The organism is Streptomyces sp. NPDC022910 (genome assembly GCF_055561075.1).
This window is the reverse complement of the sequence record NZ_JBVHHL010000013.1, coordinates 115343-167638: the sequence shown is the minus strand read 5'-3', so window position 1 is coordinate 167638 and position 52296 is coordinate 115343. Positions and strand designations below refer to the sequence as shown.

The 52296-nt window shown below is 70.4% G+C and carries 53 protein-coding genes, 1 tRNA gene and 1 pseudogene (1 of these 55 running past the window's edge); 21 read left to right on the top strand and 34 right to left on the bottom strand.

The window, feature by feature from the left end:
* Window positions 1–1037 precede the first annotated feature (1037 nt).
* Window positions 1038–1619, top strand: coding sequence for a hypothetical protein (locus ACZ3TS_RS15805; RefSeq protein ID WP_467618023.1), 582 nt, complete (start codon window positions 1038–1040; stop codon window positions 1617–1619).
* A gap of 194 nt (window positions 1620–1813) precedes the next feature.
* Here the strand turns inward: ACZ3TS_RS15805 and ACZ3TS_RS15800 are convergent, their stop codons facing one another.
* A complete protein-coding gene (locus ACZ3TS_RS15800) occupies window positions 1814–2287 on the bottom strand; it encodes a carboxymuconolactone decarboxylase family protein (RefSeq protein ID WP_467618021.1) in 474 nt (157 codons plus the stop codon).
* 304 nt (window positions 2288–2591) lie between these two features.
* Between ACZ3TS_RS15800 and ACZ3TS_RS15795 the strand changes: the two genes are divergently transcribed.
* On the top strand, window positions 2592–2894 hold the full coding sequence (locus ACZ3TS_RS15795) for a hypothetical protein (protein ID WP_467618020.1): 303 nt from the start codon (window positions 2592–2594) through the stop codon (window positions 2892–2894).
* Between the two features lie 9 nt (window positions 2895–2903).
* Here the strand turns inward: ACZ3TS_RS15795 and ACZ3TS_RS15790 are convergent, their stop codons facing one another.
* Window positions 2904–3887, bottom strand: a complete 984-nt coding sequence (locus ACZ3TS_RS15790) for a GlxA family transcriptional regulator (RefSeq protein ID WP_467618018.1) — start codon at window positions 3885–3887, stop codon at window positions 2904–2906.
* Window positions 3888–4052: 165 nt separating this feature from the next.
* On the opposite strand from ACZ3TS_RS15790, the gene ACZ3TS_RS15785 reads away from it, so the two are divergent.
* On the top strand, window positions 4053–4508 hold the full coding sequence (locus ACZ3TS_RS15785) for a hypothetical protein (RefSeq protein ID WP_467618017.1): 456 nt from the start codon (window positions 4053–4055) through the stop codon (window positions 4506–4508).
* A gap of 101 nt (window positions 4509–4609) precedes the next feature.
* On the opposite strand, the gene ACZ3TS_RS15780 is transcribed toward ACZ3TS_RS15785, so the two are convergent.
* Window positions 4610–5065: a hypothetical protein gene (locus ACZ3TS_RS15780; protein ID WP_467618015.1), complete on the bottom strand. Its 456-nt coding sequence runs from the start codon at window positions 5063–5065 to the stop codon at window positions 4610–4612.
* A 315-nt stretch (window positions 5066–5380) separates the two neighbouring features.
* Between ACZ3TS_RS15780 and ACZ3TS_RS15775 the strand changes: the two genes are divergently transcribed.
* Entirely contained in the window at window positions 5381–7018 is a 1638-nt protein-coding gene (locus ACZ3TS_RS15775) for an alkaline phosphatase D family protein (RefSeq protein ID WP_467618014.1), read from the top strand.
* 225 nt (window positions 7019–7243) lie between these two features.
* On the opposite strand, the gene ACZ3TS_RS15770 is transcribed toward ACZ3TS_RS15775, so the two are convergent.
* Together ACZ3TS_RS15770 and ACZ3TS_RS15765 are read right to left on the bottom strand one after the other, a co-directional pair.
* Window positions 7244–8716, bottom strand: coding sequence for an MFS transporter (locus ACZ3TS_RS15770; RefSeq protein ID WP_467618012.1), 1473 nt, complete (start codon window positions 8714–8716; stop codon window positions 7244–7246).
* A gap of 63 nt (window positions 8717–8779) precedes the next feature.
* Window positions 8780–10147 carry a DUF445 domain-containing protein gene (locus ACZ3TS_RS15765; protein ID WP_467618010.1) on the bottom strand — a complete coding sequence of 456 codons (1368 nt, stop codon included), beginning with the start codon at window positions 10145–10147 and terminating at the stop codon, window positions 8780–8782.
* Window positions 10148–10335: 188 nt separating this feature from the next.
* On the opposite strand from ACZ3TS_RS15765, the gene ACZ3TS_RS15760 reads away from it, so the two are divergent.
* The gene (locus ACZ3TS_RS15760) at window positions 10336–11682 is read left to right on the top strand and encodes an SGNH/GDSL hydrolase family protein (protein WP_467618008.1); all 1347 of its coding nucleotides are present in this window, start codon (window positions 10336–10338) and stop codon (window positions 11680–11682) included.
* A 41-nt stretch (window positions 11683–11723) separates the two neighbouring features.
* Here the strand turns inward: ACZ3TS_RS15760 and ACZ3TS_RS15755 are convergent, their stop codons facing one another.
* The 4 genes from ACZ3TS_RS15755 to ACZ3TS_RS15740 are packed head-to-tail and all read right to left on the bottom strand — an operon-like array spanning window position 11724 to window position 15260.
* On the bottom strand, window positions 11724–12578 hold the full coding sequence (locus ACZ3TS_RS15755) for a DUF1707 SHOCT-like domain-containing protein (RefSeq protein WP_467618006.1): 855 nt from the start codon (window positions 12576–12578) through the stop codon (window positions 11724–11726).
* A 32-nt stretch (window positions 12579–12610) separates the two neighbouring features.
* Window positions 12611–13615, bottom strand: a complete 1005-nt coding sequence (locus tag ACZ3TS_RS15750) for an ABC transporter ATP-binding protein (protein WP_467618004.1) — start codon at window positions 13613–13615, stop codon at window positions 12611–12613.
* Between the two features lie 6 nt (window positions 13616–13621).
* The gene (locus tag ACZ3TS_RS15745) at window positions 13622–14467 is read right to left on the bottom strand and encodes an ABC transporter permease (RefSeq protein WP_467618003.1); all 846 of its coding nucleotides are present in this window, start codon (window positions 14465–14467) and stop codon (window positions 13622–13624) included.
* On the bottom strand, window positions 14460–15260 hold the full coding sequence (locus ACZ3TS_RS15740) for an ABC transporter permease (protein WP_467618001.1): 801 nt from the start codon (window positions 15258–15260) through the stop codon (window positions 14460–14462). Before ACZ3TS_RS15740 ends, ACZ3TS_RS15745 begins: the two co-directional genes overlap by 8 nt.
* A 200-nt stretch (window positions 15261–15460) precedes the next feature.
* Here ACZ3TS_RS15740 and ACZ3TS_RS15735 point away from each other — a divergent pair, with 200 nt between their 5' ends.
* Window positions 15461–17878 carry a transglycosylase domain-containing protein gene (locus ACZ3TS_RS15735; RefSeq protein ID WP_467617999.1) on the top strand — a complete coding sequence of 806 codons (2418 nt, stop codon included), beginning with the start codon at window positions 15461–15463 and terminating at the stop codon, window positions 17876–17878.
* A gap of 101 nt (window positions 17879–17979) precedes the next feature.
* Here ACZ3TS_RS15735 and bcp read toward each other — a convergent pair whose 3' ends face one another.
* Window positions 17980–18447, bottom strand: coding sequence for a thioredoxin-dependent thiol peroxidase (bcp, locus tag ACZ3TS_RS15730; RefSeq protein ID WP_467617997.1), 468 nt, complete (start codon window positions 18445–18447; stop codon window positions 17980–17982).
* A gap of 163 nt (window positions 18448–18610) precedes the next feature.
* Here bcp and ACZ3TS_RS15725 point away from each other — a divergent pair, with 163 nt between their 5' ends.
* The 3 genes from ACZ3TS_RS15725 to ACZ3TS_RS15715 all read left to right on the top strand — a co-directional run bounded on the left by ACZ3TS_RS15725 (window position 18611) and on the right by ACZ3TS_RS15715 (window position 19532).
* Window positions 18611–18949, top strand: coding sequence for a DUF3618 domain-containing protein (locus tag ACZ3TS_RS15725; protein ID WP_467617994.1), 339 nt, complete (start codon window positions 18611–18613; stop codon window positions 18947–18949).
* A gap of 44 nt (window positions 18950–18993) precedes the next feature.
* Window positions 18994–19335, top strand: coding sequence for a GroES family chaperonin (locus ACZ3TS_RS15720; protein ID WP_467617992.1), 342 nt, complete (start codon window positions 18994–18996; stop codon window positions 19333–19335).
* Window positions 19336–19448: 113 nt separating this feature from the next.
* Window positions 19449–19532, top strand: a tRNA-Leu gene (locus tag ACZ3TS_RS15715).
* 56 nt (window positions 19533–19588) lie between these two features.
* Here ACZ3TS_RS15715 and rdgB read toward each other — a convergent pair.
* From rdgB to ACZ3TS_RS15695, 4 genes are all read right to left on the bottom strand, one after another.
* A complete protein-coding gene (rdgB, locus tag ACZ3TS_RS15710; RefSeq protein WP_467617989.1) occupies window positions 19589–20191 on the bottom strand; it encodes an RdgB/HAM1 family non-canonical purine NTP pyrophosphatase in 603 nt (200 codons plus the stop codon).
* Window positions 20192–20255: 64 nt separating this feature from the next.
* Window positions 20256–20654 (bottom strand): hypothetical protein, encoded by a 399-nt coding sequence (locus tag ACZ3TS_RS15705; RefSeq protein WP_467617988.1) that lies wholly within the window; start codon window positions 20652–20654, stop codon window positions 20256–20258.
* Window positions 20655–20820: 166 nt separating this feature from the next.
* A complete protein-coding gene (gene rph, locus ACZ3TS_RS15700) occupies window positions 20821–21552 on the bottom strand; it encodes a ribonuclease PH (RefSeq protein WP_467617986.1) in 732 nt (243 codons plus the stop codon).
* A 77-nt stretch (window positions 21553–21629) separates the two neighbouring features.
* Window positions 21630–21863 (bottom strand): PTS sugar transporter subunit IIB, encoded by a 234-nt coding sequence (locus ACZ3TS_RS15695; RefSeq protein ID WP_467617985.1) that lies wholly within the window; start codon window positions 21861–21863, stop codon window positions 21630–21632.
* Window positions 21864–22303: 440 nt separating this feature from the next.
* On the opposite strand from ACZ3TS_RS15695, the gene ACZ3TS_RS15690 reads away from it, so the two are divergent.
* Complete coding sequence (locus tag ACZ3TS_RS15690; RefSeq protein WP_467617983.1) at window positions 22304–23554, top strand: PTS transporter subunit EIIC; 1251 nt, start codon at window positions 22304–22306, stop codon at window positions 23552–23554.
* Between the two features lie 88 nt (window positions 23555–23642).
* On the opposite strand, the gene ACZ3TS_RS15685 is transcribed toward ACZ3TS_RS15690, so the two are convergent.
* Complete coding sequence (locus ACZ3TS_RS15685) at window positions 23643–24395, bottom strand: MBL fold metallo-hydrolase (RefSeq protein WP_467617980.1); 753 nt, start codon at window positions 24393–24395, stop codon at window positions 23643–23645.
* A 247-nt stretch (window positions 24396–24642) separates the two neighbouring features.
* Here ACZ3TS_RS15685 and ACZ3TS_RS15680 point away from each other — a divergent pair, with 247 nt between their 5' ends.
* Window positions 24643–25083 carry a type II toxin-antitoxin system PemK/MazF family toxin gene (locus ACZ3TS_RS15680; protein ID WP_467617979.1) on the top strand — a complete coding sequence of 147 codons (441 nt, stop codon included), beginning with the start codon at window positions 24643–24645 and terminating at the stop codon, window positions 25081–25083.
* A gap of 46 nt (window positions 25084–25129) precedes the next feature.
* Here the strand turns inward: ACZ3TS_RS15680 and ACZ3TS_RS15675 are convergent, their stop codons facing one another.
* From ACZ3TS_RS15675 to clpS, 9 genes are all read right to left on the bottom strand, one after another.
* The gene (locus tag ACZ3TS_RS15675) at window positions 25130–25705 is read right to left on the bottom strand and encodes a hypothetical protein (RefSeq protein ID WP_467617978.1); all 576 of its coding nucleotides are present in this window, start codon (window positions 25703–25705) and stop codon (window positions 25130–25132) included.
* A 113-nt stretch (window positions 25706–25818) separates the two neighbouring features.
* Window positions 25819–27897 (bottom strand): putative Ig domain-containing protein, encoded by a 2079-nt coding sequence (locus tag ACZ3TS_RS15670; RefSeq protein ID WP_467617976.1) that lies wholly within the window; start codon window positions 27895–27897, stop codon window positions 25819–25821.
* 364 nt (window positions 27898–28261) lie between these two features.
* Window positions 28262–29212, bottom strand: a complete 951-nt coding sequence (locus tag ACZ3TS_RS15665) for a PLP-dependent cysteine synthase family protein (RefSeq protein WP_467617974.1) — start codon at window positions 29210–29212, stop codon at window positions 28262–28264.
* Between the two features lie 6 nt (window positions 29213–29218).
* Window positions 29219–29497 (bottom strand): MoaD/ThiS family protein, encoded by a 279-nt coding sequence (locus tag ACZ3TS_RS15660; protein ID WP_467617972.1) that lies wholly within the window; start codon window positions 29495–29497, stop codon window positions 29219–29221.
* A gap of 113 nt (window positions 29498–29610) precedes the next feature.
* The gene (locus ACZ3TS_RS15655; RefSeq protein ID WP_344415113.1) at window positions 29611–29706 is read right to left on the bottom strand and encodes a putative leader peptide; all 96 of its coding nucleotides are present in this window, start codon (window positions 29704–29706) and stop codon (window positions 29611–29613) included.
* An 88-nt stretch (window positions 29707–29794) separates the two neighbouring features.
* Entirely contained in the window at window positions 29795–30217 is a 423-nt protein-coding gene (locus ACZ3TS_RS15650) for a M67 family metallopeptidase (RefSeq protein WP_467617970.1), read from the bottom strand.
* A gap of 75 nt (window positions 30218–30292) precedes the next feature.
* The gene (locus ACZ3TS_RS15645) at window positions 30293–31753 is read right to left on the bottom strand and encodes an amino acid permease (protein WP_467617969.1); all 1461 of its coding nucleotides are present in this window, start codon (window positions 31751–31753) and stop codon (window positions 30293–30295) included.
* Between the two features lie 343 nt (window positions 31754–32096).
* The gene (locus ACZ3TS_RS15640; protein WP_467617966.1) at window positions 32097–32702 is read right to left on the bottom strand and encodes a DUF2017 domain-containing protein; all 606 of its coding nucleotides are present in this window, start codon (window positions 32700–32702) and stop codon (window positions 32097–32099) included.
* 11 nt (window positions 32703–32713) lie between these two features.
* Window positions 32714–33031, bottom strand: a complete 318-nt coding sequence (gene clpS, locus ACZ3TS_RS15635; protein ID WP_467617964.1) for an ATP-dependent Clp protease adapter ClpS — start codon at window positions 33029–33031, stop codon at window positions 32714–32716.
* 92 nt (window positions 33032–33123) lie between these two features.
* Here clpS and ACZ3TS_RS15630 point away from each other — a divergent pair, with 92 nt between their 5' ends.
* Both ACZ3TS_RS15630 and ACZ3TS_RS15625 read left to right on the top strand, forming a co-directional pair.
* Window positions 33124–34452, top strand: coding sequence for a nicotinate phosphoribosyltransferase (locus tag ACZ3TS_RS15630; RefSeq protein WP_467617962.1), 1329 nt, complete (start codon window positions 33124–33126; stop codon window positions 34450–34452).
* 250 nt (window positions 34453–34702) lie between these two features.
* Complete coding sequence (locus ACZ3TS_RS15625) at window positions 34703–35287, top strand: nicotinamidase (RefSeq protein WP_467617960.1); 585 nt, start codon at window positions 34703–34705, stop codon at window positions 35285–35287.
* 7 nt (window positions 35288–35294) lie between these two features.
* Here ACZ3TS_RS15625 and ACZ3TS_RS15620 read toward each other — a convergent pair whose 3' ends face one another.
* Together ACZ3TS_RS15620 and ACZ3TS_RS15615 are read right to left on the bottom strand one after the other, a co-directional pair.
* Entirely contained in the window at window positions 35295–35627 is a 333-nt protein-coding gene (locus tag ACZ3TS_RS15620; protein WP_467617958.1) for a hypothetical protein, read from the bottom strand.
* Window positions 35628–35793: 166 nt separating this feature from the next.
* Complete coding sequence (locus ACZ3TS_RS15615) at window positions 35794–38121, bottom strand: immune inhibitor A domain-containing protein (protein ID WP_467617956.1); 2328 nt, start codon at window positions 38119–38121, stop codon at window positions 35794–35796.
* Between the two features lie 479 nt (window positions 38122–38600).
* Between ACZ3TS_RS15615 and ACZ3TS_RS15610 the strand changes: the two genes are divergently transcribed.
* Window positions 38601–38891, top strand: coding sequence for a hypothetical protein (locus ACZ3TS_RS15610; protein ID WP_467617955.1), 291 nt, complete (start codon window positions 38601–38603; stop codon window positions 38889–38891).
* 146 nt (window positions 38892–39037) lie between these two features.
* Here ACZ3TS_RS15610 and ACZ3TS_RS15605 read toward each other — a convergent pair whose 3' ends face one another.
* A complete protein-coding gene (locus tag ACZ3TS_RS15605) occupies window positions 39038–39838 on the bottom strand; it encodes an RDD family protein (RefSeq protein ID WP_467617953.1) in 801 nt (266 codons plus the stop codon).
* 54 nt (window positions 39839–39892) lie between these two features.
* A complete protein-coding gene (locus ACZ3TS_RS15600; protein ID WP_467617951.1) occupies window positions 39893–41416 on the bottom strand; it encodes an RDD family protein in 1524 nt (507 codons plus the stop codon).
* A gap of 253 nt (window positions 41417–41669) precedes the next feature.
* On the opposite strand from ACZ3TS_RS15600, the gene ACZ3TS_RS15595 reads away from it, so the two are divergent.
* Window positions 41670–42113, top strand: coding sequence for an SsgA family sporulation/cell division regulator (locus tag ACZ3TS_RS15595; protein WP_467617948.1), 444 nt, complete (start codon window positions 41670–41672; stop codon window positions 42111–42113).
* Between the two features lie 10 nt (window positions 42114–42123).
* On the opposite strand, the gene ACZ3TS_RS15590 is transcribed toward ACZ3TS_RS15595, so the two are convergent.
* On the bottom strand, window positions 42124–43530 hold the full coding sequence (locus ACZ3TS_RS15590) for an FAD-binding oxidoreductase (RefSeq protein WP_467617946.1): 1407 nt from the start codon (window positions 43528–43530) through the stop codon (window positions 42124–42126).
* 137 nt (window positions 43531–43667) lie between these two features.
* Complete coding sequence (hppD, locus tag ACZ3TS_RS15585) at window positions 43668–44813, bottom strand: 4-hydroxyphenylpyruvate dioxygenase (protein ID WP_467617945.1); 1146 nt, start codon at window positions 44811–44813, stop codon at window positions 43668–43670.
* 122 nt (window positions 44814–44935) lie between these two features.
* Here hppD and ACZ3TS_RS15580 point away from each other — a divergent pair, with 122 nt between their 5' ends.
* The 5 genes and pseudogenes from ACZ3TS_RS15580 (at window position 44936) to ACZ3TS_RS15560 (ending at window position 47774) form a co-directional block, all read left to right on the top strand.
* Window positions 44936–45415, top strand: a complete 480-nt coding sequence (locus tag ACZ3TS_RS15580; protein ID WP_467618031.1) for an Lrp/AsnC family transcriptional regulator — start codon at window positions 44936–44938, stop codon at window positions 45413–45415.
* 18 nt (window positions 45416–45433) lie between these two features.
* Window positions 45434–46076 (top strand): annotated as a pseudogene (locus ACZ3TS_RS15575) (ABC transporter permease); the annotation flags it as partial.
* 28 nt (window positions 46077–46104) lie between these two features.
* On the top strand, window positions 46105–46905 hold the full coding sequence (locus tag ACZ3TS_RS15570; protein ID WP_467617942.1) for an ABC transporter permease: 801 nt from the start codon (window positions 46105–46107) through the stop codon (window positions 46903–46905).
* A 75-nt stretch (window positions 46906–46980) separates the two neighbouring features.
* Complete coding sequence (locus tag ACZ3TS_RS15565; RefSeq protein WP_467617940.1) at window positions 46981–47571, top strand: ArsR/SmtB family transcription factor; 591 nt, start codon at window positions 46981–46983, stop codon at window positions 47569–47571.
* 20 nt (window positions 47572–47591) lie between these two features.
* A complete protein-coding gene (locus ACZ3TS_RS15560; protein ID WP_467617939.1) occupies window positions 47592–47774 on the top strand; it encodes a hypothetical protein in 183 nt (60 codons plus the stop codon).
* Here the strand turns inward: ACZ3TS_RS15560 and ACZ3TS_RS15555 are convergent.
* From ACZ3TS_RS15555 to ACZ3TS_RS15545, 3 genes are read right to left on the bottom strand one after another with little or no spacing between them, the layout of a single operon-like run.
* Window positions 47771–48562 carry a S16 family serine protease gene (locus tag ACZ3TS_RS15555; protein ID WP_467617937.1) on the bottom strand — a complete coding sequence of 264 codons (792 nt, stop codon included), beginning with the start codon at window positions 48560–48562 and terminating at the stop codon, window positions 47771–47773. The two genes, ACZ3TS_RS15560 and ACZ3TS_RS15555, sit on opposite strands and share 4 nt — an antisense overlap.
* Before the next feature lie 42 nt (window positions 48563–48604).
* Window positions 48605–49714 carry an o-succinylbenzoate synthase gene (gene menC / locus ACZ3TS_RS15550; protein ID WP_467617935.1) on the bottom strand — a complete coding sequence of 370 codons (1110 nt, stop codon included), beginning with the start codon at window positions 49712–49714 and terminating at the stop codon, window positions 48605–48607.
* Window positions 49711–50547 (bottom strand): chorismate synthase, encoded by an 837-nt coding sequence (locus ACZ3TS_RS15545; RefSeq protein ID WP_467617933.1) that lies wholly within the window; start codon window positions 50545–50547, stop codon window positions 49711–49713. Before ACZ3TS_RS15545 ends, menC begins: the two co-directional genes overlap by 4 nt.
* A 101-nt stretch (window positions 50548–50648) precedes the next feature.
* On the opposite strand from ACZ3TS_RS15545, the gene ACZ3TS_RS15540 reads away from it, so the two are divergent.
* Complete coding sequence (locus ACZ3TS_RS15540; RefSeq protein ID WP_467617931.1) at window positions 50649–52181, top strand: PucR family transcriptional regulator; 1533 nt, start codon at window positions 50649–50651, stop codon at window positions 52179–52181.
* Between the two features lie 12 nt (window positions 52182–52193).
* Here ACZ3TS_RS15540 and ACZ3TS_RS15535 read toward each other — a convergent pair whose 3' ends face one another.
* On the bottom strand, window positions 52194–52296 hold the final stretch of the coding sequence (locus ACZ3TS_RS15535; protein ID WP_467617930.1) for an IclR family transcriptional regulator. 539 nt of this gene lie beyond the right edge of the window; the window shows 103 of its 642 coding nt (coding positions 540–642); its start codon lies beyond the right edge, outside the window — the gene reads right to left on this strand; its stop codon occupies window positions 52194–52196.

Here is a 52296-nt window from a genome sequence, read left to right as displayed (position 1 = left end):
CCCCCCGAGATCTACTGCCCAACCGGGGAGAAACGCTGTCCACCAGCGGGGAGATTAACTGTCCGCCAGTGGGGAGTTCCTACTGTCCCTTGACATTCCTGTAGGCCGAGGCAAGAGACACCTCCAAGTGGTGATTACGCCCCGACCATCCCACAGGCGGTTCGGTTAAGGGAGCTTTTCCACTCCAAGTGGGCCGGGTAGGCCCTATCAAGGTCCCATCCAAGGCCTTTCAAAGTCCTCGAAACAGCAGCGCGGACCATACACGCTGATGGGCCCAACCAACCGCTGAACGATGATGGGACACACATGGACACCCAGCAGGCTATGGATCGGGCGATCTCTGAGTGGCTTGCGCGGGCCCACCCCGTGCCGGAGCGGGCTCGGACGGAGTGGGCAATGCAAGGTGTTGCTCTGCTGCCACTGGGCCAACGATTTGCCGCGGTGCGGATGAAAGAAGACGTGGTCCACGCCGCCATTGCCACGGAGGATCCGGGTCAAGTCGGCTCGTCTTTAGGTGAGTTACTGCGTGGCCCCGTCATCCATGACTGCCGTGCCGTGGGTGGTACGTACTACGCCCTGATCCAGTGGCACGCCGGGCTTGTATGGGCTTACGAGGAGATCGCTCCCTGCCTCGGCCAGAACACCTATCTGGGAGTGCCACGGGTTGATCGCCGGGTTCCACCTGGTGCGTACTGGGTGGTGGCGCCGCGATACGAGGGCAATCTGTGCGTGCCGAGAGCAGTCAGTGCCTTGGTCGAGGTGGGACGGCGACGGCTCGCCGCGGAGCGCGAGCGCGCACCGCGGGAGATGTCCGGATAGCGGGGCGGTCGGGGGCGGGGCCCTGCCCCTGCCCCTGCCCTCCATGACGTCACGAGTAGTGGGCACATCCCGGCTCCGCCGTTCGGCTGGTTGACGGCCGCTTCCGAGGAGCTGTGCAGCCTCCTGGCCGGTGATCATGCACTACTGGGGTCACTGACGGTCAGTCATGGCTGCGGCCGGGAGCGCGTCGCAGCCCATCACGACGAAAGGGCTTGGCGTTGAGGAAAGCAAGAGCGCGTCTCAAAGCGATCGCGGGGGCCAACCGCAGGTGGCTGTGTGCCCCGGCCGCATTGACGCTCGCGCTGGTCGTGGGCCCTGGCGCCGCCGTCGCGGCCGAGCACGGATCCGGCGGGCCCGCGTGCCCGATCATGCAGCCGACGGTCACGAACGCCACCGTCCAGGTCCCGGCGAAGGCCGGCCCCACCGGCTTCCCCGGGGCCACCGGCGAGGTCGACACGGGCGTGTGCGTGCGCCGGTCCGTGACGGTCACCGCGACCGGAGCGATCGGGATCGCGGGCAACCCGCAGGTCACGAACGGGCCGCAGGGTGACACCACGGAGACCGCGGGGCCCGGGTTCCCCCTGCAGGGCGTGCCCAAGTGGTCGCTGATCGGCCGGATCGGGAACGGGCCGTGGCAGTACATCGGTGCGGGACCGACGACGCTGGTGGGTCGCGGTGAGCTGTACCTCGCGGTGAACGACGACTTCCTCTCCGACAACAGCGGATCCTTCACGGCGAACATCTCGCAGTGCGGCTGCGGTGACCACTTCTGGTCGGTCCTGGACGAGCTGGCCGGTTGACGGCCTTTCAAGGAGCAGGATCCGGCGCTCCCGGCTGACGCGCGGAGCGCGAAGCGCCGAACGCGAAACGCCGAACGCGAAGCGCCGAGCGCCGAGCGCCGAGCGCGAAACGGGCGAGGCCCGGAGGAACGACCGCACTGCTGTGAGGCAGGCGGCCGGCCTCCGGGCCCGTGTTCGAGATCAGCCGACCTCGCTCAGCCGAACTGCCCCGGCTGGTAGTCCCCCGCCGGCTGCTGGACGATCACGTTCATGCGGTTGTAGGCGTTGATCAGGGCGATGAGGGAGACCAGCGCGGCGAGCTGGTCCTCGTCGTAGTACTTGGCCGCGTTCGCCCAGGCCTCGTCCGTGACGCCGCCGGCCGCGTCGGCGATGCGGGTGCCCTGCTCCGTCAGCTCCAGGGCGGCGCGCTCGGCGTCGGTGAACACCTTGGCCTCGCGCCAGGCCGCGACCAGGTGGAGGCGCTGCACGGTCTCCCCGGCGGCCGTGGCGTCCTTGGTGTGCATGTCGGTGCAGAAGCCGCAGCCGTTGATCTGGCTGGCGCGGATCTTCACCAGTTCCTGCGTCGCGGCCGGGAGGGTCGAGTCACTGACGACCTTGCCCGCCGAGTTGATGTACCGCGCGAACTTGCCCGCGACGGGGTTGGTGAAGAAGTTGAGTCGGGCTTCCATGGTGGTCTCCTCGCTCGTTCGACGGTTACACAGCACTGACGAAGCGGCCCTGCCGGAATGTGACGGCCGTGGGAGGCGGATGTGTGTGACGTGCGTCTCGCCGTGCTTCCCTGGCTCCCCGGCCCCGGAGATGGCACCGCGACCGTCTGCGTGACGTCGTCGGCGTGCCACGAGGGGGACGCGGTGGCGGCGCGCCCGGCTCGACCCCGGCTCCACGTCGCCGCCTCGCCCGGAGTTAGCCTCGATCATCAGCCGGAACGGCCGCGGAGCGGCCGGGAGACACACCAGCAGGAGGCAGGCAGCGATGGCGAAGGTTCCTACGGCACTGGTGGCCGCGAGCGGGCTCGTCGGCGGGTACGGGGTCGCCCGCTGGAGCAAGAAGCGGCAGCTCGGCGGGGCCGTGCTCGCCGTCGCGGGGGCCGCGGCCGCGCAGCAGTGGCGGAAGCAGGCCGGCGGCGCGGCGGCCGGGGCCCTGACCGCCGCGTACGTCGCCGCGTTCGCCGGGTCGCATCCGCTCGCCAAGAAGGTGGGCGCGTGGCCCGCGGTGTTCGGGGTGGCCGGAGCCGTCGCCCTCGCCTCGTGGGCCGTGGCCGACCGGCGCGGCTGACGCACCCGTTCAGGGCGCCTCTCCCCCGCGGGCCCCGGCCCCCGGTCCCCGTACCCCCTGAAACGTCCGCCGATACGCGAACGGGCTGATCCCCACCACCCGCCTGAAGCGGTCGCGGAACGCCGCCGGGGAGCCGAAACCCGTCTGGGTCGCGATGCGTTCGACGGGGTGCGACGTCGTCTCCAGGAGGTACTGGGCGCGCCGGATCCGCGCCCGGTGCAGCCACTGCAACGGGGTCGTGCCGGTCTGTTCGCGGAAGCGGCGGTTCAGGGTGCGGGCGCTCGTGCCGGCGCGGGCCGCGATGTCGTCGAGGGTCAGGTCGCGGTCCGCGTTCTCCTCCAGCCAGTGCAGCAACGGCTCCAAGGTGGCCCCGGCAGGGGCCGGTGGGTGGGCGTGGACGATGAACTGGGCCTGACCGCCCTCCCGTTCCAGTGGCATGACCGACAGACGCGCCGCGTCCGCCGCGACCGCCGAGCCGTGGTCCTTGCGGATCATGTGCAGGCACAGGTCGAGCGCCGCGGCCGCGCCCGCCGAGGTGAGGAACTGACCCTCGTCGACGTACAGCACGTCCGGGTCGACCGTGACCTCCGGGTGGCGCTCGGCCAGCAGCGGAGCCGCCACCCAGTGCGTCGTCGCCCGACGCCCGTCCAGCAGGCCCGTCGCCGCGAGCACGAACGCGCCCGCGCAGACGGACGCGATACGGGTGCCGTTCGCCGCGGCCGCGCACAGGGCCTCCCGTACGGCCTGCGGCAGCGGCAGTGTCGGGTCCGCCGTGCCCGGCAGGATGATCGTGTCCGCCTCCGCCAGCGCGTCGAGCCCGTACGGCGCCCGGATCCGGAAGGGGCCCGCGTCCACCTCCTCCGCCGGCGCGCAGATCCGCACCCGGTACGCGGGCCGCCCGTCCGGCAGCCGGGTGCGGGAGAAGACCTCGATCGGGGTCGAGAGGTCGAAGGGGATCACCTGGTCGAGCGCCAGGACCGCCACGGTGTGCATGGCGAGAGAGTAGGGGTACGACAGGTCGTGGCCAAGTCGCTCCGGTGCGAGTACTCCCCGATCGCCGCAGCTCAGCCACCCGCCCCAGCCTGTTGGCGAGAATCCGTCGAGTGCTGGCAATTCCGCCACTTCCGTGGGTGATCTTCGCGCCCGTAGCGTCGGCCCGTGACCAAGTTCCTTCTCGCCGTCCACGTCCTTGCCGCGATCGTCGCCGTCGGGCCCGTCACCGTCGCCGCGAGCATGTTCCCGCCCCTCGCGCGCAAGGTGCTCGCCGAGCCCGCGGAAAGCCGGCACAGCCTCGCGCTCCTGCACCGCATCTGCCAGGTGTACGCCGTCGTCGGGGTCGTCGTCCCGGTCTTCGGGTTCGCCACCGCCCAGAACATGGGCGTGCTCGGCGACACCTGGCTGATCGTGTCCATCGTGCTGACGGCGCTCGCCGCCGTCGTGCTGGGCGCCCTCGTGCTGCCCCGGCAGGGCGCGATCCTCGAGGGCGTGCAGGAGGGCGTCCTGAGCGAGCGGGCCACGGTTCGGCTCGCCATGGTGACCGGCGTCTTCAATCTGCTCTGGGCCACCGTCACCGTGCTGATGATCGTGCGTCCGGGCTCCACCACGGGGGCCTAGGATCCCGCAGCATCCACCCGTCCCACTTCATCGGGAAGGGGACGCGGTCCTTCTGGACGCGGTCCTTCTGCGCCACCCGGCCCCAGGCGCCTCCGTACGGCTCACAACGGGTTCGTCAGCGTCAGGTCCTCACGCGCCCACTCTCCCCGGAACGTCCGTGCCACCCCGGCCGCCACGAACACGCCGGCCGCGATCAGCAGCGTGAACGAGCCCCACGCCAGGGGCCAGAACGAGGCGTCCGGTTCCGGGTGGGTACGGAACGAGACGTACATCAGCGCGGCCGGCGGAACCGCCACCAGCAGCAGTGGCCAGCCCAGGTGGTCCCAGTGGCCGAAGTAGGCCGCGAGGAGCAGCAGGGACACCGCGAGCAGGAGGACGCCGACGCCCGTGACGGGCGTCGTCTCCTCGGTGGCGCCGGGGGTCGCGGGACGGTTGCGCAGGTCCCACGGCAGGCACAGGAGGTACGCCGCGGCCGCGAGGGCCGCGCCGAGCAGGCGGATCAGCCAGCGCTCGGGCCAGGGGCGCGTTCGCACGGGGCGGAGCAGCTTCTCGGTCATACGTACGAGGGTCCCCTCGGAGCGAAGGAGTCGGCAGAGTACGGATACTCAGATCGCCCTGGGGGCGCATCGGTGTTCGTGCTGATTGCCGGTCAGGTTCCGAAGTCCTGTCCGCATTGCCCGGGATGACTGACGCGGACTCGGTCTCGCGGCGTTCGGCGCCGGCGCGGCGGCGGTTGCGGCGGACGTCCACACAGGGGAGCGCACCGTTCGGAACTCATCATTCCGCCATGAGAGTGTCATGCACTTTCCAAGCGGGGGTCTTCCGGAGCGATTGCAATGCCAGTGGCAACCGTCTCGACAGGGGAGGCCCGGATGACACCCGCTATCCGTCCGTCACACACCCCCGAAATCCGCGCGGCTGCACGCCACTTCGGCCGCCGCCGTTTCCTGACCCTCACCGGAGCGGCCGCCGCGGTCGCCTTCGCGGTGAACGTCCCGGCAACGGGCGCCGCCAGCGCCGCGGAACTCGACACCGCGCACATCACCGACGACCCGTTCACCCTCGGCGTCGCTTCCGGCGACCCCTTGCCCGACTCCGTGCTGCTGTGGACCCGCCTTGCTCCCGCCCCGTACCAGGCGGACGGTGGACTTCCGGCCCGCCGCGTCGCCGTGCAATGGGAGTTGGCCGCCGACGAGGGCTTCCGCCGCGTGGTACGACGTGGCACCGCCACCGCACACCCCGAGTTCAACCACGCCGTCCACGTGGAGGTCGGCGGTCTGGGCGAAAGCCGCGTGTACTACTACCGGTTCAAGGCCGGCAGCTGGATCAGCCGGACCGGCCGTACGCGTACCGCGCCCGGCCAGGGCGGCAAGGTCTCCGCACTCACCTTCGGACTGGTCTCCTGCCAGCGCTACGACCAGGGCTACTACACGGCGTACCGGCACCTCGCCGAAGACGACGTCGACCTCGTCTTCCACCTCGGCGACTACCTCTACGAGTACGCCGTCAACTCCGCCGGCGGAGCGCGCGCCTACCCCACCGGCACCGTCCCGGGCGTGTACAACCACGAAATGGTGACTCTGGACGACTACCGGCTCCGGTACGCGCTGTACAAGTGCGACCCGGACCTCGCCGCCGCACACGCGGCGCACCCCTTCGTCGTCACCTGGGACGACCACGAGACGGAGAACAACTACGCCGACGACGTCTCGGAGAACAACGACCCCGCCGAGGAGTTCCTGATCCGACGGGCCGCCGCCTACCGGGCCTACTGGGAGAACATGCCGCTGCGCCGCCCCCAGCTCCCCGACGGCCCGGACCTCCGGCTCTACCGCCGCCTCCACTGGGGCCGGCTCGCGCAGTTCGACGTCCTCGACACCCGCCAGTACCGCTCGGACCAGGCCTATGGCGACGGCTGGCAGTACCCGGGACCCGAGTCAAAGGACACCGCGCGCACCCTGACCGGTGACGCCCAGGAGCGCTGGCTCATCGACGGCTGGAAGCGCTCCCGCGCCCTCTGGAACGTCGTGCCCCAGCAGGTCACCTTCTCCCAGCGCCACAACACCACCGCCGCGCCCTCGAAGGTCTCCATGGACTCCTGGGACGGCTACCCGGCGTCCCGCGAACGCGTCCTGGCGGGGGCGGAGGCCGCGGGCGTCGAGAACCTCATGGTCCTCACGGGTGACGTGCACGTGCACTACGCCTTCGACATCAAGCGCGACTTCGCCGACCCGAACTCCCGCACCATGGGAACGGAGATCGTCACGACGTCGATCACCAGCGGCGGCAACGGCTCGGCGAAGCCGTCCAACTGGGCCACCTACATGGCCGCCAACCCGCACATGAAGTTCTACAACGGGCTGCGGGGCTACGCGACCGTCGGGCTCGCCCGGGACCTGGCGCGCATCGACTTCAAGACGGTGTCGCACGTCAGTACCGCGGGCGCACCGCTCACCTCGGCCGCGTCGTTCGTGACGGAAGTGGGCGACCAGGGGCTGAAGCCGGCATAGGCGCAGGCACCCTGCGACGGATCCGCCCGTTCGTGGGCGCCGGTGCGGCCGGGGACCGCGCCCGCGTCCACGAACGGGTGGGGCCCGCTGACGAACAGGCCCGTGGGCGGCTGCTTCGGAGGATGTGAGCGTCGCTGCCGGGCCGGGCGGACAACGACCGTGCACGCCTGCGGCAGGGTGGACCCGGTCCGCGACACCGGTCCCGCGGGAACGGTCGGACAGGCCCTACGGCCTGGCCTCCGCCCTCGCCGTCGTCGCCGTCAGCGGCCTGGCGATGTCCTCCAGCGACCGCCGTTCCGCGCGTACCGCGAGCAGTACCGCGACCAGCCCCGCCGCGCACATCAGGGACGCGCCGACCTGGAAGGCGAGGACCGTGTCGCCGACCCGGCCGGTGCCCGTGAGGTCCGCGAACAGAAGCGGGCCGCTGATGCCTCCGGCGGCGGTGCCGAGGGCGTAGAAGAAGGCGATGGACATGGCCCTCGTCTCCATCGGGAACACCTCGGAGACCGTCAGGTACGCGCTGGACGCGCCCGCCGAGGCGAAGAACAGCACGGCGCACCAGCACGCCGTGAGCGTGCCCGCGCTCAGCGAGCCCTGGTCGAACAGCCAGGCCGTGCCGAACAGCAGCAGACCCGAGAGCAGGTACGTCGACGAGATCATCACCCGGCGGCCGACCGTGTCGAAGAGCTTGCCGAGCAGCAACGGGCCGAAAAAGTTGCCGAGGGCGATGACGACGAAGTAGTAGCCCGTGTCGGCGGTGGGGACGTCGAAGAACTTCGTCAGGATCGCGCCGAAGCCGAAGGTGATGGCGTTGTAGAGGAAGGCCTGGCCGATGAAGAGGGAGAAGCCGAGCACGGCGCGTTTGCGGTAGTCGGTGAAGACCGTGCGGGCGATCTCGCCGAAGCCGACGCTCTCGCGCTGCCGAATGGTGATCTCTCCCTTGGGCGGCGGGAGCGGCTCGCCCTTCTCTGCCTCGATCTGCTGCTCGATGGAGGCCACCACCCGTTCCGCCTCCTGTTCGCGGCCGTGGATCAGCAGCCAGCGCGGGCTCTCGGGGACATGGCGCCGTACGAGGAGGATGACCACGGCGAGGACGGCGCCGAGGGCGAAGGTCAGCCGCCAGCCCAGGTCCTTGGGCAGGAGGTCGGTGTTCAGCGCGACGATCGACAGCAGCGAGCCGCCGACCGCGCCCAGCCAGAAGCTGCCGTTGATGATCAGGTCGACGCGGCCGCGGTAGTACGCCGGGATCAGCTCGTCGATCGCGGAGTTGATGGCCGCGTACTCGCCGCCGATGCCGAAGCCGGTGAGGAAGCGGAAGAGGAAGAACCACCAGGTCGAGAAGGAGACCGCGGTCAGGGCGGTGGCGCCGAGGTAGACCGCGAGGGTGATCATGAAGAGCTTCTTGCGACCCCAGCGGTCGGTCAGACGCCCCCAGAAGAGGGCGCCGGCGCAGGCGCCCGCCACATACAGCGCGGCTGCGGCACCCGTGACCTCGCCGGAGGTGATCGGCAGTCCGCTGCCCGCCTCGGAGAGCCGGCCGGCGATGTTGCCGACGACCGTGACCTCCAGGCCGTCCAGGATCCATACCGTGCCGAGTCCGACCACGATCGTCCAGTGCCAGCGTGACCAGGGCAGCCGATCGAGACGGGCGGGAATCGCGCTGGTGACCGTGCCGGGCCGTGGCGCGGTGACGGACATGTCTGCCTCCTCGGGGGCGCCGGGTGACGCCGGACCGACCCCGAGTGCCCGCTCAGCAGCCGGTTACGCTCCGAGCACCCGCGACACCGTGTAGATCAGCAACCCCGCCAGCGAACCCACGACCGTGCCGTTGATCCGGATGAACTGCAGGTCGCGGCCGATGTGCGCCTCGATCTTCCGCGTGGTGTGGCCGGCGTCCCAGCCGGCGACGGTGTCCGTGATCAGGGACGTGATCTCCTTGCGGTACGTCGTCACCACGTGCACCGCGGCGCCCTCCACCCACTTGTCGACCTTGGACTGGGTCTTCGGCTCGGTGGCCATGCGGACGCCCAGCGACAGCAGTGAGGCCCGTACGCGCAGCCGCAGTTCGCTGCGCTCGTCCTCGGCGGCGGACACGATCATGGAGCGGACGGCCGTCCAGGCGGAGGCGATCAGGTCCTGGACCTCTCCGCGGCCCAGCACCTCGCCCTTGAGCCGCTCCACTCGGGCGCGGGTGTCGGTGTCGGACTGGAGGTCGGAGGCGAAGTCGGCGAGGAACTTGTCCAGGGCGCCGCGCGCCGGGTGCGTGGGCGCGTCGCGCGTCTCGGTGACGAAGCGGAGCAGCTCCTTGTAGACGCGCTCGCCGACCTTCTTGTCGACGAACCGGGGGGTCCAGCCCGGGGCCCCGCCCTGGACGGCGGCCATGACCTGGTCGTCGTGCAGGACGAGCCAGTCGTGGGCGCGGACGCAGATCAGGTCGACGACCCGTTTGTGGCCGCCGTCCGCGACGACCTTCTCCAGCATCTTGCCGAGGGCCGGGGCGATCTCCTGGGCATCGGCGCGGCGCGTTATGGCCTCGCCGACCACCGCCTGTACGTCCGAGTCGCGCAGCACGGTGAGCGCCCCTCGCAGGGCCGTCGCCAGTTCCGCCGTCACCCGGTCGGCATGCTCCGGTTCGGCGAGCCAGGCACCCAGACGGGCGGCGATGCCCACGGCGTGCAGACGCTGCCGCACGACCTCCTGGGAGAGGAAGTTCTCGCCGACGAACTCGCCGAGCGAGACGCCGAGCTGGTCCTTCTTGTTGGGGATGATCGCCGTGTGCGGGATGGGCAGTCCGAGGGGATGCCTGAACAGCGCGGTGACCGCGAACCAGTCGGCGAGCGCGCCGACCATGCCGGCCTCGGCGGCCGCGGCCACATAACCGGCCCAGGGGCCCGCGCCCGAGTTCTGCGCCCAGGTGGCGAGGGCGTAGACGATCGCCACGAAGAGCAGCATCCCGGTCGCCGTGCTCTTCATGCGGCGTACGCCCCGGCGCTTCTCCTCGTCGGCGGGACTGAAGGACGTCATCGCCCGGCTCGTGGCGGTACCCGAGGGGGCAGGCGGCGCTTCGGCCGCCCATTCGTCCGTTTTCGTGCGTTCCATCCACTCCACCCGTTCGTGTCCCCCGTACACATTGTCCCTTCCTGACCGACTCCTGGAACGGAACGGGAGTTCCCGGCGTCTGTCCGGACGGGGAAGTCTCGGGGGCCTCTCAGGGTCTCGTCAGGGTTCCCGTCGGTTCCTCCCGCCCCATGACGCATCATGGGCACGATCAACACCGGAGCCTCGGGCTCCCCTTGCCCGAGGAGAACACGCACCGCATGACCAGGCGTAACGGTTATGCCCTGCTGGCTGTCCTGTGCGCGGTCGTCCTGGCCGTGTCGGCCGCCATATACATCGGCGCCGCATACATCGGCGCCGCCACCGACGACGGCGCGGGCCGCGGCACTCTCGCCGCCGGCGGCACGGCTCCGCGGGGGTCCGCCGCCCCCGCCTCCACCGGCGTCTGGGTCGGCGCCTGGTCGGCCTCGCCCTCAGGCGCGGAGCCGGGCACCGAAACGGGCGGAATGGCCTGGCGGTCCCTGCGCAACGTCGTGCACGTCGGCATCGGCGGTACGAGTGCCCGTATCACGCTGTCCAACCTCTACGGGCAGGAGCCGCTGAGCATCACGCACGCCTCGATAGCGGTCGCCGCCACCGGCGACGACGCGGCCGCGGACGCCGACACCATGCGCCTGCTCACCTTCGGCGGCGCCGTCTCGGTCGTCGTCGCCCCCGGCCGGCAGGTGGTCAGCGACGCCGTGCGCATCGCCGTCCCGCACGACTCCGACGTGCTCGTGACCACGTACTCCCCCACCGCGTCGGGCCCGGTCACCTATCACCGGCACGCGCGGCAGATCTCGTACGTCGCCGCGGGCGACCGCACGCAGGACGTGAGCGGCGCCGCCTACACCGAACAGACCCCGTACTGGCGCTATCTGACCGCGCTCGACCTGCTGAGCAACGAAGCGGTCGGCACCGTCGTCGCGCTCGGCGACTCGATCACCGACGGCGTCACCTCCACCGAGGGTGCCAACCGCCGCTGGACGGACGTCCTCGACCAGCGGCTGCGCCAGGCCGCCGGATCCGGCGACGTGCCCCGCTACAGCGTGGTCAACCAGGGCATCAGCGGCAACCGGGTGCTGGCCGGCGGCCCCGGCAGGCCCGCGGACAACCCGAGCGCCCTGACCCGCTTCGGGCGTGACGTCCTCGGCCGTACGAACGTGAAGGTCGTCGTCATCGACCTCGGCGTCAACGACATCCTGCGCAATCCCGGCCACGCCGACCCCGACCGGATCACCACCGGGCTGCGCACCCTGGTCCGCCAGGCACACGCGCGAGGCCTGAAGGTCGTCGGGGCGACACTCATGCCGTTCTACGGCCACGGTGGCTACCGGACCGACCGCGAACAGGTCCGGCAGGCCGTCAACGCGCAGATCCGCGCGGGTACGGTCTACGACGAGGTCGTCGACTTCGACCAGGCGCTGCGGGACCCCTACGACCCGCGCCGGCTGCGCTCCGACTACGACTCCGGCGATCACCTCCACCCCAGTGACAAGGGCTTCGGCGAAATGGCGAAGATCTTCGACCTCACCTCGCTGAACGGAGCGGCACCGGCCCAGCTGTGAGGGCGGGCCGTGGGCCCGTCTGCACGGGCCCACAGGGCCGCTCAGTACCCTCCGCCACGCCTCCGGTCCCGCTGCTCGCGCCGGGCCTCCCTGCGCTCCTCGTGCCGCTCCCGGCGCTCGTCACGGCGTTCCCGCATCAGCTCGCGGTGCCCTTCCAGCGCCTCGCGATGCGACGCGTGCACCTCCCTGCGGACAGCCTTGCGGTCCAGCTTCTCCTGGCGTCGTTCCTCCTTCAGGCGCTGCCGCTCGGCCCGGGTCAGCTTGCGCTCGACGCCGACCCCGCCCCAGAACGCGAACCCGGTGACGATCACACGGGGAGCGCCCGGCTCCGCCGGCACGCCCTCCTCACGGTGGTCGAAGCCACCCATGATCCCGATGCCGCGCACGACCACCTCGACGCCCGGCGGCACGATGACGTTCATCCCACCCATGATCGCGACGCAGTTGATCTCGACCTCACGGTCCGCGAAGTACGCCTCGCGCAGATCGATCTCACCGCCGCCCCAGAAGACGAAACAGTTGAACCGCTTCGGCGCCGTCCAGCGCCCCTTGCGCTGGAACCCGGACATGACGGCGACGGCCCAGGTGGACGACCCGTCGCCGCCGACGATCCGCTCGGCCCAACTCCCGCTCTCCGTACCATCCTTGACCAGCGAGACCGCCGGAGCGGTGACACCCGCCGCGGGCAGGTCACGGGTGATCGGCGCCAACTCCCCGTACGTACGCGCCCTGTACGTCGCCTCCAGCCGCTCCTCGAACTCCTCCATGTCGAGCCGGCCCTCGGCGAGGGCGTCCCGCAGGACCTCGGCGACTCGTTCACGGTCGGCGTCGGACGCGCGGAGATCCGGGACGGGGGGCCCGGGAGATGTCCCACCAGAAGACACAGCGTCGGTCATGCGGTCAGCCTACGAGGAAGCCGGGCGCCGGGCTACGAGACCACCTGCTCCGCCTGCCCCGACGGGGGTCGGGAGGAGTCACCCAACGATTCCAGCATCTTGGCGATCACCGCCTCGATGTCCGGCTCCCGCACCGAAAGGTCAACCAGCGGATACTCCGCCGCGATACGCGCCACCAGCGGGGCCGCCGACTCCGACGCCGGGAACGCCAGCCACTGCCGCGGCCCCTCGACCCGCACCACTCGCGCGGGCGGAACCTCGACCGGCGGCATCTCCCGCTCCAGATCCACCACGAGGGTGCGCTCACTGTCGCCGACCTCGTGCAGCCCGGCGAGCGGACCGTCGTACATCAGGCGCCCGTGGTCGATGACCATCACCCGCGAGCACAACTGCTCGATGTCCTGGAGGTCGTGCGTGGTCAGCAGCACCGTCGTGCCGCGCTCGGCGTTCAAGTCCCGCAGGAAGTCACGCACCTTGACCTTGGAGACGACGTCGAGGCCGATGGTCGGCTCGTCGAGGTACAGCACCTCCGGGTCGTGCAGCAGCGCCGCCGCGATGTCGCCGCGCATCCGCTGGCCCAGCGACAGCTGCCGCACCGGAACGTCCAACAGACCGCCCAGTTCGAGGAGTTCGACGCAGCGGTCGAGGTTCTCGCGGTAACGCCCGTCCGGGATGCGGTACATGCGGTGCATCAGCCGGTAGGAGTCGATCAGCGGCAGGTCCCACCACAGGGTCGTGCGCTGCCCGAACACCACCCCGATACGCCGCGCCAGCCGCGTCCGCTCGCGCGAGGGATCGATGCCGGCGACCCGCAGTCGGCCGCCGCTCGGCGTCAGGATCCCGGTCAGCATCTTGATCGTGGTGGACTTCCCGGCGCCGTTCGGCCCGATGTAGCCGACCATCTCGCCGCGCGCCACGGAGAAGGAGATCGAGTCGACGGCTCGCACCTGCCGCCGCTCGCGGCGCAGGAAGCCGGTCCTCTTGCGCACGTCGAAGACCTTCTCGACCTGCTGAAGTTCGATGAAATCACTGTCCATTGCGAGTTAACTCCCCGTACTCCGGTACGAACGCAGCCCCGCGCGCCAGGCCAGCCCCGCGAGCGCACAGCAGCCCGCGGCCACCAGCGGCGGGGCGAAGGCCACCCACCCCGGCAGGTCGAGCGGATAGGGCCGCCCCAGCACGTACAGCGCGGGCAGCCAGTTGACGAAAGCGAGCGGAAGCACGAAGGTCACCCCGCGCACCAGTTCCTTCGCGAAGACGGTGGGCGGGTACTGCAGCAGCGTCTGACCGCCGTACGTGAAGGAGTTCTGCACCTCGGAGGCGTCCTGCGCGACGAACTGGAACGCCGCGCCCGCCACGAACACGGCACAGAAGATCGCGGCGCCGCTCAGCAGTGCCAGCGGGACCATCAGCACCTTCAGCGGGGTCCAGGACAGGTCCAGGGCGGTGACGGCGTACCCGAGGACCAGCGCGCCCTGGGTGATACGGCCGATGCGACGCAGCCCGAAGCGGTCCGCCGCGACCTGTGCGAGCACCGGCGCCGGGCGGACCAGGAGCGTGTCCAGCGTGCCGTCGCGCACCCGCCGCCCCAGCCGGTCCATGGAGCCGAGCACGAGGTCGGCGACGCCGAAGGCGGTGGCGGAGAGGCCGTACAGGAAAGCGACCTCGGGCAGGCGGTAACCGCCGAGCGCGTCGATACGCGAGAACATCAGCATGATCGCGACGAAGTCGAGCGCGGTGCCCACGAAGTTGCCGAACGTGGTCATCACGAACGAGGCGCGGTAGGCCATCGTGGAGCGGATCCACATGGCGCTGATCAGAAAGTAGGCGCGCAGCCCTTCCCGCACACGGCCGAACTCCCGCGCCCCGCCGTACGCCGCGTCAGCCACCCTGAACCACCACCCGCCGGGTCGCCGCCGACTGCACCAGCCGGCCGAGGGCGAGCAGCACAACCGCCCACGCGCCCTGGAAGACGTACGTGGGCAGGGGGTCCGCCTCCCCGAGGAGCACGTCCACGGGAGCCTGGAGCAGAGCCGACCAGGGCAGTACGCGCACGACCTCGCCGAGCGTGCCGGGAAAGACGTTGAGCGGCAGCAGCATGCCCGAGCAGAAGACCGCAGTCAGCCACGCGAGCTGGGCGACACCCGCCCCGTCGAGCAGCCAGAACGCGCACAGCGCGACGACGAAGCGGATCCCGAAGCTCACCAGCACGCCCAGCGCGACCGCGATCACGAAGGCGACCCAGGTCAGCGGACGGGCGGGCAGCGCCAACGGGAAGACGAGCGCGCCGAACACCAGCGGGACCACACCCCGGCCGAGCAGGTGGAACAGCGCCCGCCCCGCGTCCGACGCGAGCCACCACAACTGGAGATCGGCGGGCCGGTACAGGTCGACGGCGATGTCTCCGGTACGGATGCGCTCGATCAGCTCGTCCTCGAAGCCGCCGCCGAACACGGCCACCGTCATCAGCAGGCCCTGGCTCACCCAAACGAACGTAAGAGCCTGCGACTGGTCGTACCCCCCGAGGTGGGGTCGCTCGTTCCACAGGGCGAGATAGGTGTAGGCCAAGATCAATCCGAAGACCGTGTTGGTGAACACCCCCGCCGCGGTCGCGGTCCGGTAGGTCGCGTACCGCCGGAAACCACCGGCGGCGACGGCGGCGTACAACCGCCCTGTCCCCACGGGAAACCCTCCTTCGAGACGTCCGGGCCGAAACGCTGGAGCCTAACGCGCGGACGAAGCGACGGACCACACGATTTTCCGCACGACACGGCGTTCGTGCCGAGAACGGAACGTAAGGTGCGACAGTCTTCATCAGGGACGCAGATGGCGTACGAGGGCGTACGTGAACGTACGACGCGAAACGGGAGTCCGGCACCACGATGAGCGACGAGCCGCAGCCGCAGCCGCAGCAGGGCAGCCGAGCCTTGGCGCCCGAAGAACACCGACCCGGGCCTGCCGGGCCGCCGCCCGGCAGGCCCGATCGACCGCGGCGCACAGGATGGCGCGGGCTGATCCCGAGCTGGCGGATGGTGCTCGGCACCCTCGTGACCGGACTCCTGCTCCTGATCGGCCTCTTCGTGCTCGGCTACTACCTGGTCGAGATCCCGCCGGCGAACGCGGCGGCGACCAAGCAGAGCAACGTGTACCTGTACGCGGACGGCACCGAACTGGCCCGCGACGGCTCGGTCAACCGCGAGAACGTGACGCTCGCGCACATCTCCAAGGACGCCCAGCACGCGGCGCTCGCCGCCGAGGACCGCGACTTCTACACCGAATCCGCCGTCGACCCCAAGGCGATGATCCGCGCCGCCTGGAACACGGCCACCGGCAAGGGCAGGCAGTCCGGCTCCACGATCACCCAGCAGTACGTGAAGAACTACTACCTGGCCCAGGAGCAGACCGTCTCCCGGAAGATGAAGGAGTTCTTCATCGCGATCAAACTGGACCGCGAGAAGAGCAAGAACCACATCCTCGAGGGCTACCTCAACACCAGCTACTTCGGCCGCAACGCGTACGGCATCCAGGCCGCCGCGCAGGCGTACTACGGCGTCGACTCCAAGGACCTCACGGTCGGCCAGGGCGCCTACCTGGCCGCCCTGCTGAACGCGCCGAGCGAGTACGACGTGACCGCCCACCCGGAGAACAAGGCGGCGGCCGTGGCCCGCTGGAACTACGTCCTCGACGGCATGGTCAAGGAGCACTGGCTGAGCCAGGAACAGCGGGAGAAGGTCACCTTCCCCATGCCCAGGCAGCAGGTGACCGCCGCCGGCATGTCCGGCCAGCGCGGCTACCTCGTCCAGGCGATCAAGGACTACCTCACCGGCAACAAGGTCGTCGACGAGGGCACCCTGGCCGGCGGCGGCTACCGCATCACCACCACCCTGCAGAAGTCCAAACAGGACGCCTTCACCAAGGCCGTCGACGACCAGGTGATGAGCAGGCTCGACAAGAAGAACCGCAAGGCCGACCGCTACGTCCGCGTGGGCGGCGTCGCCATCGAGCCGGCCTCCGGCAAGGTCCTCGCGATGTACGGCGGCATCGACTACACCCAGCAGTACGTCAACAACGCGACCCGCCGCGACTACCAGGTCGGATCCACGTTCAAGCCGTTCGTGTTCACCTCGGCCGTGCAGAACGGCGCCCGTACGCAGTACGGCGACACGATCGACCCGTACACCGAGTACGACGGCACGGACAGACGCCCGGTGGAGGGCTGGAGCGGCGGGTCGTACGCGCCGGCGAACGAGGACAACGTCTCGTACGGCCCCATCACCGTCCGCACCGCCACCGACAAGTCGGTGAACTCGGTCTACGCGCAGATGGCGGTGGACGTCGGCCCGTCCAGGGTCAGGCAGACCGCGATCGACCTCGGCCTGCCCGCGAACACGCCCGACATGAACCCCTACCCCTCGATCGCGCTCGGCACGGCCACCGCGAGCGCCCTCGACATGGCGGAGGCGTACGCCACGCTCGCCAACCACGGCAAGCACGGCACGTACACGCTGGTCGAGAAGATCTCCAAGGACAGCAGGGAGGACGTCCAGCTGCCGTACCGGGCACAGAAGCAGGTGGTGAGCCGCGAGGCCGCCGACACCACCACGTCGATCCTGCAGAGCGTGGTGGACAGCGGGTCCGGGACGGCCGCGCAGGCGGCGGGCCGCCCCGCCGCCGGCAAGACGGGCACGGCCGAGGAGGACCGGGCGGCCTGGTTCGCGGGATACACCCCTGACCTGGCGACGGTGGTCACCGTCATGGGCCAGGACCCGGACACGGGCCGGCACGAGTCGCTGTACGGCGCGATGGGCCTGGACCGCGTCAACGGCGGCGGCGCGCCCGCGGAGATCTGGGCGCAGTTCACGCAGGCGGCCCTCCAGGGCAAGCCGGTCAAGGACTTCGACCTCAGTCTCCAGGCCGGCGCGTACCCGTACGAGGAGCCTCCCGAGGACGACGATTACTGGGACTACTGGGACGATCGCCCCGGCGGCACCGGCCCGGCGGACACCGGCGGCACGCGCACCCCGAGTCAGGACCAGGGCCGGACCAGCGGCGGCACCCCCGGAACGGACGGCACTCCGGGCACGACCGGCGGCACTTCGGACACCGCGGGCACGGCCGACGCCGGAGGCACCACCGGGACCGGCGGCACGAGCGGAGCCGGAGGCACCACAGGCACCGGCGGCACGAGCGGAGCCGGGGGCACCACGGGCACCGGCGGGAGCACGGGCGCCGGCGGTACCGGCGGGGCCGGAGGAGCGACACCGGGGACGGGCGGTACAACGCTCGGGACGGGGCTCTGAGGGTGCGGGGCCGACGGCCGTGGGAGGCCGTGGCCCCGGGACGGACAACGGCCCGCACCGGATCGAGCCGGTGCGGGCCGTTCGCCCGTGAGGCGGGAGCCTCAGATCGCCAGATCCTTGATGATCTTCGCCACGTGTCCCGTCGCCTTCACGTTGTACAGGGCGCGCTCGACCTTGCCCTCCTCGTCCACGATCACCGTGGAGCGGATGACGCCGACGACCGTCTTGCCGTACATCGTCTTCTCGCCGAAGGCACCGTACGCCTCCAGGACCTGCTTGTCGGGGTCGGCGAGCAGGGTGACCTTCAGCGACTCCTTCTCTCGGAACTTCGCGAGCTTCTCCGGCTTGTCGGGGGAGATGCCGATGACGTCGTAACCGGCGCCCGCGAGCAGCTCCAGGTTGTCCGTGAAGTCGCACGCCTGCTTGGTGCAGCCGGGGGTGAGCGCCGCCGGATAGAAGTACACGATGACCTTGCGGCCCTTGTGGTCGGCCAGGGACACCTCGTTGCCGTCGGCGTCCGGCAGGGTGAAGGCGGGGGCGGTGTCGCCGGGCTGGAGTCGCTCGCTCATCGGTACCTCACGTGGCAAGGGGCGGATTACCCGACGAGCCTAATCTCCTTCCGGCCCTCCAAAGGGGTGCCGGGGAGTGCGCCGGGCCCGAAGCTGACAGACTGTCGACCACAGATGCAGGAATTGCGCGGAACACGTCGCAAACGACCACGGAGGAAGCGCGGTGGCGGACACGTCGAGCACACCGGACACCAGGACTCCGGCGCAGATCGAGGCGGACATCGAGCGCCGCCGAGAAACGCTCGCCGAGACGCTCGACGAGATCGGCGTCCGAGTGCACCCGAAGACGATCGTCGGGGACGCCAAGGCCAAGGTCGTCTCCAACATCGACCACACGCTCGGGCGCGCCTACGTCGGGGCCAACCGGGTCGTCAGCGAGGTGAAGGCACAGTTCGTCACGGAGCAGGGCGCCCCGCGTCTGGAGCGCGTCGTGCCCGTGGCGCTGGTGGTGGTCGGGGTCGTCGGGCTGCTCGCCCTCGGTTCCCGACGGCGCAAGGGCTGACCCGGACGCGCACGAAGCCGTCGAAGGCAGGTAGGTTCGGGGGCGTGAGCGAGAAGACCCACCACGACAAGTTGCCGATCCGGATGCTGCACGACCGCGTGCTGGTGCGGCAGGACACCACCGAGGGCGAGCGCAGGTCCGGCGGCGGCATCCTGATTCCCGCGACCGCGGCCGTCGGCCGGCGCCTCGCCTGGGCCGAGGTCGTCGCGGTCGGACAGAACGTACGGACCGTGGAACCGGGCGACCGGGTCCTGTACGACCCGGAGGACCGGGCCGAGGTCGAGGTGCGCGGGATCCCGTACGTCCTGATGCGCGAACGCGACCTGCACGCCGTGGCGGCGGACCGCTTCGAGGGCTCGGAGGACTCGACGGGCCTGTACCTGTAACTACGAAGGAAAAAGGGGCTGATGATCCGGTCACCAGCCCGTTTCTCATCGGCGGTCCGAGGCTCTGACTCGATGTCTGACCGGTCGGCCCTCCGGGTAGCATGAGCGCGCAGGCGGCCGTGGTGGAACTGGCAGTCACGCTGGGTTTAGGTCCCAGTGGGGTAACTCCCGTGAGGGTTCGAGTCCCTCCGGCCGCACCTCTTTCTAAGGCCCATCCGGCGCGCAGCCGGGCGGGCCTTCCGCCTGCGAACCGTCAGCCGAGCAGCTCCCGCACCACCGGTACCAGCGCCCGGAACGCCTTCCCCCGGTGGCTGATCGCGTTCTTCTCCTCCGGGGTCAGTTCCGCGCAGGTGCGGGTCTCGCCCACCGGTTGGAGGATCGGGTCGTAGCCGAAGCCGTTCGTGCCGGACGGGGTGTGGCGAAGGGTGCCCTTGAGCTGGCCCTCGACCACGCGTTCCGTGCCGTCCGGCAGGGCGAGTGCCGCCGCGCAGGCGAAATGGGCGCCCCGGTGGGCGTCGTCGATGTCCGCGAGCTGGGCCAGGAGCAGGTCCAGGTTCGCCTTGTCGTCGCCGTGCCTGCCGGCCCAGCGGGCCGAGAAGATGCCGGGCGCGCCGTGCAGGACGTCCACGCACAGGCCCGAGTCGTCCGCCACCGCGGGCAGGCCCGTCGCCCGGGCGAGGGCGTGGGCTTTGAGCAGGGCGTTCTCGGCGAAGGTGACGCCCGTCTCCTTGACGTCGGGGATGTCGGGGTAGGCGTCCGCGCCGACCAGGTCGTGCGGGAGGCCCGCGTCGGCGAGGATCGCCCTCAGTTCGGTGATCTTTCCGGCGTTGCGCGTGGCGAGGATCAGGCGGGTCATGTCCACCAGTATCCGTGCGGCGCCGGTGCCCTTTCGCCGTACCCCCGCACCCCTGGTGGCGTGCTCAGGACGTACAGACCTTCGTCAGTTCCCCGGCCGCATCGGTCACCGGGCCCACGTCGGGGGTCCTGTCGCCGTTGTCGACGGCCTCGCGGACGTTGGTGACGGCCTTGCGGAGGTCGTCGACCGCCTTGTTGACGTCGACGTTGTCCGTCTTGTCGCCGATCTTGTCAAGGTTCTTCTCGATGGAGTCGAGGGAGGCGTCGGTCTGCGTCGGGTCGTTCGCCGCGTTCTCGACGGCTTGTTGAAGGCCGGTGACGCTGTCGGCGATCGTGTCGGCGGTCTGCACACAGTCGATCGCCTTGTTGACGGCGTCGCAGCCCGCGCTCGCGCCCGCGGCGGCGAGTACGGCGACGGCGGCGAATACGGTGGTGACGGTGCGGCGGCGGTGGCGCGCGGCCATGGAACGGTTCCCTCCCCGTTGGCGGTGTCGCACTTTCCCGTGGACGCTCCGGCCGGTCCGGTTCGCCGACCCATCGTGGTCGTACGGGGCTGCGGTCGGGCACGCGGGATTCTCCGGGCGCCCGTCCCGTCAGCTGTGCGGCTATCCCTGAAAACGCCGGACGGCGCTACGCGGTTGCTTCCAGCGCCGCGCGCTGGAGCGCTGCCAGTTCGTCGCAGCCGGCGACCGCCAGGTCGAGGAGGGCGGTCAGTTCCTTGCGGTCGAAGGGCGCCGCCTCCGCCGTGCCCTGCACCTCGACGAAGCGGCCGTCGCCGGTGCAGACGACGTTCATGTCGGTCTCGGCCCTGACGTCCTCCTCGTAGCAGAGGTCCAGGAGCGGTACGCCGTCCACGATGCCGACGGAGACGGCCGAGACCGTGCCGGTCAGCGGCTGCCGGCCCGCCTTCACCAGCTTCTTGCGCTGGGCCCAGGCCACCGCGTCGGCCAGCGCCACGTAGGCGCCGGTGATCGCCGCGGTGCGGGTGCCGCCGTCGGCCTGGAGCACGTCGCAGTCGAGGACGATCGTGTTCTCGCCGAGCGCCTTGTAGTCGACGACGGCGCGCAGGGAGCGGCCGATGAGACGGCTGATCTCATGCGTGCGTCCGCCGATCCTGCCCTTGACCGCCTCGCGGTCGCCGCGGGTGTTGGTGGAGCGGGGAAGCATGGCGTACTCGGCGGTGACCCAGCCCTCTCCGCTGCCCTTGCGCCAGCGCGGCACACCCTCGGTGACGGAGGCGGTGCAGAAGACCTTCGTGTCGCCGAAGGAGACGAGGACGGAGCCCTCGGCGTGCTTGCTCCAGCCCCGCTCGATGGTGATCGGGCGGAGCTGTTCGGGGGTGCGGCCGTCGATTCGAGACATGGCCCCGAGCCTATCCGTACATGCGTCAGGGGCCTCTCCCCCGGTGGGAAGGGCCCCTGCCGCGTGAGCGCGCGGGCTCACATCATGTCTTCGATCTCCGCCGCGATCGGGTCCGCGTCGGTGCCGATGACGACCTGGATGGCGGTGCCCATCTTGACCACGCCGTGGGCGCCGGCGGCCTTCAGAGCGCCCTCGTCGACCAGCGAGGCGTCGTGGACCTCGGTGCGCAGCCGGGTGATGCAGCCCTCGATCTCATCGATGTTGTCGATGCCGCCGAGCCCGGCGACGATCTTCTCAGCCTTGCTGGCCATGTCTTTTCTCCCTGATCCGAACCGCTTTGTCGCAGTAACCCATAGTCGGCCCAACTTTGCGAGCGGTCTGGTCGTCCGGACCCGAGAAAGGCGTTCCGGACGGCGACCGTCTGGCAGCTGGTCTACACCACTTCGGGAAGGGTCACCAAACCCGGCCCCCTCCGAAAGGCACCAAGCGCGGACATCTCGCCGAAGTGGCGCTCATCACGCCATTCGGACCTCTCGCTACGCATGCCCCTCAAGCTATGGTTTCGGGGAAATTAGCCGCGAATGCGGCATCACTCGCCACACTTACAGGGCCACGGAAATCATGGGTTCCTTATCCCACCTTCACCGTGCTACAACAGGTCTACACCAGTGGGTGGTGTAGACCACGCGGGTGCTGTCCACCCCGTTTCGCCCTTCCCGTCCCCCGGCAGCACCCGGCACATGGAGGAAGTATGAGCACCGCCACCGCAACCTCGGCGGCCCCCGCAAAGAAGCGGGGATCAGGCCTGTTCCAGGGCCTGCAGAAGGTCGGCCGCAGTCTTCAGCTCCCGATCGCCGTGCTGCCGGCGGCGGGTCTTCTGCTCCGGTTCGGCCAGCAGGACATCCACGACAAACTGCACCTGCCCGACAAGGTCACGGCGGTCTTCGCCACGGCCGGTGGCGCGATCTTCGACAACCTGCCGATGCTGTTCTGCATCGGTGTCGCGATCGGCTTCGCCAAGAAGTCGGACGGCTCCACCGCCCTCGCCGCCCTGGTCGGTTTCCTGGTCTACAGCAACGTCCTCAAGGCGTTCCCTGTCACCGAGGCGAAGGTCCAGGCGGGCGCGGACATAGCGGCGACCTACAACAACCCCGGTGTCCTCGGCGGCATCCTGATGGGTCTGCTGGGCGCTGTGGTGTGGCAGCGCTTCCACCGCACCAAGCTGGTGGACTGGCTCGGCTTCTTCAACGGCCGTCGCCTGGTGCCGATCATCATGGCCTTCGTCGGCACGCTCGCCGGTGTCTTCTTCGGTCTGGTCTGGGAGCCGATCGGCGAGGGCATCTCGAGCTTCGGTGAGTGGATCACCGGGCTGGGCGCCCTGGGCGCGGGCCTGTTCGGTCTGATCAACCGTGCGCTGATCCCGGTCGGCATGCACCAGTTCGTGAACACCGTCTCCTGGTTCCAGATCGGTGACTTCAAGAACACGGCCGGCCAGGTCGTCCATGGTGACCTCAACCGCTTCTTCGCCGGCGACCCGACCGCCGGACAGTTCATGTCGGGCTTCTTCCCGATCATGATGTTCGGTCTGCCGGCCGCCGCGCTGGCCATCGCGCACTCCGCCCGCCCCGAGCGCCGCAAGGCCGTACTGGGCATGATGATCTCGCTCGCGCTGACGTCCTTCGTGACCGGTGTGACCGAGCCGATCGAGTTCTCGTTCATGTTCATCGCCCCGGTGCTGTACGCGATCCATGCGGTCCTGACCGCTCTGTCCATGGCGATCACCTGGGCGCTGGGCGTCCACGCGGGCTTCACCTTCTCCGCGGGCGCCATCGACTACGCGCTCAACTGGAACCTGGCCACCAAGCCCTGGCTGATCATCCCGATCGGTCTGGTGTTCGCAGCGATCTACTACGTCGTCTTCCGCTTCGCGATCAACAAGTTCAACCTCCCCACCCCGGGCCGCGAGCCCGACGAGGAGGTCGAGGACCTCACCAAGGCGTGAGCCCGTCCCGAGCGACGCGAAGGCCCCGGAACCTCATCACGGTTCCGGGGCCTTCGGGCGTGTGAGGGCGGGTTCCCGTACGGCGGGGCTAGACCTCGTACGACACCCGCGGCGCCGCCAGCTCCACCGGTCCCGTGTAGACGGCGCGGGCGTCCGCCAGGTTGACCTGCGGGTCGGTCCACGGCGGGATGTGGGTCAGGACCAGGCGGCGCGCACCGGCGCGGGCGGCCGTCTCGCCGGCCTCCCGGCCGTTGAGGTGGAGGTCCGGGATGTTCTCCTTGCCGTAGGTGAACGCGGCCTCGCACAGGAACAGGTCCGTGTCGCGGGCCAGTTCGTCCAGGGCTTCGCTCACGCCCGTGTCGCCGGAGTACGTGAGCGACCTGCCGCCGCGCTCGACGCGGATGCCGTACGCCTCCACGGGGTGGCGCACGCGTTCGGTGTGGACGGTGAAGGGGCCGATCTCGAACGTGCCCGGCTTGACCGTGTGGAAGTCGAAGACCTCGCTCATCGAGGAGGCCGAGGGGGTGTCGGCGTAGGCGGTGGTGAGGCGCTGTTCGGTGCCTTCCGGGCCGTAGACCGGGATCGGCGCCGCGCGGCCGCCGTCGTGGCGGTAGTAGCGCGCGACGAAGTACCCGAGCATGTCGATGCAGTGGTCGGCGTGCAGATGACTGAGGAAGATCGCGTCGAGGTCGTAGAGACCGCAGTGGCGCTGCAGCTCGCCCAGGGCGCCATTGCCCATGTCGAGGAGCAGCCGGAAGCCGTCGGCCTCGACGAGGTAGCTCGAGCAGGCCGAGTCCGCGGACGGAAACGACCCCGAGCAGCCGACGACGGTGAGCTTCATAAAGCTGGAACCTCCGCGTGGCAGGAAGTGCAGAAGGCAGGGACGGGGGACGGTGACGGGGGTCGTGCGGTCCGTCGAGCGTAAGGCGCATAAGGGCCGGTCGCTCCTCCGCCAGGGGCCGTTGTGGGGGAACTCACCTGTGGTGTCACCGGTTCGGCTGGATCGATGACGCGCGCCGAGCGCGTTACGGCGCAGGGGAGTTGTGAAGGGCGGGCGACGCGCCGAACGCGCCGGTACCGTCATCCGTATGGACACGTCCTGGTGGCTGGCACTGGCGGCGGTGGTGCTGCTCGCGCTGGTCGCGACGCTGGTGGACGGCTGGGGGCGCGGGCACCGCCGCCGCCGTGCCGCCACGCGTCCGCCGCGCCGTGCCCGGGCGCATCCACGGCCGGCCGAGATCTGGTGGGCGAGCCTCCCGTACGAGGGCCGGCCCGGCGGTAAGGACCGGCCGTGCCTGGTGCTGGCGGTGCGCGGGGACAGCGCGACCGTCGCGAAGATCACCAGCCGCTACCACGACGAACGGGCGGGCGTGATCCCGCTGCCGCCGGGCACGGTGGCCGACGCCCACGGGCGGCCCAGCTTTCTGGAGACCGACGAACTGCGGGACGTGCCGCTGTGGGACTTCCGGCGCCGGGTGGGTGTGGTGGACCCCGCATTGTGGGATCAGGTGCGGTACCTGGCGGGCTGATCGACCTCATGGCTCGTCCTCATGGCGTCGTCCGCGTGGCTTGCTCTCATGGCGCGGTCACCGTCACCGTGACCGCCCACTGCTCGATGCCCAGACACGACACCTGGCCGGGGCGCTTGGCGCACAGGGGGCGGGTCGCGGTGAGCCGTGCCGTCCCCGGCGCCACCGCGTCGAACGCGGCGACGGCGTCGCCCGGCTGGATGACGATGCCGGCGTTGGTGGCCTTCAGCGCGCCGCCCGTCGCGGTGACGGGGGTCCACGGCCGGTCCTCGGTGCCGTCCAGCGTGAGACGGACCTGGCCGCCCTTCGTCAGGCATACGGTGCGGCCCGTGTCGGCCGCGGTGAGCCGGAGCTCGGGCGCACAGCCCGTCCCGGTCGCCGCGGGGGGTGACGACACCGACGGCGACCCCGGAGGCGGCACGGAGGGGGAAACCGACGGCGACGCGGACGGTGAGGCCGACGTCGGTCCCGGCACAGACGCCGCGCCGCTGCCGGCCGCCCCGCCGTCGCTCCGGCTGCCGCAGCCCGCGACGAGGAGCGCCGCTGCCGCGACGGCGACGAGGGGGATCCGGTTGAGCGTCGTACGGCGCATGGGGCGGCCGCCTTCCTGTGCCTTGTCCATTGTCGTGTGCCCTGGCACGGGTGTGACGTCTCTCCAGCGCATCAGGATCCGCGCGCGAGCGCCACCGGGGCCCCGGCCGCAGGCGCGGTCGGGGCCCCGTACGCACAGGTGCGTCAGCCGGTCGTCAGGGCGGTGTCGTCGACGACGAAGCTGGTCTGCAGCGAGGAGTCCTCCACGCCGCTGAACTTCAGGGTGACCGTGGACCCCGCGAACGAGGACAGGTCGAAGGACTTCTGGGTGTAGCCGGAGGCGGCGTTGAGGTTCGAGTACGTCGCCAGCGTGGTCGAACCAGCGGTCACCGTCAGCTTGTCGTACTGGGTGCCGGTGGTGGTCTCCGCCGTGTCGATGTGCAGGTAGAAGGTGAACGTGGCCTTGCAGCCGGACGGGATCGTCACCGACTGGGACAGCGTGTCGGTGTGGGAGGACCCGTACCCGTCGAGCCAGGCCTTGTACGAACCGCCGTGCGCCGCCTCACCGCTGTCATTGGTGATGACCCCGCTCGTGGCGGTCCAGGTGGTGTTGCCCGACTCGAAGCCGGCGTTGCCCAGCAACTGCGCCGAGGAGCAGGTGCCGCCGGAGGAGCCGACCGTCCAGGTGAAGGAGGCCGAGCCGGAGGCTCCGGTCGAGTCCTTGGCGGTGACGGTCACGCTGTAGGTGCCCGCGGTGGAGGCGGTGCCGGAGATCAGGCCGGTCGAGCTGTTGATCGACAGGCCGGTCGGCAGGCCGGTCGCGCTGTAGGTGAGGGTCGCACCCGCGCTGTCGGTGGCCGAGATCTGCAGGCTGACCGAGCTGCCGGTCGTGGTGGCCCGGCTGCCCGGGTTGGTGACCGTCACCGTGTTGCCGGAGCTGCTGCCGGAGGCGAAGGCGGTCGTGCCGTTGGGGGTGCCCCAGCCGGTCGGGCCGTCGTAGCCGGTGCCCGCGGTGCAGAAGTACGAGGTCGAGCAGCTGCCGTTGTTGCCGCTGGTGACGTCGTACAGGTTGGCGGTGTGGGAGTACGGGTACTTCGCCGGGTAGTCGCTGGAGCCCGGGGTGCCCGCGAGGGCGTAGACGCCGGCGATGATCGGGGCGGAGGCGCTGGTGCCGCCGTAGACCGCCCAGCCGGAGCCGCCGTAGGTGTCGTAGACCGCGACGCCGGTGGCCGGGTCGGCTACCGCGGAGACGTCGGCCTCCATGCGCCTGGAGCAGCCCGTGTCGGTCTGCCAGCTCGGCTTCGGGTCGTAGGCGGAGCAGCCGGAGCCGGTGCCCTCGGTGCTGCTGGTCTTCCACACGGACTCGGTCCAGCCGCGGGAGTTGGAGGACGTGGACAGCGCGGTGCCGCCGACGGCGGTCACGTACTGGGACGTCGCCGGGTACTCCGCGCCGTAGGCGGAGTCGCCCGAGGAGACGGTGATCGCGACGCCCGGGTGCTTGAAGTACTGGGTGTCCTCGGTTGTCTGGGAGGAGGACTCGGATCCGCCCCAGCTGTTGGAGACGAACTTGGCGCCGAGCGCGACGGCCTCGTTCTCGGCGACGCCGAGGTCGGAGTCGGTCGCGGAGTTGGCCTCGACGAGGATGATGTTGCAGTTGGGGCAGACGGCGCTGACCATGTCGATGTCGAGCGCCTCCTCACCGGCCCAGCCGGTGTCGTTGGAGGGCAGCGAGGTGGTGGAACCGGTCTGGCTGACCTGCTTGAAGCAGCCGTTGGCCTTGGTGCACGCCGACAGGCCGTACGTCGAGCGGTAGGTCGCCAGGTCCGACTCGGCGTTGGGGTCGTTGTAGGCGTCGACCACCGCGACCGTCAGACCGGAGCCGCCGGTCGAGGGCAGGTTGTAGGCGCTGTGCAGGTTGGCCGGGCTGAGGCCGGAGGGTGCGGCGGCCGCCATCGCGGAGGCGAGCCGCTGCTTGATGTCGGTACGCCGCTGGGCGAAGCAGGACGCGTGGCCGGGGGTCGGGGCGCCGCACAGGTGCGCGGTCGGCACCCTCTGGCCCGCCTTGCCGGTGGCGTGGACGGTCTGCGCCTTGGAGTCCGTCAGCGCCTTGGCGTTCTGGGCGGCGCGGGTCGCGTGTGAGGACTGCACGGTGTCGGGGGCGCTCTGGGCGCCGGCGGCCGGTGCCGCCATGAGACCGGCGACGGTGAGGGCGAGCGCGGGGAGGGCTGCGGTCAGGAGTCTTCGAAGGCTCCGTCGCCGCTTGCTCGGGCGGGACTCACGCATGGGGTGCTGCCTCTCTCGGTTCGAGGCCGGCGCCGCGCGGGCCTGGGTGGGGCCGAACGCGGGGCCACAGCCGGAAGTGGGGATTCGCAAGCCGAGTGACAGGCCGTGACGCGCGTAGCGGCGGTGGGAGGCGCATCATGGGCATGACACTTTGTACTTGAAACACCCTGCGTGCCGAGTGAGCGTGACATGACAGGGTGCGGCCAGAACCTAGCCCGGACCTGAGAGGGAGGGCAGCCCCGGAAGAAGATCTTTGCCGCTCTATAGGCAGCGCTTAGCCCCCTCATAGGAGGGGGTTGGCGCGTTCATAGGAGGGGGTTGGCGCGTCGATGGGAACCGGGGCCGGTCCCGGAGCGGCGGCCTACTACGCCCAGAGCTGGCCTTGCAGCGTCTCGATCGCCTCTTCCGTCGTAGCCGCCGTGTAGACGCCCGTCGACAGGTACTTCCAGCCGCCGTCGGCCACGATGAAGACGATGTCGGCGCTCTCGCCCGCCTTGACGGCCTTGTTGCCGACTCCGATCGCGGCGTGCAGGGCGGCGCCCGTGGAGACGCCCGCGAAGATGCCCTCCTGCTGGAGGAGTTCACGGGTGCGGGTCACCGCGTCGGCCGAGCCGACCGAGAAGCGGGTGGTGAGGACCGAGGCGTCGTACAGCTCCGGTACGAAGCCCTCGTCGAGGTTCCTGAGGCCGTACACCAGGTCGTCGTAGCGCGGTTCCGCCGCGACGATCTTCACGTCCGGCTTGTTCTCGCGCAGATAGCGGCCCACGCCCATCAGCGTGCCGGTGGTCCCGAGACCGGCCACGAAGTGAGTGACGGACGGGAGGTCGGCCAGGATCTCGGGCCCGGTCGTCGCATAGTGCGCGCCCGCGTTGTCAGGGTTGCCGTACTGGTAGAGCATCACCCAGTCCGGGTGCTCGGCCGCCAGCTCCTTGGCGACGCGCACGGCGGTGTTGGAGCCGCCCGCGGCCGGGCTGGAGATGATCTCGGCGCCCCACATGCCCAGCAGGTCCCGGCGCTCCTGTGAGGTGTTCTCCGGCATCACGCACACCATGCGGTAGCCCTTGAGCTTGGCCGCCATGGCCAGCGAGATGCCCGTGTTGCCCGACGTGGGCTCCAGGATCGTGCAGCCGGGCGTCAGCCTGCCGTCCTTCTCCGCCTGCTCGATCATGTGCAGCGCGGGGCGGTCCTTGACCGAGCCGGTCGGGTTGCGGTCCTCCAGCTTGGCCCAGATACGGACATCGGGGGACGGCGAGAGCCGCGGCAGACGCACCAGAGGGGTGTTGCCCACCGCGGCCAGCGGAGAGTCGTAGCGCATCTGGTATCAGGCCATACCGCCGGCCACGGCCGGCAGAATCGTCACGTTGTCGCCGTCGGCGACCTTGGTGTTGATGCCGTCGAGGAAGCGGACGTCCTCGTCGTTCAGGTAGACGTTCACGAAGCGGCGCAGCTCGCCGCCGTCCACGATGCGGGCCTGGATGCCCGTGTGGCGCGTCTCGAGGTCGGCGATCAGCTCGGCGAGGGTCTCCCCGGTGCCCTCGACGGCCTTCTGACCGTCGGTGTACTGGCGAAGGATGGTGGGGATGCGGACCTCGATGGCCATGGCTCAGGGCTCCTGTCGGGAGAAGTCTGGTCGGGGGCGCGCGGCGGCGCGGGAGCGTAGTCGTACGCGGGGCGGGACGCCGCGGCTCACGGCCATGCGGCGGCAGGGCGACGTCAACAGATGGCGCTGTTCAGCCTGCACAGGTCGACGTGCAGCCGCGCCACGAGCAGCGTGCCCGGCGTCTTCTTGCTCACGTCGTGGAAAACCATGGGGTCATCGTATCGATTCCCCAGGCCGCACCCGGAGTGTGATCTCGCATGGTGGATGAATTCTGACCGAATTGCGGGACCGGCGGAGTCAGTAGGTCTCCACGACCTTGACGTCCTCCTCGGTCACCTCGCCCTCCACGATCCGGAACGAGCGGAACTGGAACGGGCCCGCGTCGTCCGTGTCGGCGGTGGAGACCAGGACATAGTGGGCGCCCGGCTCGTTGGCGTACGAGATGTCGGTGCGGGAGGGGTACGCCTCGGTCGCGGTGTGGGAGTGGTAGATCACCACCGGCTCCTCGTCGCGGTCGTCCATCTCCCGGTACAGCTTGAGCAGATCGCCGGAGTCGAACTCGTAGAACGTGGGCGAGCGGGCCGCGTTCAGCATCGGGATGAAGCGCTCGGGGCGGCCGGAGCCCACCGGGCCCGCGACGACGCCGCACGCCTCGTCGGGGTGGTCCTGGCGCGCGTGGGCGACGATCTGGTCGTACAGGGCCTGGGTGATGGTCAGCATGCTCGTCAGGATAAGCAGAAGGGCCATCCCGTACCGAGGGGTGGTACGGGATGGCCCACATCGTGAGCGGGATGCTCAGCCGACCTTCTCCAGTTCCGGTTCGCGGCGCTGGGTGACATGCGGGTTGCGCGCCTTCAGCACGGCCCAGCCGACGGCCAGGGCGGCCGCCCACACGGCCATCACGTACAGGCAGACGCGGGAGTCGGCGTCGTAGGCGATCAGGCAGGTGACGAAGAGCAGGAACGCGATGGCGATCCAGCTGCACACCGCGCCGCCCGGGGCCGGGAAGGAGGAGGCGGGCAGCCGGCCGGCGTCGACCGCGCGGCGGTAGAGGACGTGGCTGATCAGGATCATCAGCCAGGTCCAGATGCCGGCCGCGGTGGCCACCGAGGTGACGTAGCCGAAGGCCTTCTCGGGGACGATGTAGTTCAGCACCACGCCGATGCCCATGAAGGCGACCGAGACGGTGATGCCGAGGGCCGGGGTCTTCGACGCCGACAGCCGGCTGAAGACCTTCGGGGCCTCGCCGTTGTCCGCGAGGGTGCGCAGCATGCGGCCGGTGGAGTACATCCCCGAGTTGCAGGAGGACAGGGCCGCGGTGAGCACCACGAAGTTGACGATGCCTGCGCCGGCCGGGATGCCGATCATCGCGAAGGCCTTGACGAACGGGCTCACGCCGGGCGCGAACTCGGTCCACTTCACCACGCAGAGGATGACGGTGAGGGCGCCGACGTAGAAGAGCGCGATGCGCCAGGGCAGGGTGTTGATCGCCTTGGGGAGGGTCTTCTCGGGGTTCTCCGACTCGCCGGCGGTCACACCGACCAGCTCGACGGCGAGGTAGGCGAACATGACGCCCTGCAGGGTCATCAGCGAAGAACCGATGCCCTTGGGGAAGAAGCCGTCGAACTGCCAGAGGTTGGAGACCGAGGCGGTGTCCCCGGCGGAGCTGAAGCCGAAGGTGAGCACGCCCAGACCGATCACGATCATGCCGACGAGCGCGGTGACCTTGACCATCGAGAACCAGAACTCGATCTCGCCGAACAGCTTCACCGAGATCAGGTTGGCCACGAACAGGACCACCAGGAAGACCAGCGCCGTCACCCACTGCGGGATGGACGGGAACCAGTAGTGGACGTAGATCGCGGCGGCCGTCAGCTCGGCCATGCCGGTCACCACCCACATCAGCCAGTACGTCCAGCCGGTGAAGTAGCCGAAGAACGGGCCGAGGAACTCGCGGGAGTACTCCGCGAAGGAGCCCGAGACCGGGCGGTACAGGAGCAGCTCACCGAGCGCCCGCATGATGAAGAAGATGATCACGCCCGCGAGGGCGTACATGAAGATCAGGCTGGGCCCGGCCTTGGCGATGTTCGCCCCGGCACCCAGGAAGAGGCCGACGCCGATGGCGCCGCCGATCGCGATCATCTGGACCTGACGGCTGCCGAGCCCGCGCTCGTACCCCTCTTCGGGGGCGTCGCCGCTCACGGCCTCACTGCCGGCACGGCTCTTGTCGTGCTTACCGACCTGCGACGAGGTCATGTGTGGTGCGCCTTTCTCCATGCCGACCCGAGCCAGTCCCATGGCTTCGGATCGGGTTCCGATCCCCCCGGATGTGATGGAGCGGTGCCTGGCCGGCGGTCGCCGGCTCGGTGGCGCACCCGACCGGACATTGGGTGGTGTCCCGTCGGGCGGTCGTGAAGATTTATCACGGCCGCAACATTGATCGGCTGTACGGAATGTGACACACCGCACTGGAAGAAGCGGACAAAAATACGCCCAAATGGGCATAACCGGCCGCAACGGTGACGCGATCGTTATCCGGATTTGAGCGTCCGCTGAGCGAACACCGGATCACGATCGAGCAAAGCCTGATGGCCGCACATCAGGGCATGAGGGTGGTGACCAGTGTCTCCTGCAGACCGCCGAGCCACAGGTACGCCATCACCATGGGCTTGCGCGGGTCCTCGTCCGGCAGCCGGTAGAGGTGGTCGGTGTCGTCCTCGTCGGCGACCTCGAGCCGGGAGCCGATCGCCAGGCGCAGGTCGTTCAGGGCGCCGAGCCACTGCTCGGACTCCTGGTGCGACAGCTTGAGGACGCCGCCCTCCTCGCTCGCCGAGGTCAGCGCGTCCAGCGAGCGGACCACCGCGAGGGCGTTGTCCCGCTTGCGCGCCCGCAGGTCGTTCTCGGTGAAGCGGCGGAACTCGGCGGAGTGCGCGTGCTGCTCCTCGGCCTCCTCGGGCGAGGCCGACTCGCCGCCGGGCCCGCCGTAGGCGTCCGGGAACAGGCGGCGCAGCACCGGATCCGAGGGCGGTTCGCTGGGGCCCTCCGCGAACAGCTCGGCGAGCGGGTCGTCACCGCCGTTCTCGGCGGGGCCCGGTCCGATGAGTTCCAGCAGCTGTACGGCCAGCGACCGGATGATGGAGATCTCGACGTCGTCGAGCGCGACGGCGGCGCCGCCGCCGGGGAGTGATTCGAAGTGTCCTGACATCAGGGAGGTCGTTACTTCCGGTCCTGCTGGAGGGTGGCCCACAAACCGTAGCCGTGCATGGCCTGCACGTCGCGTTCCATCTCCTCGCGGGTACCGCTGGAGACGACCGCCCGGCCCTTGTGGTGGACGTCGAGCATGAGCTTGGTGGCCTTGTCCTTCGTGTACCCGAAGTACGTCTGGAAGACGTACGTCACATAGCTCATGAGGTTGACCGGGTCGTTGTGGACGATCGTCACCCACGGGACATCGGGTTCGGGTACGGCGAAGTGCTCCTCCGCCGACTCGGTCTTTTCGATCTCTAGGGGTGCGGGTGCCGTCACACGGCCCATGCTGCCACCACACCCGGGGGCTCGCACAAACGGGCACCGCCGCCACCACCACAAATCGTCAGTCTGACGAGATGGGAGTACGATCGGCGCTCATGAACACTGCGGACCTTGGGCTGCCGGTGGACGTGCCCTCGACGGCGCTCTTCACCGACCACTACGAGTTGACGATGCTGCAGGCCGCCCTCAAGGCGGGCAGCGCCGAGCGGCGCTCCGTCTTCGAGGTCTTCACCCGGCGGCTGCCCGACGGCCGCCGCTACGGCGTCGTAGCCGGCACCGGGCGCGTCCTGGACGCGGTCGAGAACTTCCGCTTCGACGGGGACGTCCTCGGCTTCCTGCGGGAGCGCCGGATCGTCGACGAGGAGACCCTGGAGTGGCTCTCCGAGTACCGCTTCGACGGCGACATCTGGGGCTACCCGGAGGGAGAGGTCTACTTCCCGGGCTCGCCGATCATGCGGGTCGAGGGCTCCTTCGCGGAGTGCGTGCTCCTGGAGACCGTGATCCTTTCCGTCCTCAACCACGACTCCGCCGTCGCGGCCGCCGCCTCGCGCATGTCCTCCGCCGCCGACGGACGGGCCCTGATCGAGATGGGTGCCCGGCGCACCCATGAGCTGGCCGCCGTGGCCGCCGCGCGGGCCGCGTACGTCGGTGGCTTCACGACCACCTCGGACCTGGCCGCCGGCTTCCGCTACGGCATCCCGACGGTGGGGACGTCCGCACACGCCTTCACGCTCCTGCACGACAGCGAGCGGGACGCCTTCCGGGCCCAGGTCGAGTCGCTGGGCGGGGGCACCACGCTGCTCGTGGACACGTACGACGTCACCGAGGCCGTACGGGTCGCCGTGGAGGTCGCCGGGCCCGAGCTGGGCGCAGTACGCATCGACTCCGGCGACCTGCTGCTGGTCGCGCACCGGGTCCGGCAGCAGCTCGACGAGCTGGGCGCGACCCACACGAAGATCGTCGTGACCTCCGATCTCGACGAGTACGCCATCGCCTCGCTGCGGGCGGCGCCCGTGGACGCGTACGGCGTCGGCACCCAGCTGGTGACGGGTTCCGGCCATCCGACCTGCTCGATGGTCTACAAGCTGGTCGCCCGCGCCGAGTCGGCGGACCCGAAGGCTCCGCTGGTGCCCGTGGCGAAGAAGTCGGTCGGCGGCAAGACCTCCATCGGCGGGCGCAAGTGGGCGGCACGGCGGCTCGACGAGCACGGGGTGGCGGAGGCCGAGGTGGTCGGCACCGGACCGGTGCCGGACGAGCTCGCGGACCGGCAGCTGCTGGTCCAGCTGGTCAAGGGCGGCCAGGTAGTCGCCCGTGAGTCGCTGGACGTCGTACGCGACCGGCACGCGACCGCGCGCGCCGGACTTCCGCTGTCGGCGACCCAGCTGTCGCGCGGGGAACCGGTCATCCCGACCGAATACATGTGACGCGGTCCCTACGACCCGTTCCGTACGACCATGGAGCAAGGGCGGGGTGCGGCTTCGGCCGACCCGTCCGGCCGGGTGCATGAACGAGCCGCCGGTGGGAATGCAACGGCAGCGCAGCCGCGCACCCTGCCGACCGCCACATGCCCCCTCCCGCCCGGCCCGTGAAGTCTCTAGGCTCGGTAGTTCGTACAGACGGCCGGGCTCCGCACCCCTGCACTCCGAACCGCTGCCAAGCCGAAGGACACCGACCATGCGCCGCGCCTTGATCGTCGTAGATGTACAGAACGACTTCTGTGAAGGCGGCAGCCTCGCGGTGGCCGGAGGTGCCGATGTGGCCGCCGCGATCACCGAGCTGATCGGACAGGCTCCCGCCGGATATCGCCATGTCGTCGCCACCCGTGACCACCACATCGCCCCCGGCGGGCATTTCGCCGACAATCCCGACTACGTCCACTCCTGGCCCGCGCACTGTGTAGCGGGCACGGAGGGCGTGGGCTTCCACCCGAACTTCGCCCCGGCGGTCGCCTCCGGTGCGATCGACGCCGTGTTCGACAAGGGGGCGTACGCGGCGGCCTACAGCGGATTCGAGGGAGCCGACGAGAACGGGGTGTCGCTCGGCGACTGGCTGCGGGCGCGGGAGATCGACGAGGTGGACGTGGTGGGGATCGCCACGGACCACTGCGTTCGCGCCACCGCACTGGACGCCGTGCGGCACGGATTCCGCACGCAGGTGCTGCTGGACCTCACCGCCGGGGTGTCCGAGGAGACCACGGAGCGGGCGCTGGAGGAGCTGCGCGAGGCCGGCGTGGAGCTGTCCGGCAAGCCGGTGGTGTAGCGCGCTCCTATGCCCGCGCCGTCCGGTGTCGCAGAAGTGCCCTGATCGGGTGCCACAGCTCCTGGGACAGCTCCTGGCTCGCGCTGTCGGGGGCGGTGCGCCATATCAGGCCGTCGGGGTGGTGCAGGACCGCCGTGATCTCGTCGGGGGTCGGCGGCGCCGCGTTGCCGCGCAGGTAGACGGCGCGCAGGCCCAGGTTGCGCAGGCGCGTCAGCGCCCGGGCGCGGTTCTGGGCGAGGACGAGCACGCGGACCAAACCGCTGCCCGAACCCGGGCTGGGCAGGTTCAGCGCCACCACCACACTGCCGTTCGGCAGCTTGCAGAAACCTCCTGCGGCCATGCGTCTCATACCCCCGTAAGACCTGGTGTCAATAAGAAAGCCACAGGAGGCACCTAAACACGATCGGCCGCGACCCGCTAGAGGGTCGCAGCCGATCATGCGCTGACCTGCGAAGACAGTGTTCAGTTTGTGAGCAGCGCCACGAAGGACATGATCGTCCGAGGACCTACCGCTTCGACGGAAGCACCGCCACCGTCAGTACGCTGCCGTTCTTGGTCTGCCGCAGGAGCTTGATCCTCGTGTGGGTGTCCGGCACCTTCACGCCCGCGTACGGGGTCGCGGAGTAGTAGTAGGTGCCGGCGTGGTCGTCGAAGACCTGCACTCCCGGGCGGCTCTTGATCTTCACGGCCACGCCGTTGTTGTGCAGCGTGATCGCGTCCGTCGGCTCCAGGGTGAACGTGGAGTCGAAGGCCTGGATGCGGTTGCGCATGTACGTCCCGTCCGCCCACTTCAGCGGCTTGGCGTTGGCGTCGACCGGCAGGATGAGACCCTCGCCCGGGTGGTCGCTGACGTTGTTGTCGGCCTGCGAGGTGTCCCAGAGCCAGATCAACAGGCCGTTCTGGTACGGGTAGTGCTCGACCCAGCTCGGCTTGGTGTTCAGGAAGCCGAAGTTGTACGGGCCCGTCTTCAGGGTCGAGTCGTACGACACGTACTGACGGTTCTCGGCGATGTAGTACTGCGGGTAGTCGCCGCTGAAGGACGCGCCCTTGACGGAGAACCCGTTCACCGCCCAGTCACCGGTGCCGTTCTCGGCGCCGTCGCTGAAGACGGTGGAGCCGTCGGCCGTGATGGTGATGTCGTCCGCGGTGAAGCCCTTCTGGGCCACACCGGTGTCGGTGGTGTAGCGGAAGCGCAGCTTGATCGCCTGACCGGCGTAGGCGTCGAGCGGGTAGACCAGGTCGGCGTACGCGTCGATGGTGCCGGTCAGGGCGGGCTGGTCGCTCGCGTCGCGCGGGATCGCGGTTCCGTTCACCGTGCCGTCGACCGGCTTCCAGGTCGTGCCGCCGTCGGTCGAGACCTCCGTGTACAGGAAGTCGTAGTTCTTCTCGATGTCGTAGTAGCCCTTGAGGGACAGCGAGGCCGACGACTTGCCCGTGAGGTCGAGGTCCCGGGTCAGGGTGTTGCCCAGGCCGTTGCCGCTGCCGCTCCACCACTGGTAGGAACCGCTCGCCGGGGTGATCAGATCCGTGGTGACGGTCTTCTTCGGCAAGGTGACGATCAGCGCCTGCGGGTTCTCGGTGTTGTACTCCGAGTACCCGATCTTCGTCAGCGACTTGGCGCGGGACGTGACGACCCGGTAGTCCAGCCAGCCGAGCTGGAGCTTGTCCCAGGCGGTGAAGTCGCCGGGGGTGTCGCCGATGCTGTCCTTGCCGGTGCCGAGCCAGGAACCGGAGGACATGAGGTCCCAGAACCCGGTGGAATTCTCGGCGTTGCCGGTGGTGTCGTAGTTGTCGGGCAGGCCCAGGTCATGACCGTACTCGTGGGCGAAGACGCCGAGTCCGCCGTTCTCCGGCTGGATGGTGTAGTCGCCGACCCAGATTCCGGTGTCGCCGATCCGGGTGCCACCGAGCTTGTTGCTCTCGGGGCCGGTCTTGCCTGCGTCGGTGCCGTAGGCGTACCAGCGGTGGGCCCAGATCGCGTCCTCGCCCTGCGCGCCGCCGCCCGCGGACTCGTCCTCACCGGCGTGCACGATCTGGAAGTGGTCGATGTAGCCGTCGGGCTCGTTGAAGTTGCCGTCGCCGTCGTAGTCGTAGCGGTCCCACTGGTCGTACTGGGCGATCTTGGCCTTGATCTGCGCGGCGGTGTCCCCGGCGGCCTTGCGCTGGGCGACCCACTTGGCCAGGGCGTCGCTGACCAGGTTCCAGACGCAGGTGTCGCACTCGTTGGTGCCGTACCGGGCCTCGTTGTAGTCGACCTTGACCCAGTCCTGGACCTGGCCCTCGACCGAGTAACGGCCGGAGGAGGCCTTCTCGTAGAACTGCTTGAGGGACTTCTTCTTCGTGTCCGGGGAGAAGTAGAGGTCCTGGTAGTGCTGCCGGTTGTAGTCCGCGAGCCACTCGGTACTGTTGTCCGTGGCGCGGTCCGGCTTGGCTATCTGGTTGTGCTGGGGGCCGGCGGTGCCGCCGTACTGCGACGTCTTGGTGCCGAACTCGGCGAGGATGGTGAAGATCTTGTCGGTGCGCTCGCGGGCGAGTTCGACGTACTTGCCGCTGCTGAGCTTCACCACCTTCGAGGCACCGCGGTCCGTGACCGTGGCCTTGCCCGAGATGACCCGGCCCAGCGCTTCCTCCCGCTGGGCGTCCTGGGTCTTGCTCAGCGGTCCGTCGAGGTCGTGCTCCCTGCTCTTGACCGGCTGCGGGTCGTGCCGGTTGGCGGCCGCCGCCGAGGTGCCCGGCCCGGCCTGGGCCACGGCGGACACCGAGAGTGTGGCGGTGGCCGCGGCGAGCGCGACGACCGTCGCAGCCGCTCTGAACGTCCAGGGTCTGCTGGTCACTTGAAGTCCTCCCCGACGCGCCCGATCGCACGGAAGAGGAGTCCCGGTCGTGGAGGGTCCGCGCGCGGTGTACGCGTGTGTCAAGTGACGACATTTGACCGGAGGTTTAAGAGAAAAGACAGACCTTGACTTGAACAGACCAACTGCATTAATAGAAACAGACGTCCGGTATACGAACGGCATAGTCGCCTGTCAACCGGCGCGCGAGTCCGTCCAGTTGATGGACTGTATGACTCCGTGCGCCCCCTGTGCATCGGCACCGTGGGTTAGGTCACGCTTACCAGCCGTTCCGCTCGGGCATGCAGGCGAATAGAGTCGACAGGCGAAGCGTCGGAATGGCGACGGATTGCCCCGTCGACACCGTTGTCACTCCGCGATTCTCGGTCCCGCCCCAAGTGCCCCCGGTTCCACTACAGTTGTCCGCATCCTCCCCCATCGCGAGAGGCACCGGGGGGAGACCCCCACCCCGAGGAATGGCCATGCCTCGTCCGAACGCCGCACAGCTCGCCTACGGTTCCTGCACCGTGATCTTCTCCACCCTCGCCATGCTGCTGCTGTCACAGACGAGTTCGGGTCTGGGGATCGCCGTGATCGCCCTCGCGGCGCTCGCACTCGGACTGCTCGTCGCCATGACGGTTCCCCTGCCGAAGTCCACTTCGGCCACCGCCGGACGGCCCGCCGCCCGGCAGCACGCCACGGCCGGGCGCCCGACGGCGTCTGTCGGAGCCGCAGCGGCCGCCGAGTCCGTACACGAGCCGGCGAACCCCTGAACCGGGCGCGCACACGCAGCACCTCACGGGCACCACGCACAACCTCATAAAGAGCACTCGAATCATAAAGAGCACTCGAACCGGCGCGCCCGTGATGCACGGGCCCGCCGGTTCATGCGTACGCCGCCTACCTCGCGCTCAGCCCCTCACACCGTGCTGACCTCCACGGTCTTGGCCGCCTTGTCGTGCAGACCCTGTTTGTAGGGCTTGTCGAAGAAGCTCCAGCCGCCACAGATCGCGGTCCAGATGCAGGCGCAGCAGAACGCGAACGGGAGCCACAGCACCAACGCGCGGATCAGCGATGCCTGCACGGAGGGCGTGGAACCGTCCGCCAGGTTGGCCACCCGCATGTTCATCAGCTTCTTGCCGAGCGTCTGCCCCGATCTGGCGATCATGATCGTGTCGTAGGCCGTGTAGAGCACGGCGGCGATCACGGACTGCCCCACCGACTTGCCGTACTCCATCCGGTCGGCGTCGACGTTGTACTCGGTGGTGCGAAAAGCCCAGGACAACAGCACGACGACGATCCCGACGATGATCATGTCGATGATCCGGGCGAGCACACGCTTGCCGCTGTCGGCGAGCGGGGGCATTCCGGCGAGGGGGTCCGTGCCGCCGTACGGGCCGTAGGGACCTCCGCCGCCATAGGGACCGCCGCCGTGCGGCGGGGGCGCGCCGTACGGGCCTCCGGCGCCGGGCGGGGGCGCGCCGTAGGGCGGCCCGCCGCCGGGCGGAGGGGCGCCGGGCGGAGGGGCGCCGTAAGGGGGCTGGCCGCCGGGCGGGGGCGCGCCATGCGGGGGCTCACCGCCGGGCGGGGGCGGGCTGCCGTACTGCGGGCCCCAGTGGGTTTCGGAGCCGCCGCCCTCGGACGGCGGAGGCTGCTTCTTCCTGAACGGGTCGTCCTCCGGGGACCCCCCGGAGCCGGGGGGCGGCGGTTGGGTGCTCATGGCCCGAGTCGACCGCGAACCCTCCGGCTCCGCATCCCTACAGGTCCGTCCGGGTCAGCCCGCCACGAACGTGTGCGCCGCCTTGTCGTGCCAGCACTGGTGCCAGGGGCGGTCGAACAGGCACCACACGACGCCGACGACGCCGACGACGAGCAGGCCGGGAACGCTGTAGACGAGCCAGCGCCGCAGGGCCGGACCGAACGCCGGCGGCTCATGGGCCTCGATGTCCCGCACCTCGATACCGCACAGCCTCTTGCCGAGCGTGCGGCCCCACTTGACGGTCGGCAGCACCTCGTAGAGGACGCCGAAGCCGAGGAGCACGGCGAGCACGACGGCGAGGTAGACCGAGGTCGTACCGTCGAGCAGCCAGACCGTGACCGTCTCCCCGGACAGCCTGGCCGCGTCGACCTTGTCGTTGACGTGGTCGATCGCCTTGGTGCCCAGCGGTACGGCGGCGACGCCCGTGACCGCCGCCAGCACCAGCGTGTCGAGGAGCCGGGCGGCCAGCCGCTTGCCGAGGGCGGCGGGCCGGGCCGCCGCCTGCGCCCGGGCGGCGGCCTGGAACACGTCCTCCACCGGCGGCTTCCACGGCGCGACGGGCCGATCGCCGTCCGGTCCCGAGCTCGCGAGCCGGTGCACCTGCTGCGCCCAGGAAGGCTGGCCGCCGCCCGGGCCCGTGGTCATGGGCGTCTCGGCGGGTCCGGTGGACTGGTGGGGAAGGCCGGTGGCGGGCTGCTGCGAGAGGGAACCGGCCGGCTGCTGCGGGGGCTGCCCCGCCGCGGGCGTCGACGGCGACGGAGCCGACGGCTGCCGCGGTGGTGGGGCGGTACGCTGCGGGGCGGGGTTCGACGCCTCCGGGTCGAGGCCCAGCGCCTGATGGGCCGCGGCCTGGGAGCTCGGGGTGGAGGGGGCCGCGGGCTGCCCCGAACCGGAACCGGTCGCCCCCGTGCTTCCGCCCTGCTCCCCCGCGCGCGGGGAGAGCGCACGGAACGCCATGGTGCCCTCGGAGGGCGCGGGACCATCGGGGCCGGAGGTGCCCTGGGCAGCGGCCCCGGCGCCCTCGCCGCGCGGCCGCCGGCGGAACACGACCGTGCCCTCAGGGGCCGCGGGGGAGCCGGAGCCGGAGTCGGCGGGCGGGATCGTCGCCGTGCCGTCCGCACGGGTCGCCGTGCCGTCGGGCCGTGCGAGCGGGACCCGCGGGTCGGCGCCCTGGGGCGCGCCCCACGACACCCGGCGGTCCTGGTCGCCGCCGAAGCCGGACTGCTGGGAGCGGTCGGCGCCCCACGCCGAGGCGGGCTCGGGACGGCTGCCGTGCTGGGCGTCGGCCGGGCTCACCCGCGGGGGCTCCTCGACCGGGTCCTCGTCGAAGAAGTGCGGACCGGTCTCCTCCACCGAGGGCTGGGCGGGGCCCGCGCCGGGCGGCGGGGAGAGCGGCCGGCCGTCGCTGGGCGCCGGCCGGCTGGTGCCCGGGACCCAGGCGGCGCCGTTCCAGTACCGGACATATCCAGGAATGGACGGGTCCGGGTAATAGCCTTCGCGGGGCCTGTCGTCACCGGGTGCCGGGGTTGGGGCGCTCATGTCCGTCGTCCCGTATCTGCTCGGGGGATCGTGTGGACACCCACATCTATCAGAACCGGGGTGAGGGTACTGCCCCTCCGCCCGTACCCACCCCTTTCCGGGCGACACCGCGCACGCCCTTCACACACTCGGAACACACCCCGAAAGAAATTCTCCGAAACTCGCGTAATGCCTTCCGCACCTCCTCGCTCTCACTCGTACGGGCCGACCGCGAGGCCCGCGAGGCCCCCGTACCGGAGAGGAACCGCACATCATGCACACCGTGGTGGAACGCGAGCTGGAGCTCGAACTCGTCCTGTCCCCCGAGCACAGCATCCCGGTCCCGGCCAGGCTCGGTTACCGCACCGACGACCCGTACGCCGTGCACATCACCTTCCACATCGACTCCGAACAGCCCGTGAGCTGGACCTTCGCCCGTGAGCTGCTCGTCGAGGGCGTGTTCGGACCGTGCGGGCACGGCGATGTGCGGGTGTGGCCGACGAAGGTCGCGGGCCGCAGCGTCGTCCTGATAGCGCTGAGTTCACCGGGCGGGGACGCGCTGCTGGAGGCGCCGGCCGCTCCCGTGTCGGCGTGGCTGGAGCGCACGCTGCGGCTGGTGCCTCCGGGTGCGGAGTCCGGGCGGCTCGGCATGGACGACGGCCTCGCCGAGCTGCTCGCCCCGTCCCAGGAGGGTGCCCCCGCCGCCGACGACGAGTGAACGGGGTGGGTCAGAAGAGCTTGCCCGGGTTGAGGATGCCCAGTGGGTCGAAGACCTGTTTGACCGCCTGCTGCATCTCCACGCCGACCGGACCGATCTCGCGCGCCAGCCACTCCTTCTTCAGGACGCCCACGCCGTGCTCGCCGGTGATCGTGCCACCGAGTTCCAGGCCGAGGCCCATGATCTCCTCGAAGGACTCGCGGGCGCGCCGCGACTCGTCGGGGTCCTGCGCGTCGAAGCAGACGGTCGGGTGCGTGTTGCCGTCGCCCGCGTGCGCGCAGACCCCGATGGTGAGCCGGTACTTCTCGGCGATCCGCTCGACCCCTTCGAGCATCTCGCCGAGCCGCGAGCGGGGCACGCACACGTCGTCGATCATCGTCGTGCCCTTGACGGCCTCCAGCGCGGTGAGCGACAACCGCCGTGCCTTCAGGAGCAGTTCGGACTCGGCCGCGTCGTCGGCCGGTACGACCTCGGTGGCGCCGGCGGCCTCGCACAGCGCGCCGACCGCGGCGAGGTCGGCGGCCGGGTCCGGAGTGTCGAAGGCGGCCAGCAGCAGGGCCTCCGTGCTCTCCGGCAGGCCCATGTGCGCGAGGTCGTTGACGGCCTTGACGGTCGTACGGTCCATCAGTTCGAGGAGGGACGGCACATGCCCGCCCTCCATGATCCGGCAGACGGCGTCGCAGGCGGCGGCAGCGGAAGCGAACTCGGCCGCCAGCACCAGCTGCTGGGGCGGCTTGGGCCTCAGGGCGAGGATCGCGCGGACCACGATGCCGAGCGAGCCCTCGGAGCCGACGAAGAGCCGGGTGAGGTCGTAACCGGCGACTCCCTTGGCCGTCCGGCGGCCGGTGGACATGAGGCGTCCGTCGGCAAGGACCACGTCCAGGCCGAGGACGTACTCGGCCGTCACCCCGTACTTCACGCAGCACAGGCCGCCGGAGGCCGTGCCGATGTTGCCGCCGATCGTGCACATCTCCCAGCTGGAGGGGTCCGGCGGGTAGTACAGGCCGTGCTCGTTCACCGCGCGGGAGAGCGTGGCGTTGATGACGCCGGGTTCCACGACGGCGACGCGGTCGACCGGGTTGATCTCCAGGATCCGGTCCATCTTCGTCAGGGAGAGCACGATGCAGCCGTCGGAGGCGTTGGCCCCGCCCGACAGGCCGGTGCGGGCGCCCTGCGGGACGACCGGGACACGCAGTTCGGTGGCGGTCCGCATGACGTGCTGGACCTGCTCGACGGTGCGCGGCAGCACGACCACGGCCGGGGTGCCGGCCGCGCAGAAGCTCGCCATGTCGTTGGCGTACGAGACCGTGACGTCGGGGTCGCTCAGGACGGCCTCGGCGGGCAGGCCGGCCCTGAGACGGTCGAGGAGGTTGCCGGTGACTTCGTCGCGCGGGGCTTCGATACGGCTCATGATCACAGCGTCGCACCCGGAGGCTGCGGTGTGAACCCCGTCCGCGCGGGGTGCCGGGCGGAGGGCGGGAGGCGGCCACCGTGCGGGCGAGTCCTGCGGGCGCCACAGGGCGCCCGCAGGACCGGTTGCGCGTTCTCAGAGGCTCACAGGTTGCCGCGCCTGGCCTGCTCGCGCTCGATCGCCTCGAAGAGGGCCTTGAAGTTGCCCTTTCCGAAGCCCATGGAGCCGTGGCGCTCGATGATCTCGAAGAAGACCGTCGGACGGTCCTGGACCGGCTTGGTGAAGATCTGCAGCAGATAGCCGTCCTCGTCGCGGTCGGCGAGGATCTTCAGCTCGCGCAGGGTCTCGACGGGGACGCGGGTGTCGCCGACCCATTCGCCGAGGGTGTCGTAGTACGAGTCCGGGGTGTCGAGGAACTGCACACCGGCCGCCCGCATCGTCCGCACTGTGCGCACGATGTCGTTCGTGTTGAGCGCGATGTGCTGGACGCCGGGGCCGCCGTAGAACTCCAGGTACTCGTCGATCTGGGACTTCTTCTTGGCGACGGCGGGCTCGTTGATCGGGAACTTGACCTTGAGCGTCCCGTCGGCCACGACCTTGGACATCAGCGCGCTGTACTCGGTCGCGATGTCGTCGCCCACGAACTCCTTCATGTTCGTGAAGCCCATGACCTTGTTGTAGAACTGCACCCACTCGTTCATCCGGCCGAGTTCGACGTTGCCGACACAGTGGTCGATCGCCTGGAAGGTGCGGTGGGCGGGCGGCTCGACGATCGGGTCGGCGGCGACGAAGCCGGGCAGGTACGGGCCGTCGTAACCGGTGCGCTCGACCAGGGTGTGGCGGGTCTCGCCGTACGTGGCGATCGCCGCCAGGACGACGACTCCGTGCTCGTCCTTCAACTCGTAGGGCTCGGTGACCGAGCGGGCGCCGTGCTCGATCGCGTACGCGTACGCGGCACGCGCGTCCGGGACCTCGATGGCCAGGTCGACGACGCCGTCGCCGTGCTCGGCCACGTGCTGGGCGAGGAAGTGGCCCCAGGTGGTGGCGGGTTTGATGACGGAGGTGAAGACGAAACGGGCCGAGCCGTTCTCCAGGACGTACGAAGCGGTCTCGCGGCTGCCCGTCTCCGGTCCGGAGTAGGCCACGAGCCGCATGCCGAAGGCGGTGGAGTAGTAGTGCGCCGCCTGCTTGGCGTTGCCCACGGCGAAGACGACCGCGTCCATTCCCTTGACCGGGAAGGGGTCTGCCTCGCGCGCGGTGTCGGGGGTGTGGTGTGTGGTCTGCGTCATATCGGCAGCCTCACCCGTCCCCGCAAGGTGCGCAATAGTTTGCTTTCCGACTGGGCAATCTGTTCAGCGACAGGTCCGTCTCGGCGGGCGTTCTGTACATGATGACCATCCTGGAGCGCGGTATGGCGATCGATCATCTGGACGCCCGGCTCATCGTGCTGCTCGCGCGGGAGCCGCGCATCGGGGTGCTGGAGATGTCCCGGCGGCTCGGGGTGGCGCGCGGCACCGTGCAGGCGCGCCTGGACCGGCTTCAGTCAAATGGAGTGATCCGCGGATTCGGACCTCAGGTGGACCCGGCCGCGCTCGGCTACCCCGTCACCGCGTTCGCGACGCTGCAGATCCGGCAGGGGCAAGGGCCGGACGTACGGGCCCACTTGGCGACCGTCCCCGAGGTCCTGGAGCTGCACACCACCACGGGCAGCGGAGACATGCTGTGCCGGCTGGTGGCTCGCTCGAATGCCGATCTTCAACGTGTGATCGATCGGGTTGTCGGTTTTGATGGCATCGTGCGGGCCTCCACGGCGATCGTCATGGAGAACCCCGTTCCACTGCGGATCATCCCGCTGGTGGAGCAGGCGGCGGAGGACCGGGAGAGGACCTGATCGACGGGGTGAGGGCACGTGAGCTTCTGGGAGTACTTGGGCACCAGCCACCATCAGTTGCTCATGGACGCCCTCCGGCACGTCGGCGCGGTCCTACCGTGCACGGTCCTGGCGGCCGTCCTCGGCGTGCTGATCGGTGTCGCCGCCTGCCGCAGCGAGCGGGCGGGCACCCTCGCCACGGCCACCACCGGCGCGTTCCTGACCGTCCCCGCCCTCGCGATGCTCGGCCTCCTGGTCCCGGTCGTCGGCTCGGGCGTGGCGCCGACGGTCATCGCGCTGACGCTGTGCGGGCTGCTGCCGGTCGTGCGGCACTCCCTCGCGGGCCTGCGCACGGTCGACCCGTCACTGGTGGACGCGGCCCGGGGCATCGGCATGTCGCGGCAGGCCCGGCTCGTCCGTGTGGAGCTGCCCCTGGCCTGGCCGTCGATCCTCACCGGGATCCGTAGTTCCACGCGGCTGTTGATGGGTTTCGCCGCGATCACCGCGTACGTCTCCGGGCCCGGACTCGGCAACGAGATCTTCCGCGGCCTCGGCTCCCCCGAGGACGAGAACGCGCTCAACCGGGTGCTCGCGGGCACCCTCGGGATCGTCGTCCTGTCGCTGCTGTTCGACGCCGCGTACCTGCTTCTCGGACGGCTGACCATCACCGCGAGGCCTGCGGCACCGGCACAACCGGAGGAGAAGGCGACGTGACCACGCCCGAGGTGGAGGAGCAGAAGGAGACCGAAGCGCCCGCCGCGCCCAGCCCCCCGAAACCGCGGATCACCTGGCAGAAGCTGACCTTCCTGCCCCTGACCCTGGTGGTCGTGCTGCTGACGACCCTCCTGTGGTTCCGGCACGCCCACCTGGACGCGTTCTCCCAGGACGCCCTGTCGCGCGGCCGGGTGTCGAAGGCGTTGTGGCAGCACGTCGAGCTGACCGCGATCGCCACGTTCCTGGTACTGGTCGTCGCGATCCCGCTGGGGGTCCTGCTCACCCGCGGGGCGCTGCGCAACGTCACCCCCGTGGCGACGGCGATCACCACCATGGGGCGTACGGTTCCGGCGCTGGGCCTGCTGGCGCTGCCGGTGCTCGTGCTGGGCACCGGCCGCAAGGCGGTCCTGGTCGGCATCGTGGTCTACGCCGTCCTGCCCGTCCTGTCGAGCACGATCGCGGGACTCAGGCCCCGCGATCCGACGCTGCTGGAGGCCGCGCACGGCATCGGCATGTCCCCCCTGGGCCTACTGATCCGCGTGGAACTGCCCTTGGCCCTCCCGCTGATCCTCGGGGGTGTGCGCACGACCCTGGTCCTGAACGTCGGCACGGCGACCCTGGCGACCTTCGGCGGAGGCGGTGGCCTGGGCGTGCTCATGGCGACGGGCATCACCCATCACCGCATGCCGCTGCTCCTGCTCGGCTCGGTCCTCACGATCGCACTGGCGCTCCTGGTCGACTGGCTGGCATCACTGGGGGAGCTGCTGCTGCGGTCGCGGTTCGTCAAACGGGCCTGAAGGCCCGAGAGTTCCAAAGAGTCGGTTGCAAAGAAGTTGTTGCAACGGACTCTTTGCAACGTTATCTTTGTACGCATGCCGGAGCCCCAGCCCCACGAACGCAAGATCCGCCACCTCGACGCCCGCTCGCTGCGCGGGCTCGCCCACCCGCTGCGCATGCGGCTGCTCGACGCCCTGCGCTTCAACGGACCGGCCACCGCCTCCCAACTCGCCGAGAGACTGGGCGAGTCGAGCGGAGCGACCAGCTACCACCTGCGCCAGCTCGCAACCTACGGCTTCGTGGAGGACGCCCCGGAGCATGGCAAAGGGCGGGAGCGGTGGTGGAAGGCCGCCCACGACGGCCTGATGTTCGACGACGCCCTGTTCACGGACGCCAACCCCACCGTGCGCGGCGCCATCGACATGGTCATGCACGAGGTGGCAACCAAGCACGCTCAGGAGCTGTCCACCTGGCTCGGCAACCGGCACACCAGGTCCGAGAAATGGGCCCACGGCTCTGACCTGAGTGACATGACCCTACGACTCACGCCCGAACTCGCCCGCGAACTGATCGAGAAGCTGCACGCCCTCGTCGAGGAGTACCGCAACCTGCCCGCGATGGCGGACGCACCCGACGCCGAGCAGGTGCGCATTCACACGCACGCCTTCCCGGTCACCACGGACTGACGGCAGAGAGGCCACTTCCCATGTACCCCGAGACCCACCTCGCCCTGCACCAGACCCGCGCCGCCGAACTCCACGCCCAGGCCGACGCCCACCGGCTCGCCGTCGCGGCCAGGCAACCCCGCGACCTGCGCGTACGGCTCGGCTGGACCCTCGTCGAGGTCGGGCTGCGGCTGGCCGCCGCGCCCCGGCCCGCCGCGGTCTAACAGCTCGGTACCGAGCCCTGCCCCTTCTCCAGCGCCACCAACGCGTCGACCGCGCCCTTGAGCGTGGTCACCGGAACAAGCCGCAGCCCCTTCGGCAGCTCTGCCTTCGCGTCGGAGCACTCCGCCTTCGGGACCAGGAAGACCGTCGCGCCGTCCCGGCGGGCCGCCTGCGTCTTGAGGGCGACCCCGCCGACCGCGCCGACCGTGCCGGCCGCGTCGATCGTGCCCGTACCGGCGATCGTGCGGCCGCCCGTGAGGTCGCCGCCGCTGCCGTCGCCGTCCAGTTTGTCGATGATCCCGAGGGTGAACAGCAGGCCCGCGCTCGGGCCGCCGACGTCCGCGAGCTTCAGCGTGACCTTGACGTTCTTGTCGCCGAGGTCCAGGTACTTCAGCGCCGCCCGGGTCGCCGCGTCCTGGGACTGCTTCATCTGCTCGGTGTTGTGCTGTTCGATCTCCTTGACGGTGTTGCCGCTCGGATAGACCGCATCGCGCGGCAGCACCGCTTGGTCCGAGCGGAACCAGCCGTCGATCACGTCGCCCAGGGAGACGTGCGCGTCCGGGCCCGTGGCCTCGATCGTCGTCATCCGCAGCTGACCGGTCGTCGTACGGGTGGGTGCCCCGCTGACCGTGATCACGGGCGTGCCCTTGTTCGCACCGAGGACGTTCGCCGTGATGCCGGGCTGCGCCACGGAGAACGGCAGCGGCGCGAACGCCGCTGTGGCGAGCAGGGCCACGACGGGAAGAGCGCAGACGGTGACGGCCTTGGGACGCGAGAGGCGAGAGAGCACGGGATCAATCTAACGTGGCGGTGACTTCCGGCCAGGCGGCGGTCAGCCCCCGTACAGCTCGCTCCGGCCGGTGGTGAAGCGCCGCAGCGCCTCCGGGAGCGGTTCGATCCCGATCCCGGGCCCGGACGGCACCGGCAGATGGCCGTCCTGGAGGACGAACGGTTCGGTGATGTCCTCGGCGAAGTAGCGGGAGGACGCCGAGGTGTCGCCGGGAAGCGTGAAACCGGGCAGGGCGGCCAGCGCGAGATTGGGCGCGCGGCCGATGCCCGTCTCGAGCATGCCGCCGCACCACACAGGCACCCCGTGCGCGTGCGCCACGTCGTGGACGCGGCGGGCCTCCAGGTAGCCGCCGACCCGCGCGGGCTTCACATTGACGACCCGGCAGGCGTCCATCGCGATCGCGGAGGCGGTGTCGCGTGCGTTGTGCAGGGACTCGTCCAGGCAGACCGGGGTCGCGATGCGCTGCTGGAGCCGGGCGTGGGCATGGAGGTTGTCCGCGTCCAGCGGCTCCTCGATGAGCAGCAGCCCGAACTCGTCCAGCCTCCGCAGGTGCTCGGCGTCGGCGAGGGTGTACGCGGTGTTCGCGTCGACCTGGAGCGGCAGCACCTCCCCGAAGCGCTCGCGGACGGCTCGTACGGGTTCCAGGTCCCAGCCGGGCTCGATCTTCAGCTTGATACGGACGTATCCCTCGGCGAGGTAGCGCTCGACGTCGTCCAGCAGCTCGGGTACGGAGTTCTTGATACCGACCGACACCCCGGCCGGCACCCGGTCCCGTACTGCCCCCAGGTAGGTGGCGAGAGGCATGCCGTGGGCGCGCAGCTCCGCGTCCAGGACCGCCGTCTCCAGTGCCGCCTTCGCCAGCTCGTGCCCCTTGATCTTCGCCATGGCCGGGGCGAGCGCGGCCGTCGTCAGGCGGGGCAGGGCGGCGACGCGCGGCAGCAGGAAGTCGCGCAGGACGATCTCGGCTCCGGCGACGAACTCCGAGCAGTACAGCGGTTCGGGGTCGGCCGCGAACTCCGACCAGCCCTCGGCGGTGTCGGTGACGACGTGGAGCAGGAAGGTGTCCTTCGTGGTCATGGTCCCGAAGGAGGTGCGGAACGGGGTGACCAGCGGGATCGCCACGTGGACGACCTCGACGCGTTCGAGCTTCATGCCGGGGAGCCCTCCTCGCGGGTGAGCGTGTACCAGCCGTCCCGGGACATGCCCGTCGCCGTGAAGCCCTCGGCGAAGAGCTCCGTGAAGACGTCACGGACGGCGTGCCGCCAGCGCAGGGCGAGCGCCGGGTCGGCGGTGCGCAGGGCCACGACGTCCTCGGGGACGCGGCACCACACGTGCCGGTCGTCCGGGGAGCGGCGGGCGAGCGGGGCGCCGTCGGGACCCATGTGCGTGGCAAGGGCACAGGCGCGGTCATCGCTCTCCTGCGGCTGCCGGGGTGCCGCCAGGTCCCAGGTCACCGTCAGCCGGTCGCTCTCGTCGCCGTCGTTCACGCCGTCGGCCATCGGACCGTAGAAGTCGACCAGGTACTCCGTGCCGGTCGCGCCCAGCTTCACCAGGTTGAAGCGGGCGTTGCGGCCGACCAGCGGGTCGAAGGTCCAGCGCAGGGTGCGGGCGCCGTGCTCCAGCAACCAGGCGCGCTGTGCCTGCTTCACGGCATACCCGAGGCCACGGTCGGCGGCCGCCAGCAGGGAGTACGCGTCCGCCTCGGCCGGCGGCCCGAAAGCGGCCACACAGGCGCCGGCCAGCCGTTCGTCCGCGAAGGCGGCGTGCACGGCACCGCCCGCGTGGACCAGGCTGTGCAGCACCTCGGCCGGGATCGGCGGGCTGCTGCGGGGCGTCCGCCAGACGTCGCTGAAGTAGTCGGCCACGGCGGCGAGTCCGGTCACGTCGTGCACGGTACGGAGGTGGACGCCCGCGGTGCGTGCGGCATCGTCCGCGAGCCGCGCCACGCGCGCGTGGGCGGCGGACAGGTCCGTCTCTGCTGTCATGGGTCGAGTCTCGGGGCCCCGCGGTGGGCCCCGCGTTGTGCGAGACGCCAAAACCTGCGTATGGTCCTGATGGGATCGGCCAATCGGTGGAGGAGGCACCCATGGACGCCTGCACCCTCGGCGACCTGCTCGACGTCGGCGAGCCCTCCATACGGCTGCACACCGCGCCCGCCGGGCTCGCCGCGCCCGTCAGCGAGGCACTGCTGTACGACGTGAACGCCCCACTCCCCCGCGCGCCGGGCGCGCTGCTGCTCGCGGTGGGCGTGCGGGCCCCGGCCGCCGGTCCGCTGGCGCAGGCCGCCGCTGAGGCGGGGATGGCCGGAGTCGTCGTACGGGGCACGGACGGGCCCGTCGCCGAGGCAGAACAGGCAGGCGTGGCACTGCTCTCCGTGGACGAGGACGCCGCCTGGCACCAGGTGCACCTGCTGCTCGCCTCGGCGATCGGCGCGCACCCGGTGGCGACGGGTGGTGGGGACGCGCGCGGGGAGCTGTTCGCGCTGGCCGACGCGGTGGCGGCGGCCGTCGGCGGGGCCACCGCGATCGAGGACCCGGGGCAGCGGATCCTCGCGTACTCGACCGTGCCGGGACAGGCGACGGACGAGGACCGCCGCCAGGGCATCCTCGGGCTCCGGGTGCCGGGGAGCCCGGAGAACACCGAGCAGTACCGGGCGGTCTTCGCGGCCCAGGGTCCGGTGCGGCTCCCGGCGCTCTCGGGAGCCCTGCCCCGCCTCGCCGTCGCCGTGCGCGCCGGCGGCGAGACCCTCGGTTCGCTCTGGGTCGTCGACGACGGCCGGCTCGCGCCCGACGCCGAGGAGGCGCTGGCGCAGGGCGCCTCCACGGCGGCACTGCTCCTGCTGCGGGCGCGTGCCGCACAGGAGCTGGCTCGGCACCAGGACGGCGATCTGCTGCGCCGCATCCTCGACGGCACCGCGGACCCGGCCGCCGCCGCGCACCGGCTCGGCCCCGAGGCCGTACGGGTGGCCGCGTTCGTCCTGGACTCCACCGTGTCCGCGCCGGACGACGAACAGACCGCGCTGCGGCTGCTGGACCTCGTACGGCTGCAGTGCGAGGCGCGCTACGGGCGGCACGCGTGCGTGCTCGTCGACGGCGTCGTGTACGCGCTGCTGCCCGCACCGGGCGAGCGCGGCGAGCGGCACCGGCACCTGGCCGAGGACATCGTGCGGCGGGCCGGGCACGCGCTGCGGGTGCCGGTGCGGGCCGGGCTCGGCGAGGTGGTGCCCTCGCTCGCCGGGGCGCCGGCCTCCCGAGCCGACGCGGACCTCGTCCTGCGGGTGCTCGGGCCGGAGCTGCCGTTGGCGTGCGTGACCGAGGTGCGGCCCAGGATCACCCTCCGGCGGCTGGCCGAAGTGATGTGTGAGCGGCGGGAGTTGACCGCGGGAGTGTGGCGGGAACTCCGGGACCACGACGCCGGGCACGGCACCGCCCACGCACGCACCCTGCTGGCGTGGTTCGAGGCCGGCGGCGACATGGCACGCGCCGCGGAGCGACTGGGTGTACATCCCAACACCTGTCGCTACCGCCTCCGGCAGGTTCAGCGGCAGCTCGGCCTCGACCTGGACGATCCGGACGAACGGCTGGTGCTGTGGCTGCAGTTGAGGGTGCTGGGCAGCTGACCCGGGGCGCCGTCAGCGGAGCGCCTCGGCCACCTCGCGTGCGGCGACCACCACCCGCGGCCCCACCTTCTCCGGTACCGAATCCGACAGCATCACGACTCCCACGCTGCCCTCC

What these genes read in the sequence shown, in the direction of transcription:
- ACZ3TS_RS15800 (WP_467618021.1), bottom strand. Translation starts at nt 2,287, where the DNA reads ATGGAAGCCCGACTCAACTTCTTCACCAACCCCGTCGCGGGCAAGTTC.
- ACZ3TS_RS15795 (WP_467618020.1), top strand. Translation starts at nt 2,592, where the DNA reads ATGGCGAAGGTTCCTACGGCACTGGTGGCCGCGAGCGGGCTCGTCGGC.
- ACZ3TS_RS15790 (WP_467618018.1), bottom strand. Translation starts at nt 3,887, where the DNA reads ATGCACACCGTGGCGGTCCTGGCGCTCGACCAGGTGATCCCCTTCGAC.
- ACZ3TS_RS15780 (WP_467618015.1), bottom strand. Translation starts at nt 5,065, where the DNA reads ATGACCGAGAAGCTGCTCCGCCCCGTGCGAACGCGCCCCTGGCCCGAG.
- ACZ3TS_RS15775 (WP_467618014.1), top strand. Translation starts at nt 5,381, where the DNA reads ATGACACCCGCTATCCGTCCGTCACACACCCCCGAAATCCGCGCGGCT.
- ACZ3TS_RS15770 (WP_467618012.1), bottom strand. Translation starts at nt 8,716, where the DNA reads ATGTCCGTCACCGCGCCACGGCCCGGCACGGTCACCAGCGCGATTCCC.
- ACZ3TS_RS15760 (WP_467618008.1), top strand. Translation starts at nt 10,336, where the DNA reads ATGACCAGGCGTAACGGTTATGCCCTGCTGGCTGTCCTGTGCGCGGTC.
- ACZ3TS_RS15755 (WP_467618006.1), bottom strand. Translation starts at nt 12,578, where the DNA reads ATGACCGACGCTGTGTCTTCTGGTGGGACATCTCCCGGGCCCCCCGTC.
- ACZ3TS_RS15750 (WP_467618004.1), bottom strand. Translation starts at nt 13,615, where the DNA reads ATGGACAGTGATTTCATCGAACTTCAGCAGGTCGAGAAGGTCTTCGAC.
- ACZ3TS_RS15735 (WP_467617999.1), top strand. Translation starts at nt 15,461, where the DNA reads ATGAGCGACGAGCCGCAGCCGCAGCCGCAGCAGGGCAGCCGAGCCTTG.
- bcp (WP_467617997.1), bottom strand. Translation starts at nt 18,447, where the DNA reads ATGAGCGAGCGACTCCAGCCCGGCGACACCGCCCCCGCCTTCACCCTG.
- rdgB (WP_467617989.1), bottom strand. Translation starts at nt 20,191, where the DNA reads ATGACCCGCCTGATCCTCGCCACGCGCAACGCCGGAAAGATCACCGAA.
- ACZ3TS_RS15705 (WP_467617988.1), bottom strand. Translation starts at nt 20,654, where the DNA reads ATGGCCGCGCGCCACCGCCGCCGCACCGTCACCACCGTATTCGCCGCC.
- rph (WP_467617986.1), bottom strand. Translation starts at nt 21,552, where the DNA reads ATGTCTCGAATCGACGGCCGCACCCCCGAACAGCTCCGCCCGATCACC.
- ACZ3TS_RS15695 (WP_467617985.1), bottom strand. Translation starts at nt 21,863, where the DNA reads ATGGCCAGCAAGGCTGAGAAGATCGTCGCCGGGCTCGGCGGCATCGAC.
- ACZ3TS_RS15690 (WP_467617983.1), top strand. Translation starts at nt 22,304, where the DNA reads ATGAGCACCGCCACCGCAACCTCGGCGGCCCCCGCAAAGAAGCGGGGA.
- ACZ3TS_RS15685 (WP_467617980.1), bottom strand. Translation starts at nt 24,395, where the DNA reads ATGAAGCTCACCGTCGTCGGCTGCTCGGGGTCGTTTCCGTCCGCGGAC.
- ACZ3TS_RS15680 (WP_467617979.1), top strand. Translation starts at nt 24,643, where the DNA reads ATGGACACGTCCTGGTGGCTGGCACTGGCGGCGGTGGTGCTGCTCGCG.
- ACZ3TS_RS15675 (WP_467617978.1), bottom strand. Translation starts at nt 25,705, where the DNA reads ATGGACAAGGCACAGGAAGGCGGCCGCCCCATGCGCCGTACGACGCTC.
- ACZ3TS_RS15670 (WP_467617976.1), bottom strand. Translation starts at nt 27,897, where the DNA reads ATGCGTGAGTCCCGCCCGAGCAAGCGGCGACGGAGCCTTCGAAGACTC.
- ACZ3TS_RS15665 (WP_467617974.1), bottom strand. Translation starts at nt 29,212, where the DNA reads ATGCGCTACGACTCTCCGCTGGCCGCGGTGGGCAACACCCCTCTGGTG.
- ACZ3TS_RS15660 (WP_467617972.1), bottom strand. Translation starts at nt 29,497, where the DNA reads ATGGCCATCGAGGTCCGCATCCCCACCATCCTTCGCCAGTACACCGAC.
- ACZ3TS_RS15655 (WP_344415113.1), bottom strand. Translation starts at nt 29,706, where the DNA reads ATGGTTTTCCACGACGTGAGCAAGAAGACGCCGGGCACGCTGCTCGTG.
- ACZ3TS_RS15650 (WP_467617970.1), bottom strand. Translation starts at nt 30,217, where the DNA reads ATGCTGACCATCACCCAGGCCCTGTACGACCAGATCGTCGCCCACGCG.
- ACZ3TS_RS15645 (WP_467617969.1), bottom strand. Translation starts at nt 31,753, where the DNA reads ATGACCTCGTCGCAGGTCGGTAAGCACGACAAGAGCCGTGCCGGCAGT.
- ACZ3TS_RS15640 (WP_467617966.1), bottom strand. Translation starts at nt 32,702, where the DNA reads ATGTCAGGACACTTCGAATCACTCCCCGGCGGCGGCGCCGCCGTCGCG.
- clpS (WP_467617964.1), bottom strand. Translation starts at nt 33,031, where the DNA reads ATGGGCCGTGTGACGGCACCCGCACCCCTAGAGATCGAAAAGACCGAG.
- ACZ3TS_RS15630 (WP_467617962.1), top strand. Translation starts at nt 33,124, where the DNA reads ATGAACACTGCGGACCTTGGGCTGCCGGTGGACGTGCCCTCGACGGCG.
- ACZ3TS_RS15625 (WP_467617960.1), top strand. Translation starts at nt 34,703, where the DNA reads ATGCGCCGCGCCTTGATCGTCGTAGATGTACAGAACGACTTCTGTGAA.
- ACZ3TS_RS15620 (WP_467617958.1), bottom strand. Translation starts at nt 35,627, where the DNA reads ATGGCCGCAGGAGGTTTCTGCAAGCTGCCGAACGGCAGTGTGGTGGTG.
- ACZ3TS_RS15610 (WP_467617955.1), top strand. Translation starts at nt 38,601, where the DNA reads ATGCCTCGTCCGAACGCCGCACAGCTCGCCTACGGTTCCTGCACCGTG.
- ACZ3TS_RS15605 (WP_467617953.1), bottom strand. Translation starts at nt 39,838, where the DNA reads ATGAGCACCCAACCGCCGCCCCCCGGCTCCGGGGGGTCCCCGGAGGAC.
- ACZ3TS_RS15600 (WP_467617951.1), bottom strand. Translation starts at nt 41,416, where the DNA reads ATGAGCGCCCCAACCCCGGCACCCGGTGACGACAGGCCCCGCGAAGGC.
- ACZ3TS_RS15595 (WP_467617948.1), top strand. Translation starts at nt 41,670, where the DNA reads ATGCACACCGTGGTGGAACGCGAGCTGGAGCTCGAACTCGTCCTGTCC.
- hppD (WP_467617945.1), bottom strand. Translation starts at nt 44,813, where the DNA reads ATGACGCAGACCACACACCACACCCCCGACACCGCGCGCGAGGCAGAC.
- ACZ3TS_RS15580 (WP_467618031.1), top strand. Translation starts at nt 44,936, where the DNA reads ATGGCGATCGATCATCTGGACGCCCGGCTCATCGTGCTGCTCGCGCGG.
- ACZ3TS_RS15565 (WP_467617940.1), top strand. Translation starts at nt 46,981, where the DNA reads ATGCCGGAGCCCCAGCCCCACGAACGCAAGATCCGCCACCTCGACGCC.
- ACZ3TS_RS15560 (WP_467617939.1), top strand. Translation starts at nt 47,592, where the DNA reads ATGTACCCCGAGACCCACCTCGCCCTGCACCAGACCCGCGCCGCCGAA.
- menC (WP_467617935.1), bottom strand. Translation starts at nt 49,714, where the DNA reads ATGAAGCTCGAACGCGTCGAGGTCGTCCACGTGGCGATCCCGCTGGTC.
- ACZ3TS_RS15545 (WP_467617933.1), bottom strand. Translation starts at nt 50,547, where the DNA reads ATGACAGCAGAGACGGACCTGTCCGCCGCCCACGCGCGCGTGGCGCGG.
- ACZ3TS_RS15540 (WP_467617931.1), top strand. Translation starts at nt 50,649, where the DNA reads ATGGACGCCTGCACCCTCGGCGACCTGCTCGACGTCGGCGAGCCCTCC.